Origin of the sequence: Curvibacter gracilis ATCC BAA-807 (assembly GCF_000518645.1) — a bacterium.
GTDB classification, from domain to species: Bacteria; Pseudomonadota; Gammaproteobacteria; order Burkholderiales; family Burkholderiaceae_C; genus Curvibacter; species Curvibacter gracilis.
Window position 1 is genome coordinate 112970 of sequence record NZ_JADZ01000017.1, and the last position, 48937, is coordinate 161906.

General features: G+C 64.7%; 55 protein-coding genes, 1 tRNA gene and 1 pseudogene (1 of these 57 only partly in view). 18 read left to right on the forward strand and 39 right to left on the reverse strand.

The features are described 5' to 3' along the window. The 3 genes in view from L880_RS0115360 to L880_RS0115370 are tightly spaced (at most 13 nt apart) and all read right to left on the reverse strand, a layout consistent with a single transcriptional unit that may run on beyond the window. Window positions 1-1200 carry the 5' portion of an efflux transporter outer membrane subunit gene (locus tag L880_RS0115360; protein WP_084461338.1) on the reverse strand. 261 nt of this gene lie to the left of the window's left edge, so the window shows 1200 of its 1461 coding nt (coding positions 1-1200); the start codon lies at window positions 1198-1200; its stop codon lies beyond the left edge, outside the window. After that, complete coding sequence (locus tag L880_RS0115365; RefSeq protein ID WP_043329591.1) at window positions 1193-4402, reverse strand: efflux RND transporter permease subunit; 3210 nt, start codon at window positions 4400-4402, stop codon at window positions 1193-1195. Before L880_RS0115365 ends, L880_RS0115360 begins: the two co-directional genes overlap by 8 nt. Before the next feature lie 13 nt (window positions 4403-4415). Next, window positions 4416-5648, reverse strand: a complete 1233-nt coding sequence (locus L880_RS0115370; RefSeq protein ID WP_027476443.1) for an efflux RND transporter periplasmic adaptor subunit — start codon at window positions 5646-5648, stop codon at window positions 4416-4418. A 184-nt stretch (window positions 5649-5832) separates the two neighbouring features. Between L880_RS0115370 and L880_RS0115375 the strand changes: the two genes are divergently transcribed. The 4 genes from L880_RS0115375 (at window position 5833) to L880_RS0115390 (ending at window position 11113) form a co-directional block, all read left to right on the forward strand. Next, window positions 5833-6549, forward strand: a complete 717-nt coding sequence (locus L880_RS0115375) for an MgtC/SapB family protein (protein ID WP_027476444.1) — start codon at window positions 5833-5835, stop codon at window positions 6547-6549. Window positions 6550-6705: 156 nt separating this feature from the next. After that, window positions 6706-7632, forward strand: coding sequence for a histone deacetylase family protein (locus tag L880_RS0115380; protein ID WP_027476445.1), 927 nt, complete (start codon window positions 6706-6708; stop codon window positions 7630-7632). A 5-nt stretch (window positions 7633-7637) separates the two neighbouring features. Continuing rightward, window positions 7638-10328, forward strand: coding sequence for a bifunctional acetate--CoA ligase family protein/GNAT family N-acetyltransferase (locus L880_RS0115385; protein ID WP_027476446.1), 2691 nt, complete (start codon window positions 7638-7640; stop codon window positions 10326-10328). 215 nt (window positions 10329-10543) lie between these two features. Further along, the gene (locus tag L880_RS0115390; protein WP_043329620.1) at window positions 10544-11113 is read left to right on the forward strand and encodes an HD domain-containing protein; all 570 of its coding nucleotides are present in this window, start codon (window positions 10544-10546) and stop codon (window positions 11111-11113) included. Window positions 11114-11284: 171 nt separating this feature from the next. Here L880_RS0115390 and L880_RS0115395 read toward each other — a convergent pair. From L880_RS0115395 to L880_RS0115520, 26 genes are all read right to left on the reverse strand, one after another. Beyond that, window positions 11285-11361, reverse strand: a tRNA-Met gene (locus tag L880_RS0115395). Window positions 11362-11379: 18 nt separating this feature from the next. After that, window positions 11380-11781, reverse strand: a complete 402-nt coding sequence (rplQ, locus tag L880_RS0115400) for a 50S ribosomal protein L17 (RefSeq protein WP_027476448.1) — start codon at window positions 11779-11781, stop codon at window positions 11380-11382. A 138-nt stretch (window positions 11782-11919) separates the two neighbouring features. Continuing rightward, window positions 11920-12909 (reverse strand): DNA-directed RNA polymerase subunit alpha, encoded by a 990-nt coding sequence (locus L880_RS0115405; RefSeq protein ID WP_019576341.1) that lies wholly within the window; start codon window positions 12907-12909, stop codon window positions 11920-11922. A gap of 105 nt (window positions 12910-13014) precedes the next feature. Then, entirely contained in the window at window positions 13015-13638 is a 624-nt protein-coding gene (rpsD, locus tag L880_RS0115410; RefSeq protein WP_019576342.1) for a 30S ribosomal protein S4, read from the reverse strand. Window positions 13639-13722: 84 nt separating this feature from the next. Continuing rightward, a complete protein-coding gene (gene rpsK, locus L880_RS0115415) occupies window positions 13723-14127 on the reverse strand; it encodes a 30S ribosomal protein S11 (protein ID WP_019576343.1) in 405 nt (134 codons plus the stop codon). A gap of 13 nt (window positions 14128-14140) precedes the next feature. Then, complete coding sequence (gene rpsM / locus L880_RS0115420) at window positions 14141-14506, reverse strand: 30S ribosomal protein S13 (RefSeq protein ID WP_019576344.1); 366 nt, start codon at window positions 14504-14506, stop codon at window positions 14141-14143. A gap of 23 nt (window positions 14507-14529) precedes the next feature. After that, window positions 14530-14643 (reverse strand): 50S ribosomal protein L36, encoded by a 114-nt coding sequence (rpmJ, locus tag L880_RS0115425; protein WP_019576345.1) that lies wholly within the window; start codon window positions 14641-14643, stop codon window positions 14530-14532. A gap of 33 nt (window positions 14644-14676) precedes the next feature. After that, the gene (gene infA / locus L880_RS0115430; protein WP_019576346.1) at window positions 14677-14895 is read right to left on the reverse strand and encodes a translation initiation factor IF-1; all 219 of its coding nucleotides are present in this window, start codon (window positions 14893-14895) and stop codon (window positions 14677-14679) included. 6 nt (window positions 14896-14901) lie between these two features. Continuing rightward, complete coding sequence (secY, locus tag L880_RS0115435; RefSeq protein WP_027476449.1) at window positions 14902-16221, reverse strand: preprotein translocase subunit SecY; 1320 nt, start codon at window positions 16219-16221, stop codon at window positions 14902-14904. Window positions 16222-16242: 21 nt separating this feature from the next. Beyond that, a complete protein-coding gene (gene rplO / locus L880_RS0115440; protein ID WP_019576348.1) occupies window positions 16243-16674 on the reverse strand; it encodes a 50S ribosomal protein L15 in 432 nt (143 codons plus the stop codon). A 10-nt stretch (window positions 16675-16684) separates the two neighbouring features. Continuing rightward, window positions 16685-16867, reverse strand: a complete 183-nt coding sequence (rpmD, locus tag L880_RS0115445) for a 50S ribosomal protein L30 (RefSeq protein WP_027476450.1) — start codon at window positions 16865-16867, stop codon at window positions 16685-16687. Between the two features lie 14 nt (window positions 16868-16881). Further along, window positions 16882-17400, reverse strand: a complete 519-nt coding sequence (gene rpsE, locus L880_RS0115450; protein WP_019576350.1) for a 30S ribosomal protein S5 — start codon at window positions 17398-17400, stop codon at window positions 16882-16884. 17 nt (window positions 17401-17417) lie between these two features. Beyond that, window positions 17418-17783: a 50S ribosomal protein L18 gene (gene rplR, locus L880_RS0115455; protein ID WP_019576351.1), complete on the reverse strand. Its 366-nt coding sequence runs from the start codon at window positions 17781-17783 to the stop codon at window positions 17418-17420. An 11-nt stretch (window positions 17784-17794) separates the two neighbouring features. Beyond that, a complete protein-coding gene (rplF, locus tag L880_RS0115460; protein ID WP_019576352.1) occupies window positions 17795-18328 on the reverse strand; it encodes a 50S ribosomal protein L6 in 534 nt (177 codons plus the stop codon). 25 nt (window positions 18329-18353) lie between these two features. Continuing rightward, entirely contained in the window at window positions 18354-18749 is a 396-nt protein-coding gene (gene rpsH / locus L880_RS0115465) for a 30S ribosomal protein S8 (RefSeq protein WP_019576353.1), read from the reverse strand. Window positions 18750-18769: 20 nt separating this feature from the next. Beyond that, window positions 18770-19075, reverse strand: a complete 306-nt coding sequence (gene rpsN / locus L880_RS0115470; protein ID WP_027476452.1) for a 30S ribosomal protein S14 — start codon at window positions 19073-19075, stop codon at window positions 18770-18772. An 8-nt stretch (window positions 19076-19083) separates the two neighbouring features. Further along, entirely contained in the window at window positions 19084-19623 is a 540-nt protein-coding gene (gene rplE, locus L880_RS0115475; RefSeq protein ID WP_027476453.1) for a 50S ribosomal protein L5, read from the reverse strand. A 2-nt stretch (window positions 19624-19625) separates the two neighbouring features. Then, complete coding sequence (rplX, locus tag L880_RS0115480) at window positions 19626-19946, reverse strand: 50S ribosomal protein L24 (RefSeq protein WP_019576356.1); 321 nt, start codon at window positions 19944-19946, stop codon at window positions 19626-19628. Between the two features lie 11 nt (window positions 19947-19957). Next, the gene (gene rplN / locus L880_RS0115485) at window positions 19958-20326 is read right to left on the reverse strand and encodes a 50S ribosomal protein L14 (protein ID WP_007861702.1); all 369 of its coding nucleotides are present in this window, start codon (window positions 20324-20326) and stop codon (window positions 19958-19960) included. 179 nt (window positions 20327-20505) lie between these two features. Next, window positions 20506-22098: a glycerol-3-phosphate dehydrogenase/oxidase gene (locus L880_RS0115490; protein WP_027476454.1), complete on the reverse strand. Its 1593-nt coding sequence runs from the start codon at window positions 22096-22098 to the stop codon at window positions 20506-20508. 131 nt (window positions 22099-22229) lie between these two features. After that, on the reverse strand, window positions 22230-23960 hold the full coding sequence (locus tag L880_RS0115495) for an ABC transporter substrate-binding protein (protein ID WP_027476455.1): 1731 nt from the start codon (window positions 23958-23960) through the stop codon (window positions 22230-22232). A gap of 98 nt (window positions 23961-24058) precedes the next feature. Beyond that, complete coding sequence (locus L880_RS0115500) at window positions 24059-24367, reverse strand: DUF2160 domain-containing protein (protein ID WP_027476456.1); 309 nt, start codon at window positions 24365-24367, stop codon at window positions 24059-24061. 10 nt (window positions 24368-24377) lie between these two features. Beyond that, a complete protein-coding gene (locus L880_RS0115505) occupies window positions 24378-25190 on the reverse strand; it encodes a carbohydrate ABC transporter permease (protein ID WP_027476457.1) in 813 nt (270 codons plus the stop codon). Continuing rightward, window positions 25183-26079, reverse strand: a complete 897-nt coding sequence (locus tag L880_RS0115510; RefSeq protein WP_027476458.1) for a carbohydrate ABC transporter permease — start codon at window positions 26077-26079, stop codon at window positions 25183-25185. The genes L880_RS0115505 and L880_RS0115510 overlap by 8 nt, the downstream gene beginning before the upstream one ends. After that, complete coding sequence (locus L880_RS0115515; RefSeq protein WP_027476459.1) at window positions 26076-27152, reverse strand: ABC transporter ATP-binding protein; 1077 nt, start codon at window positions 27150-27152, stop codon at window positions 26076-26078. The genes L880_RS0115510 and L880_RS0115515 overlap by 4 nt, the downstream gene beginning before the upstream one ends. Before the next feature lie 2 nt (window positions 27153-27154). Further along, the gene (locus tag L880_RS0115520; protein WP_027476460.1) at window positions 27155-28231 is read right to left on the reverse strand and encodes an ABC transporter ATP-binding protein; all 1077 of its coding nucleotides are present in this window, start codon (window positions 28229-28231) and stop codon (window positions 27155-27157) included. 149 nt (window positions 28232-28380) lie between these two features. On the opposite strand from L880_RS0115520, the pseudogene L880_RS0115525 reads away from it, so the two are divergent. From L880_RS0115525 to L880_RS35670, 5 genes and pseudogenes are all read left to right on the forward strand, one after another. Next, a pseudogene (locus L880_RS0115525) lies at window positions 28381-29187 on the forward strand (DeoR/GlpR family DNA-binding transcription regulator); the annotation flags it as partial. Window positions 29188-29222: 35 nt separating this feature from the next. Next, a complete protein-coding gene (gene glpK, locus L880_RS0115530) occupies window positions 29223-30716 on the forward strand; it encodes a glycerol kinase GlpK (protein ID WP_027476462.1) in 1494 nt (497 codons plus the stop codon). A 61-nt stretch (window positions 30717-30777) separates the two neighbouring features. Continuing rightward, the gene (locus L880_RS0115535) at window positions 30778-31974 is read left to right on the forward strand and encodes an esterase-like activity of phytase family protein (protein ID WP_027476463.1); all 1197 of its coding nucleotides are present in this window, start codon (window positions 30778-30780) and stop codon (window positions 31972-31974) included. Further along, window positions 31971-32786, forward strand: a complete 816-nt coding sequence (gene proC / locus L880_RS0115540; RefSeq protein ID WP_027476464.1) for a pyrroline-5-carboxylate reductase — start codon at window positions 31971-31973, stop codon at window positions 32784-32786. The genes L880_RS0115535 and proC overlap by 4 nt, the downstream gene beginning before the upstream one ends. Before the next feature lie 104 nt (window positions 32787-32890). Continuing rightward, on the forward strand, window positions 32891-33100 hold the full coding sequence (locus L880_RS35670; protein WP_157462903.1) for a hypothetical protein: 210 nt from the start codon (window positions 32891-32893) through the stop codon (window positions 33098-33100). 78 nt (window positions 33101-33178) lie between these two features. Here L880_RS35670 and ubiA read toward each other — a convergent pair whose 3' ends face one another. The 4 genes from ubiA to recG form a co-directional block, all read right to left on the reverse strand. Further along, on the reverse strand, window positions 33179-34072 hold the full coding sequence (gene ubiA, locus L880_RS0115550) for a 4-hydroxybenzoate octaprenyltransferase (protein WP_027476465.1): 894 nt from the start codon (window positions 34070-34072) through the stop codon (window positions 33179-33181). 92 nt (window positions 34073-34164) lie between these two features. Then, window positions 34165-34674, reverse strand: coding sequence for a Dps family protein (locus L880_RS0115555; protein WP_027476466.1), 510 nt, complete (start codon window positions 34672-34674; stop codon window positions 34165-34167). A gap of 145 nt (window positions 34675-34819) precedes the next feature. After that, window positions 34820-35776 carry a LysR substrate-binding domain-containing protein gene (locus tag L880_RS0115560; protein ID WP_027476467.1) on the reverse strand — a complete coding sequence of 319 codons (957 nt, stop codon included), beginning with the start codon at window positions 35774-35776 and terminating at the stop codon, window positions 34820-34822. Between the two features lie 45 nt (window positions 35777-35821). Further along, window positions 35822-37909 (reverse strand): ATP-dependent DNA helicase RecG, encoded by a 2088-nt coding sequence (gene recG / locus L880_RS0115565; protein WP_027476468.1) that lies wholly within the window; start codon window positions 37907-37909, stop codon window positions 35822-35824. Window positions 37910-38127: 218 nt separating this feature from the next. Between recG and L880_RS0115570 the strand changes: the two genes are divergently transcribed. The 3 genes from L880_RS0115570 to queA are packed head-to-tail and all read left to right on the forward strand — an operon-like array spanning window position 38128 to window position 39834. After that, window positions 38128-38334, forward strand: coding sequence for a type II toxin-antitoxin system VapB family antitoxin (locus L880_RS0115570; protein ID WP_027476469.1), 207 nt, complete (start codon window positions 38128-38130; stop codon window positions 38332-38334). Continuing rightward, window positions 38331-38711: a PIN domain-containing protein gene (locus L880_RS0115575; protein WP_027476470.1), complete on the forward strand. Its 381-nt coding sequence runs from the start codon at window positions 38331-38333 to the stop codon at window positions 38709-38711. Before L880_RS0115570 ends, L880_RS0115575 begins: the two co-directional genes overlap by 4 nt. Before the next feature lie 58 nt (window positions 38712-38769). After that, on the forward strand, window positions 38770-39834 hold the full coding sequence (gene queA / locus L880_RS0115580) for a tRNA preQ1(34) S-adenosylmethionine ribosyltransferase-isomerase QueA (protein ID WP_027476471.1): 1065 nt from the start codon (window positions 38770-38772) through the stop codon (window positions 39832-39834). Here queA and L880_RS0115585 read toward each other — a convergent pair whose 3' ends face one another. After that, entirely contained in the window at window positions 39835-40473 is a 639-nt protein-coding gene (locus L880_RS0115585; RefSeq protein WP_157462905.1) for a hypothetical protein, read from the reverse strand. Window positions 40474-40557: 84 nt separating this feature from the next. On the opposite strand from L880_RS0115585, the gene L880_RS0115590 reads away from it, so the two are divergent. The 6 genes from L880_RS0115590 to L880_RS0115615 all read left to right on the forward strand — a co-directional run bounded on the left by L880_RS0115590 (window position 40558) and on the right by L880_RS0115615 (window position 45151). Then, a complete protein-coding gene (locus L880_RS0115590) occupies window positions 40558-41130 on the forward strand; it encodes a DUF2975 domain-containing protein (RefSeq protein WP_027476473.1) in 573 nt (190 codons plus the stop codon). A 14-nt stretch (window positions 41131-41144) separates the two neighbouring features. After that, window positions 41145-41387, forward strand: a complete 243-nt coding sequence (locus tag L880_RS0115595) for a helix-turn-helix domain-containing protein (protein ID WP_027476474.1) — start codon at window positions 41145-41147, stop codon at window positions 41385-41387. 262 nt (window positions 41388-41649) lie between these two features. After that, entirely contained in the window at window positions 41650-42033 is a 384-nt protein-coding gene (locus L880_RS0115600; RefSeq protein WP_027476475.1) for a hypothetical protein, read from the forward strand. Window positions 42034-42084: 51 nt separating this feature from the next. After that, window positions 42085-43257, forward strand: coding sequence for a tRNA guanosine(34) transglycosylase Tgt (tgt, locus tag L880_RS0115605; protein WP_019576380.1), 1173 nt, complete (start codon window positions 42085-42087; stop codon window positions 43255-43257). Between the two features lie 102 nt (window positions 43258-43359). Next, the gene (locus tag L880_RS0115610) at window positions 43360-44166 is read left to right on the forward strand and encodes a mechanosensitive ion channel family protein (protein ID WP_027476476.1); all 807 of its coding nucleotides are present in this window, start codon (window positions 43360-43362) and stop codon (window positions 44164-44166) included. Window positions 44167-44335: 169 nt separating this feature from the next. Continuing rightward, complete coding sequence (locus L880_RS0115615) at window positions 44336-45151, forward strand: mechanosensitive ion channel family protein (RefSeq protein ID WP_027476477.1); 816 nt, start codon at window positions 44336-44338, stop codon at window positions 45149-45151. Window positions 45152-45189: 38 nt separating this feature from the next. Here the strand turns inward: L880_RS0115615 and L880_RS0115620 are convergent, their stop codons facing one another. From L880_RS0115620 to L880_RS0115640, 5 genes are all read right to left on the reverse strand, one after another. Then, on the reverse strand, window positions 45190-46242 hold the full coding sequence (locus tag L880_RS0115620; protein WP_027476478.1) for a zinc ribbon domain-containing protein: 1053 nt from the start codon (window positions 46240-46242) through the stop codon (window positions 45190-45192). Window positions 46243-46303: 61 nt separating this feature from the next. Then, window positions 46304-47086, reverse strand: a complete 783-nt coding sequence (locus L880_RS0115625) for a DUF2145 domain-containing protein (RefSeq protein WP_027476479.1) — start codon at window positions 47084-47086, stop codon at window positions 46304-46306. A 44-nt stretch (window positions 47087-47130) separates the two neighbouring features. After that, on the reverse strand, window positions 47131-47604 hold the full coding sequence (locus tag L880_RS0115630) for a hypothetical protein (RefSeq protein WP_051443341.1): 474 nt from the start codon (window positions 47602-47604) through the stop codon (window positions 47131-47133). A gap of 38 nt (window positions 47605-47642) precedes the next feature. Next, window positions 47643-48146 (reverse strand): YiaA/YiaB family inner membrane protein, encoded by a 504-nt coding sequence (locus L880_RS0115635; RefSeq protein WP_027476481.1) that lies wholly within the window; start codon window positions 48144-48146, stop codon window positions 47643-47645. 210 nt (window positions 48147-48356) lie between these two features. After that, window positions 48357-48937 (reverse strand): branched-chain amino acid ABC transporter substrate-binding protein (locus L880_RS0115640; protein WP_027474688.1); only part of this gene is annotated, 581 nt, incomplete at its 5' end.

The following is a 48937-nucleotide window of genomic DNA, read 5'->3' on the forward strand; positions in this document are numbered from 1 at the left end:
CAGGGTGTCGGCCACATTCTGGAATGCGGTCAGCACCACGCCCTGGTACTGCGCCTGGGCCGCTTCGGCCCCGGCCTCGGCCGCCCGCTTGCGGGCCGACAGGGTGCCCGCCGAGAACAGGGGAGCACTCACGCCGCCCAGCAAGCCCCAGGCCTTGTTGCCGGCCGACAGCAGGCCACCCAGGCCGCCGCCCGAATACGCCAGGTTCGCCGTCAGCGACAGCTGGGGCAGCATGTTGGCCGTGGCCACACCGATTTGCGCATAGGCCGCATGGTATTGGGCTGCCGCGGCCTGCACATCGGGGCGCCGGCTCACCAATTGCGAGGGCAAGGCCTGCGGCAGTGCGGCCGGCACGCGCACGGGCGCCTGCTGCACCGTGCCCAGATCGGCGGCCGGGAACTCGCCGCACAGCACGGCCAGCAGGTTGCGCGTCTGCTCCAGCTGCTTGCGCAGGGGCGGCAACTGGGCCGCGGTCTGGGCATAAGCCGATTCCTGCTGGGCCAGATCAAGGCCGCTGGCGTAGCCTTGCGCCTTCAGCCCACGGGTGTGCGCCAGTTGCTGCTGTGCCAGTTGCAAGGCTTCTTCAAGCACAGCGATCTGCTCGACCAGCATCTGCTCCTGAATCACGGCGGTCGCCACATTGCTGGCCAGGGTGACACGCAGGGCCTCCAGCTGCAGGCGCTGACTGTCAGCCCCCGCCTGCAGGGACTCGACCTGGCGTTGGTTGCCGCCAAACACGTCCGGAACAAAGCCCACGCTGAGCTGGGCCGTGTTGAGTGTGAACAGGCTGGCATTGGAGGCCAGGGGCGAGGCCAGCACCTGACCCGAGTTCTGCCGATTGGCGCTGTAGCCCGCCTGCACCTGCGGGAAGAACAGGCCACGCTGCGCCGTGACCAGCTCCTGCGCCTGGCGCAGATTGGCCAGGCCCGCATCGATGCCCGGGTTGTGCTCAAGCGCACGTTGCACCAGGCCGTCCAGCCGTGGCGAGCCGTAGGCAGTCCACCAATCGGGGCGGATGTCGGCCGTGCCGGCGGTGGCCACCGGTTCAGCCTGGCGGGTGAAGGCGCTCACCGCAGGCGCCTTGGGCGCGTGGTAGTCGGGGCCGACAGCGCAGGCCGAAAGCAGGCCGGCGCCCAGCAGGCAGCCCGCCAGGGTGCTGAGCGAGCCCCCCATGCGAATGCGAAACAGCGAATCAAGCATGGGCGTCCTCCTCGTGGGCCAGCGCATCGCCACCCAGGCCTTTGCGGCGTTTCTTGAGTTTCAGGTGGCGCAGCACGGTGAGGCGCATGGCGGGCACCACCAGCAGCAGGAACACCGGCCCCAGCAGCATGCCGCCCACCACCACGGTGGCCAGCGGTCGCTGCACCTGGCTTCCGATGCCATGGCTGAGCGCGGCCGGGAACAGGCCGATGCAGGCCGACAGCGCCGTCATCAGCAGCGGCCGCATGCGGTGGATGTAGGCCTCGTAGATGGCGTCTTCGGCGCTCTGCCCGGCCAGGCGCAGCTCCTTGAAGTAGCTCAGGATCAGGATGCCGTCCATGACAGACACGCCGAGCAGCGAGACAAAGCCGATCACGGCCGAGATGCTGATCACCTGATCCGACACATACAGGGCCAGGATGCCGCAGGCCACCGTGAAGGGCACGGCCGCCAGGGCCAGCAGGCTGTAGGCAAAGCTGCTGAACAGGGCGTACAGCAGCACCAGGATCAGGGCCATGGCCATCGGGATCAGAACGCCCATGCGGGCCTTGGCCTGTTGCAGCGATTCGAACTCGCCCGCGTACTGGATGCGGTAGCCCTCGGGCAGCTTGACCTCGGCGGCTACGCGCTGCTGCAGCTCGGACACGGTGCTGCCCAGGTCGCGGTCGCGCACGCTGAACTTGATCGGGATGTAGCGCTCGTTGCGCTCGTGGTAGATGTAGGTGGCCCCGGTGTCGAGCGTGATGTCGGCGATGTCGCGCAGGGGCACAAAGGCATTGCTCCCGCCCGTGGTGGTGTAGCCGATGCGCAGGTCTCGCACGCTTTGCAGGTCGCGCCGGTTGGCCGACAGGTAGCGCACGCTCAGGCCGTACTGGCGCTCGCCCTCCAGCACCGTGGTGGCCACGGTGCCGCCCATGGCCGCCTGGATGGCGGTGTTGACGTCGCCGGTGTTCAGCCCATAGCGGGCCGCCTTCTGCCGGTCGATCTGGATGTTGAGGTTGGGCTGGCCCAGGGTGTTGAAGATGCCGATGTCGGCCGTGCCCTGCACCTTGCTCATCACGGCGACCACATCGACGGCCAGCTTTTCGAGCGTGACCAGGTCGGGGCCCATGATCTTCACGGAGTTGGCGCCCTTGACGCCCGACAGGCCCTCCTGCACGTTGTCCTGGATGTACTGCGAGAAGTTGAAACCCACGCCCGGGAACTCGCGGGCGAACTTCTCCTGCAGCTCGGCCACCAGTTGCTCCTTGCTGACCCCGGCAGGCCACTCATCAAAGGGCTTGAGCGGGGCGAACAACTCGACGTTGTTGAAGCCTGAGGCATCCGAGCCGTCGTCAGGGCGACCGTGCTGCGAGACCACGGTGATCACCTCGGGGTAGCTCTTGATGATCTCGCGCATGCGGTTGGCCTTGGCGGTGCCGGCCTCCAGCGAGATGGTGGGCGGCATGGAAGCCCGTATCCACAGGTTGCCTTCTTCCAGCGCCGGCAGGAACTCACTGCCCAGGCGCGAGGCCAGCACCCCGACCGCGATCAGGAACACCAGACCGCCGATGCACACGGCCTTGGCATGCTGCAGCGACCAGCGCAGGGCCGGCTCGTAGGCCTTGCGCACGAACTCGACGATGCGGGTTTCGTGCTCCTGGATGCGGCGCGGCAACAGGTAGGCGGCCAGCACCGGGGTGACGGTGAAGGTGGCCAGCAGCGCGCCCGCCAGCGCGTAGCCGTAGGTGCGGGCCATGGGGCCGAAGATCTGCCCTTCCACCCCGGTCATGAGGAACAGCGGCGAGAAGGCGGCGATGGTGATGACGGTGGAGAACAGCACCGAGTTGTCGACCTGCAGCGAGCTCATGAAGATCATGCGCAGGCGCTGGGTCCAGCCCAGGGCCGGGTCGGTGACCATGCCGTGCGGGCCGCGGGTCATGGCGCGCAGCGCATTGACGCGTTCGCGCGGGCTCTTCTGGAAGTTGCGGAAGATGTTCTCGACCAGGATCACCGCCGAGTCGACGATGATGCCGAAATCGACCGCGCCCAGCGACAGCAGGTTGGCCGACTCACCCGTGAGCACCAGCATCATGATGCTGAAGAACAGCGCAAACGGGATGTTGACGCTCACGATCACCGCGCTGCGCAGGTCGCCCAGGAAGATCCACTGGATCACGAACACCAGCAGGCAGCCGAAGATCAGGTTGTGGATGACGGTGTGGGTGGTCACGTTGACCAGGGTGGAGCGGTCGTAGTAGGGCACGAGTTGAACGCCCTGCGGCAGGCTGCCATCGACGTTGAGCTTGTCCACCGCCTCCTTGACGCGGGCGATCACGTCTTTGGTCTGCTGCAGGCGGTTCATCACCACCACGCCGGTGACCACATCGTTCTCGGCATCACGCCCCGCCTCGCCCAGGCGCGGCACGCTGCCCACCGTGACCAAGGCCACGTCCTTGACCAGCACGGGCAGGCCGTTTTGCTGGGTGATGACGATGTTGCCGGCGTCGGCGGCGTCACGCACCAGGCCCAGGCCGCGCACGTTGACCGACTGCTCGCCCACGCTGAGGTTGCGCCCGCCCACATTGCTGTTGGCGTTGCCCACGGCGCTGAGCACCTGCTGCAGCGTCAGGCCGTAGCTTTCGAGCTTGGTGGGGTTGATCTCGACGTGGTATTCCTTGGTGGTGCCGCCCCAGGTGACCACCTGGGCCACGCCGGGCACGGTGAGCAGCCGGCGCTGGATGATCCAGTCCTGGATGCCGCGCAGGTCGGTGAGGCTGTAGGTGGACGGGCCCTTGACCTGGTAGCGCAGGATTTCACCCACCAGGCTGGAGGCCTGGATCTGCGGCTGCACGCCGCCGGGCAGGTTGACGTTCTGCTGCAGGTTGAGCGCGGTCTGGGTCAGGGCGGGCACGTACTCGACGCCGTACTTGAAGGTGACGCGCACGAAGGCCAGGCCATAGAAGGAGGTGGAGCGGATGTTGTCCACGCCCATGGTGGTGGCCAGGCCGATCTCCATGGGGCGGGTGTAGTAGCGCTCCATCTCTTCGGCCGACAGGCCCGGGGCCTGGGCGGTGATCTCGAGAATCACCGGGGCCGGGTTGGGGTAGGCCTCGACATTGAGTTTGATGAAGGCCAGCACGCCGGCGGCCATGAAGGCCAGCAGCCCGAGCAGCACCACCGGGCGGCGCGTCAGGACGAACGCCAATAAGGAACGGAACACGGCAGGGCCTCTTTCAGTTCGTGGTGATGAGGTAGAGGTTGCTCAGGAACAAGCCCTTGTCGCGCGCGATCCTTTCGCCTGGGTTCAGGCCTTGGGTGATCTGCACCAGGCCGTTTTGCACCAGGCCGGTCTGGACCACGCGGCGCTTGAAGCGCACGCCATCGGTGGTGACCCAGGCCGACATGCTGCCGTCGCCCTCGCGGGCCAGTGCGTTTTGCGGCACGGCAGGCGATTCCACCGGGGCCCCGACGCGGATCACGAAGTTGGCCAGCATCTGGGCCTTGAGCAGGTGCTGCGGATCGGCCACGTCGGCGCGCACGGTGAGGCGGTGGGTGGCCGGATCGGCCACATCGCCGATGTAGCTGACCTTGCCGCTGAAGCTCTTGTCAGGGTAGGCCGAGACGCGCACGGTGACGTTCTGCCCTTTCTGGTAGACCGACAGCTCGGACTCGGGCACGCTGGCCACCATCCAGAGTTGCTGCAGGTTGGCCACGGCCACCGGGGCGGTGTTGTTGCCGGGCTGCACCAACTGGCCCGGGGCGCCGGCGCGCGCGGTGACCCGGCCCGACAGCGGGCTGCGCACCGGCATCTCGGTGTCGACCTTGCGGGTGGACTCGATGGCCTCGATGTCCTGTGCGCTGAGGCCGAACAGTTCAAGGTTCTTGCGGGCGGCACGGTAGGCCGCATCGGCCGTCTGCTGGTCGGCCTGGTTCTGCTGCAATTCCTTTTGGGGGATGCTCTGGGCTTCAGCCAAGGCCTGGGCACGGCGCAGGGTTTCGTTGGCCACGCGCAGGTTGCCACTGGCCGAGATCAGGGCCGATGCGGCCTGGGCCAGGTCGGGGATCTGCACGGTGTAGAGCACCTGGCCCTTGCTCACGTCATCGCCCGCTTTCACGCCGATCTGCCCAATGCGGCCCTGGTAAGGCGAGAACACCTGCACCGCATTGTCCTGGTTGAGGTCGATGATGCCGATGGCTTCGCGCTGCTGCTCGAAGCGTTGGGTCTTCACCTCGCCCACCTGGAGTTCAGCCACTTGCTCGGGGGCCATTTGCAACTCATCCACACCGGTGCGGGTGGCCAGCACCGGGCCGCTCTCGCTCGCGGCCTTGGTGGGCGCCGGCGCCCTGAACAGGTAGACAGCCACGCCTGCGGCGGCCAACAGCAGCAGCCCCACGATCAGACCCATGACCGGGCTGATACGCCCTTCGTGCCGCACGGCGCGCCCACGCTTTTCTTGCTTTGCCATCACTGAACCTCTTCTCAACCCGCCAACGACCGAGGGTGGTCGCCGCATTGCGTGGTGGACTGTAAGAAGAGGCACCTGACCTGAGACTGACCTCCACCCTGCGCAGTACTACGTACAGATGCCACGCCGCAGACACGCCACCGGAGCAAAATGCCCCATCCCAAGAACAACCGGACACTCGCCGATGCAAGCCCTGCAGAACATCAACCTCGCTTCTCTCGCCGACTCGGTGCTGAGCCTGAGTGCCGCCTTCATCATGGGTGGACTGATCGGCCTGGAGCGGCAGTACCGCCAGCGCACGGCCGGCCTGCGCACCAATGTGCTGGTGGCGGTGGGGGCGGCAATCTTCGTCGACATGGCCAACCGCCTGGGGGGCAGCGATGGCGCCGTGCGGGTGGTGGCCTATGTGGTGTCGGGCATCGGCTTTCTGGGTGCCGGGGTGATCATGCGCGAGGAAGGCAGCGTGCGTGGGCTGAACACGGCCGCCACCTTGTGGGCCTCGGCCGCCGTGGGGGCCTGCGCCGGAGCCGATCTGGTGGTGGAGTCTTTTGTCGGCACGCTGTTCGTGCTGGCGGCCAACACCTTGCTGCGCCCGGTGGTGAACCGCATCAACCGCCAGCCCATGGGCACGGCCTCGGTGGAGGTGAGTTGCACGGTCTATGTGATTGCACCGCGCGAGCATCAAAAGCAGGCCATGTCGCAGCTGCACACGCTGCTGGAGCAACTGCACCACCCGGTGCGCGACCTGGCCGTGCACGCCTTTGGCGAACACGAGGTGGAGATCGAGGCCACCTTGTCGGCCACCTCGGTGGACGGCAGCGAGCTCGACGAGTTGGTGGCCCGCCTGAAAAACGAGAGCTACGTGCAGCAGGCCTTCTGGAGCCCCAGCACCACGGAGTGAGCCCCGTGCCGGACGGCGACCAGGGCCAGGGTCATCCCTGTGGCGGACGCCTGCGATGTCAGCAAGAGTTGCCTCAAGTCAAGTCTTTTTCGCCCGGCGGGGCCTAAAGTGGAGACAAAGAGAGGCCGGATGTGCCGGTCTCCGATGGAGACCGTTTTGCTGGCAGCGTACATCACCCACACCGACTGTTCCCGTCATGAGATGGGGCCGCACCACCCGGAATGCCCCGAGCGGCTGGCCGCCATCCATGACCACCTGCTCATCAAGGGCCTGCTGGACTACATGCTGCCCTATGACGCCCCCCTGGCCACCGAAGAGCAACTGGGGCGGGCGCACTCTTCGCTGTACGTGAGCGAGATCCTGGCAGCCTCGCCTGCCGAGGGCTACCACCCGGTGGACCCGGACACCAGCATGAACCCGCATACCGCCACCGCGGCCCTGCGTGCCGCCGGCGCGGCGGTGCAGGCCACGGACCTGGTGCTGGGCGGTGAGGTGAGCGCGGCCTTTTGCTGTGTGCGGCCGCCCGGGCACCACGCCGAATACCGAAGCGCCATGGGCTTTTGCTTTTTCAACAATGTGGCGGTGGGCCTGCGCCATGCGCTGGATGTGCACGGGCTGGAGCGCGTGGCCTTGATCGACTTCGATGTACACCACGGCAACGGCAGCGAAGACATCCTGCGCGATGACGAGCGCGTGCTGATGTGCTCGATCTATGAAAAAGGCCTGTACCCCTTTCCCGACGGCGACGACAAACGCCCCGGCATGGTGAACGTGGGCCTGCCCTCGCGCTCGGGCAGCGAGGCCTTCCGCGACGCCGTGACGCAGCGCTGGCTGCCGGCGCTGGAGGCCTTCAGGCCCCAACTGATTTACATCTCGGCCGGCTTTGACGGTCACCGCGACGACGACATGGGCAATCTGGCCCTGTTGGAATCCGACTATGAATGGGTGACCCAGCAATTGATGGCGGTGGCGCGGCGCCATTGTCAGGGCCGTGTCATCTCCTGCCTTGAAGGTGGCTATGTGCTCAGCCCCCTGGCACGCAGTGCCGGGGCCCACGTGAAGGTGCTGATCGGCGCCGATTGAAGACCATGGACAAACACTACCTCACCCCCCTGTTCTCTCCTGAATCCATCGTGGTCTTCGCCAACCCGGCGGAGACGGGCGAGGCCACGTCGGCGCTCAACCAGGCCTTGCTGGAAGCGCTGAAGGCCCAGCGCTTTTCGGGCACCCTGCAGTTTGTCGATATCCACACCACGGGCACCCTGGCCGATCTGGCCCAGACCGTGGCCGACCTGGCCATCATCGCCCTGCCGGCGCAGGACATGAATGCGGCCCTCGAATTGGCGGCGCGGCTGAGCTGCAAAGCCGCCTTGTTGATCTCGACCGGCATCAGCGCCGACAAGGCAGCCGAGTTGAAGAAGATTGCCCGCCGCGAAGGCATTCACCTGCTGGGGCCCAATTGCCTGGGCTTTCAACGCCCCTCGCTGCAGCTCAATGCCAGTGCCAGTGGCGGCCTGGCACGCGCCGGCTCGCTGGCGCTGATCTCGCAATCGGGCGCACTGACAGCCTCGATGCTGGACTGGGCCAGCAACAACGCCGTGGGCTTCTCGACCGTGGTGTCGCTGGGGCCCAATACCGTGCTCGACATGGCCGATGTGCTGGACTTTCTGGCCAACGATGCCAAGACGCACAGCATCATCGTCTACCTGGAGGGGATCTCGAACGCCCGCCGCTTCATGAGCGCGCTGCGCTCGGCCGCGAACGCCAAGCCGGTGGTGGTGCTGAAGGCAGGCCGCAAGCCCGCCGGCAATGAAGCCGCCCAGACCCACAGCGGTGCCATCGTGGGCAGCGACGACGTGTTCGACGCCGCCCTGCGTCGCGCCGGTGCGGTGCGGGTACGCTCGTTCGTGCAGTTGTTCTCGGCCGCCAAGTGCCTGGCCTCGCGCTACCGGCCGGTGGGCAAGCGCCTGGCGATCGTGACCAACGGCGGCGGGCCGGGCGTGCTGGCGGCCGACTGGGTCAATGAGATCCACCTGCAACTGGCCAAGCTCTCGCACGAGACCGTGCAGGCCCTGAAGCCCCAACTGCCGGCCCTGGCCTCGCTGACCGATCTGATCGACCTGTCTGAAGAAGCGGGCCCCGCGCACTACGCAGCGGCCATCGAGGCGGCGCACAAGGACCGCGAGGTGGATGGCGTGCTGGTGATCTGCTCGCCCAAGGTGGGCATGGACACCAGCGCCATCGCCCAGGCCGTGGCGGCGCTCAAGCCCAAGGTGGGCAAGCCGATGCTGGCCTGCTGGATGGGGGATCGCTCGGTGGTGCCGGCGCGCGCCATCCTGAACGAGGCATCGATCCCGAGCTTTCGCACCCCCGAGGCGGCCGTGGGCGCGTTCGGCAACCTGGCGGCGTTCTACCAGAACCAGCAGTTGCTGCAGCAGACGCCGCCCCCCCTGTCCACCCTCGCCAAGCCCGACATCGAGGGCGCGCGCCTGGTCATCGAAAGCGTGCTGGCCGAGCGCCGCAAGGTGCTGACCGAGATGGAGTCGAAGACGCTGCTGTCGGCCTTCCACATCCCGGTGACCGAAACCTTGCTGGCCCGCAGCGCCACCGAGGCCATGATGATCGCCACCCAACTGGGTTTTCCGGTGGCTTTGAAGATCGACTCGCCCGACATCAGCCACAAATCCGATGTGCAAGGCGTGGTGCTCAACATCATGAGCGGCTCGGCCGCCCGCGACGCCTACAGCGACATGATCGAGCGCGTGACCCGCCTGCTGCCCCAGGCCCGCATCAACGGCGTGACGGTGCAACGGATGGCGCGCAACCGGCGCGGCCGGGAGATCTGCGTGGGCCTGGTGACGGATGCCCCTTTCGGCCCCGTGATCACCTTTGGCGCCGGCGGCACGATGATCGAGCTGATCGACGACCGGGCCATGGAGCTGCCCCCACTGAACCTGTTCCTGGCACGGCGCATGATCGACCGCTCCCGGGTGGCCGAAACCCTGGGGGAATGGCGTGGCGCCACGGCGGCAGACCGCGACGCACTCGAGCAGGTGCTGTTGCGCGTGTCCGAAATGGTGTGTGAGCTGCCTCAGCTGCGAGAGATGGACATCAACCCCATCATCGTGGACGAGAGCGGCGCCGTGGCGGTGGATGCCCGCATCGTGATCGACAGCGCCCCGCAGGCTGCCAGCGGGCGACTGAGCAACTACCACCACCTGTCCATCCTGCCCTACCCGGCGCGCTACGAGCAGGTGCTGCCTTTGCGCGGTGGCGGGGAGTACACGGTCCGGCCGATTCACCCCGACGACGCCCAGATGCTGCAGGACTTGATGCACCACCTGTCGCAGGAGAGTCGCTATTTCCGCTTTGTATCGTCGATGGCGGAGTTGCCGCCGCAGATGCTGGCCCGCTTCACCCTGATCGACTACGACCGGGAAATGGCGCTGGTGGCGGTGGTGAAGGAGCGCACGGCCAATGCCGAAGGCGAGATCAGCGAGACGGAGCGCATCGTGGGCGTGTCGCGCTACATCACCAACCCGGACCAGACCAGCTGTGAGTTCTCGCTGGTGGTGGCCGATGACTTCAACGGCAAGGGACTGGGGTCGCGGCTGATGGAATGCATCATGGATGTGGCCCGCGAAAAAGGGCTCAGCGAGATCGACGGGCTGGTTCTGGCCAACAATCAGCCCATGCTCAAGCTGATGCGAGGCCTGGGCTTCAGCGTCAAGGCGTTTGCGGAAGACCCGGAGTTCAAATTGGTGACGCACCCACTCTGAGCACCGCTGGCTTCGTCGTGAAATGAAGCGGGCAATGTTGGCTGCACCGAATGAAGCCGCTGCAGATGTGGCGTCATCGGGGTTTCACGCAAGGACTCTAGCCTGGAGGCTTTGCCCGTTTTTGCATGTCCCCCGATCCATCCGGTGATGAGCTGGAAGCGGAAGACGGGCACCCTGCGAAGACCTGATGAACCCTCGCGTGATTGGAGCCCAAAGTGTCCCTGAGCCTGCCCGATATCTCTGCCCTGTTGCTGCGCAGGGGCAACGCCCAATATGGCGATGAGGCGGTGTCGCAACTGCAGCACGCCCTGCAATCCGCCACCTTGGCGGAGCAAGCCGAGGAAAGCCCGGAGACCATCGTGGCAGCGCTGCTGCACGACCTCGGGCATTTGATCGTGGCCGAGCGCGATGGAGTCGATGAGCCCGACAACCGCCGCGATGAACTGCATCAGTTCGTGGTTCTGCCGTTTCTGCGGGGCACCTTCCCGGAGGCGGTGCTGGCGCCGATTCGACTGCATGTGGACGCCAAGCGCTTTCTGTGCGCCACGGAAGCCGGCTATGAAGCCGGTTTGTCACCCGCATCCAAGGCCAGCCTGGCGCTGCAAGGCGGTGCTTTCAGCGCCGAAGAGGCCGCACGGTTCATCACCCAAGCGCATGCTGCCGAAGCGGTGCGCCTTCGCCGCTATGACGACCAGGCCAAAGTGCCAGGCTGGCAGGGCCCCGATCTGACGCATTTCGAACCCTACATGGCACGGGTCACGACGACCGCCATGGCATCGCAATAAGCCCATCCCCGCTCGCAGGCGGTTCAACACATCCCAGCACCACTGGCAAAGAAGATCCCAGGAGCTCTATCACCAGAGATCGGGGTACGCCATCTCACCATGGAACGCCAGAAAACAAAAAAGCCCACCAAAGTGGGCTTTTGCAAACAACTCGGAGGAGCTGCTTTGGATTGGTTGCGCGAGAAGGATTTGAACCTCCGACCTTTGGGTTATGAGCCCAACGAGCTACCAGACTGCTCCATCGCGCGGCAAGATGGAATTATAACTTATTCTGCAGCTGCTTGAGCGGCTTCGGCAGAATTATTTGCTTCAGCACGTTCAACCAACTCCACCAGGGCCATCGGAGCGTTGTCGCCCACGCGGTAGCCCATCTTCAGGATTCGGGTGTAACCACCAGGACGAGCGCTGTTGCGCTTGCCCAGGTCGTTGAACAGCTTGGTGACGCTGTCGCGGTCGCGCAGACGGTCAAACGCCAGACGACGGTTGGCCACAGTGTCAACCTTGGCCAGGGTGATCATGGGCTCGATCACGCGGCGCAGTTCCTTGGCCTTGGGAACGGTGGTCTTGATGACTTCATGCTCGATGAGCGAGTTCATCATGTTCTGCAGCATCGCCAGGCGGTGCGAGCTGGTGCGATTCAGTTTACGAAGGCCGTGTCCGTGACGCATAGTGCTTTCCTTTCTTTATTGATGACAACCAGCCGGATCAGGTACTGGTTGATGCACTTCTCTGATTTCTAAGATTTCTCATCCATCCCATGACGGATGAGGCAGGCTCGCAGAAAAAGCGAAGCCTGCGATTATAACTTAACGCTTGTCGAGACCAGCAGGCGGCCAGCTTTCCAGCTTCATGCCCAGGGTCAGGCCACGAGAGGCCAGAACTTCCTTGATCTCGTTGAGCGACTTGCGACCCAGGTTCGGGGTCTTGAGCAGCTCGTTTTCGGTACGCTGAATCAGGTCGCCGATGTAGTAGATGTTCTCTGCCTTCAGGCAGTTGGCCGAACGCACGGTCAGTTCCAGCTCGTCCACAGGACGCAGCAGGATCGGATCGAACGAAGCGCCACCGCGCGGAGCCGGCTGATCGAACGCAGCCAGTTCGCCGCCTTCGAGCTGAGCAAACACGGCCAGTTGTTCCACCAGGATCTTGGCCGAGGCGCGCACTGCGTCTTCAGCCGTGATGGCGCCGTTGGTTTCGATTTCGACCACCAGCTTGTCCAGATCGGTACGTTGTTCCACACGGGCGCTTTCGACGGTGTAGCTCACGCGGCGGACCGGCGAGAACGATGCGTCGAGAACGATGCGGCCAATCGACTTGCTGGGCTCATCGGCAAAGCGGCGAATGTTGCCAGGCACATAGCCACGGCCCTTTTCGACCTTGATCTGCATGTCGAGCTTGCCACCGGCCGACAACGTGGCGATCACGTGTTCGGGGTTGATGATCTCGACGTCATGCGGGGTCTGGATGTCACCAGCAGTGACAACACCTTCGCCATCCTTGCGCAGGCTCAGGGTAACTTCGTCGCGGTTGTGCAGCTTGAACACCACGCCCTTCAGGTTCAGAAGGATGTTGACCACATCTTCTTGAACGCCGTCGATGGAGGAGTACTCGTGCAGAACACCTGCAATCGTGACTTCAGTCGCTGCGTACCCCACCATGGAGGACAGAAGCACTCGCCGGATTGCGTTGCCCAGCGTATGGCCATAGCCACGCTCGAACGGTTCCAGGGCGACCTTGGCGCGGTTGTTGCCAAGCTGTTCCACGGTGATTGCTTTGGGTTTCAGCAAGTTGGTTTGCATTCAGACTTCCTCTCAATACCCCCGGCTCGTTACACCGGTAAGGCTGGTGAAGCACCTATACCGCGGTGCCCCGCGGTATAGGAACGATTTCAATTGAACGGACGATTAACGCGAATACAGTTCAACGATCAGCGATTCGTTGATGTCTGCACCGAATTCATCACGATCCGGGGACTTCTTGAAGGTACCTTCCGCCTTGTCCGCATTGACTTCAACCCAAGCCGGAATGCCGACTTGTTGAGCCAGTTGCAAAGCTTCGACCACACGGCCTTGCTTCTTGGACTTTTCGCGCACGGCCACCACGTCACCGGCCTTGACCAGGTACGACGGGATGTTGACCGATTGACCATTCACGGTGATGGCCTTGTGCGAAACCAGCTGACGAGCTTCAGCGCGGGTCGAACCGAAACCCATGCGGTACACCACGTTGTCCAGACGGGACTCGAGGATGAACAGCAGGTTGGCGCCGGTGTTGCCACGGCGACGATCGGCTTCTTCGAAGTAACGGCGGAATTGCTTTTCCAGCACGCCGTACATGCGCTTGACCTTCTGCTTTTCACGCAGTTGCAGACCGAAGTCAGAAGTACGGGCACCCGAGGTGCGGCCGTGCTGACCAGGCTTGGAGTCGAACTTGGCCTTGTCCGCGATCGAGCGACGAGCGCTCTTCAGGAACAGGTCGGTGCCTTCACGGCGGGAGAGTTTGGCCTTGGGGCCGAGGTAACGTGCCACTTGAGCTTCCTTTTATGTCATCTTCCACACGATTGAACGTGCGGGAGCCATCGGCGCGATGCCGATGGCGGTGGGCTTAAAAAATCAGATACGACGACGCTTTTGCGGGCGGCAGCCGTTGTGCGGCACCGGCGTCACATCAGAGATGGACGTGATGCGGATGCCCAGGGCACCCAGTGCACGAACGGAAGACTCGCGACCTGGGCCGGGGCCCTTGATCTCAACGTCGAGGTTCTTGATACCTTGCTCAATGGCAGCACGACCAGCCACTTCCGACGCGACCTGGGCCGCAAAGGGCGTGGACTTGCGGGAGCCCTTGAAGCCTTGACCACCCGACGAAGCCCAGGACAAAGCATTGCCTTGGCGGTCGGTGATGGTGATGATCGTGTTGTTGAACGAGGCGTGAACGTGGGCAATACCGTCAGAAACGTTCTTGCGGACCTTCTTGCGCACACGTTGTGCTGCGTTGTTGGCGGGTGCTTTTGCCATATTGATCTCTCAATTATTTCTTCAGAGCGGCGGCTGCCTTGCGCGGACCCTTGCGAGTACGAGCGTTGGTGCGGGTACGCTGACCACGCATCGGCAGGCCACGACGGTGACGGAAGCCACGGTAGCAACCAATGTCCATCAAGCGCTTGATGTTCATGGTGGTTTCGCGACGCAGATCACCTTCAATGGTGAACTGCTCGATTTGTTCGCGAATCTTTTCCAGATCGCCGTCCGTCAGATCCTTGATCTTCTTGGTGTAAGCGATACCAGTTGCTTCGCAAATCTTGCGAGCGCGGGTGCGACCAATGCCAAAAATGGCGGTCAGACCGATTTCCGCATGCTTGTGCGGCGGAATGTTAATCCCAGCAATACGTGCCATGTGCGTCCTCTATAACTTGTAAATCAGCCTTGGCGCTGCTTGTGACGTGCATCCGTGCAGATCACGCGCACCACACCCTTGCGGCGGATGATTTTGCAGTTGCGGCAAATTTTCTTGACCGAAGCCGAAACTCTCATTTCATTCTCCTAAAACTCTTCAAACCGCAACCATCACTTGGCGCGGAAAACAATACGTGCCCGAGACAGATCGTAGGGCGTCAATTCAACAGTGACTTTGTCACCGGGAAGAATGCGGATGTAGTGCATCCGCATCTTGCCGGAAATATGCCCCAGTACGATATGGCCGTTGTCCAGCTTCACGCGGAATGTCGCGTTCGGTAGGTTTTCAACCACTTCACCCTGCATTTGGATGACATCGTCCTTAGCCATGTCAAATCAACCACCTATGGATGTCTTGAAGTTGGCTTTCTTGAGCAGTGACTCATACTGCTGCGACATCATGTAGTTCTGGACCTGGGCCATGAAGTCCATGGTTACCACCACGATGATCAGCAGCGAGGTGCCACCGAAGTAGAACGGAACGTTGTACTTCAGGATCAGGAACTCCGGCAGCAAGCACACGAATGTGATGTAAGCCGCGCCAGCCAGTGTCAGACGCACGAGAATCTTGTCGATATAACGTGCAGTCTGCTCACCAGGACGGATTCCCGGAACGAAAGCCCCACTCTTCTTCAAGTTATCTGCTGTCTCACGGCTGTTGAAAACCAGCGCCGTATAGAAGAAGCAGAAAAATACGATCGCGGCGGCATAGAACATCACATAGATGGGCTGACCAGGGGTCAACGCTCCAGCGATATCCTTCAACCAACGCATCGAATCACCAGTGCTGAACCAGCCCACCACCGTTGCCGGCAGCAGAATGATCGACGAAGCAAAGATCGGCGGCACCACACCGGCCATGTTCAGCTTCAAGGGCAGATGAGAGGATTGACCCCCATAAACCTTGTTACCGACCTGACGCCGCGCATAGTTGACCAGGATCTTCCGCTGACCACGTTCGACGAAAACGACGAAATAGGTCACCAGGATCACCACAGCCACGATGAACAGCGCAACCACGATGCTCATCGCACCGGTGCTGACCAGTTCCAGCAAGCCACCGATAGATTTCGGAAGACCCGCTGCGATCCCAGCAAAAATCAGGATCGAAATGCCATTGCCCAAACCGCGCTCAGTGATCTGCTCACCCAACCACATCAGAAACATGGTGCCGGCAGTCAGGCTCACCATCGCGGTCAGGCGGAAGCCAAAACCGGGGGAGATAACCAGACCTGCAGTGCCTTCCAATGCCACAGCAATGCCGAGCGACTGGAAAAGCGCCAGCCCCAAAGTCCCATAACGGGTGTATTGGGTGATCTTGCGACGCCCCGCCTCACCTTCCTTCTTGAGCTGCTCCATGGCAGGAAGGACGTAAGACAGAAGTTGCATGATGATCGACGCCGAGATGTACGGCATGATGCCCAGTGCGAACACCGTGAACCTCGACAGTGCTCCACCGGAGAACATGTTGAAAAGGTTCAGAATCCCACCCTGCTGGCCCTGAAAGAGCTGCTGGAGTTGTGCCGGGTCAATGCCAGGCACAGGGATATGGGCACCAATGCGATACACCACGAGCGCGAGCAACAGAAACACCAGGCGTCGACGCAAGTCGCCGAACTTCCCGGTCTTTGCCATTTGTGCTGCGCTAGTTGCCACGATGGACGTCTTTCAGACCGCTCAGGCGAAGCTGCCGCCGGCAGCTTCGATCACAGCCTTGGCACCAGCGGTGGCGCCAATGCCGTTGAGCTTCACAGCCTTGGTGAGTTCACCGGTCTTGATGACCTTGACCACCTTGGCCAATTCGCCAATCAGGCCAGCGACCTTCAGAGCAGCCACGTCAACTTCGGCTTGGCCCAATGCTTCCAGATCAGACAGAGTGATCTCGGCATTGAACTTCAGCAGATGCGACTTGAAACCGCGCTTCGGCAGGCGACGTTGCAGAGGCATTTGACCGCCTTCGAAACCCACCTTGTGATAGCCGCCAGAACGCGACTTTTGACCTTTGTGACCACGGCCAGCGGTCTTGCCCAGACCGGAGCCAATGCCACGGCCAACGCGACGCTTGGCGTGCTTGGCGCCAGCAGCGGGCTTGATGCTATTGAGTTCCATGTTCTTTCTCTCAGAGCACTTTGACCAGATAGCTGATCTTGTTGATCATGCCGCGCACTTCGGGGCTGTCCTTGAGCTCGCTGACACTGTTCAGCTTGCGCAGGCCCAGACCACGAACGGTCGCGCGGTGCGATTCCTTGGTGCCGATCGGGCTGCGAACCAGCTGGATCTTCACGGTATTTTGGGTCGTCATGAAATGACTCCTTCTTAGGCGAAGATCTCTTCGACAGACTTGCCGCGCTTGGCAGCAATGTCCGACGGAGTGGTCGAGTTCTTCAGCGCGTCAAACGTGGCGCGAACCATGTTGTAAGGGTTCGACGAACCATGGCTCTTGGCCACGATATCGGTGATACCCATCACTTCGAACACAGCGCGCATCGGGCCGCCAGCAATGATGCCGGTACCCTTGGGAGCCGGTGCCATCATCACAACAGCCGCGCCGTGGTGGCCGGTCACGTTGTGGTGGATGGTGCCGTTCTTCAGGGAAACCTTGGTCATGTTGCGACGGGCTTCTTCCATCGCCTTTTGCACGGCAGCAGGCACTTCCTTGGACTTGCCCTTGCCCATGCCAACGCGACCATCGCCATCGCCGACCACGGTCAAGGCAGCGAAACCGAGAATACGGCCGCCCTTGACCACCTTGGTCACGCGATTCACGGCGATCATCTTCTCGCGCATGCCGTCGTCGCGACCTTCGTCTTGAACTTTGGGTTGAAACTTAGCCATTTTTTATTCCCGTTCGCTTAGAACTGCAGGCCTGCTTCACGGGCAGCGTCGGCCAGAGCCTTGACGCGACCGTGGTAAGCGAAACCAGCGCGATCGAATGCAACCTTCTCCACGCCAGCAGCCTTTGCCTTTTCAGCAATGCGCTTGCCGATGAGGGCTGCAGCGGCGGCGTTGCCGCCCTTGCCGGAAGCACCCAGCGAGCTGCGCACTTCGGCTTCGGCAGTCGAAGCGCTGGCCAGCACCTTGGTGCCGCAGCCAGAGATCACTTGAGCATAGATGTGCAGGTTGGTGCGGTTCACGCTCAAACGCGCAACGCCTTGATTGGCAATGCGGATGCGAGTTTGACGTGCACGACGCAGACGCTGCTCTTTTTTGGTCAACATGCTGCAGCTCCTTACTTCTTCTTGGTCTCTTTGATCGTGATCTTTTCGTCCGCATAACGGATGCCCTTGCCCTTGTAAGGCTCGGGGGGACGAACAGCACGGATCTCAGCAGCGATCTGACCCACGCGCTGACGGTCAGCGCCCTTGATCAGAATTTCAGTCGCGGTCGGAGTGGCCACGGTGATGCCTTGCGGCATCTCGATGTTGACGGGGTGCGAGTAGCCCACCGCCAGGTTCAGCTTGGTGCCTTGAGCAGCGGCCTTGTAGCCCACGCCGATCAGAGTCAGCTTCTTCTCAAAACCCTTGCTGACACCCACCACCATGTTGTTGACCAACTGGCGCAGCGTGCCGGACATGGCATTGGCTTCGCGAGAGTCATTCACGGGGGCAAACGTCAGCTTGCCTTCTTCATTAGAGATCTTGACCAGGGCGTTTTGCGCCAGCGACAGGGAACCGCCGGTACCCTTCACGCTGATCTGGTCTTCCTTGATCGACACATCCACACCTTGGGGGATGGCGACCGGTGCTTTGCCTACGCGGGACATTTCAGTTTCTCCTCAATGTCACGGTTTAAGCCACATAGCACAGCACTTCGCCACCGACACCGGTAGCACGTGCTTTGCGATCAGTCATCACGCCCTTGGGAGTGGTGACGATGGCCACGCCGAGGCCATTCATGACTTGGGGGATGGCGTCACGGCCCTTGTAGACACGCAGGCCAGGGCGGCTGACGCGCTCGATGCGCTCAATCACCGGACGACCAGCGTAGTACTTCAGGGAAATTTCAAGTTCGGACTTGCCTTCGTTGGTCTTCACTTGGAAGCCGTCGATATAGCCTTCATCCTTCAGCACTTGGGCGATGGCAACCTTCACTTTGGACGAAGGAACCAACACGGTAGCCTTGGCCACCATTTGTGCGTTGCGGATGCGGGTCAGCAAGTCAGCGATGGGATCACTCATGCTCATGTTTAATCTCTCCTGCCTGCTTACCAGCTGGCCTTGGTGATACCGGGGATATCACCTGCAAAAGCCAGTTCGCGAATCTTTGCACGGCCCAGACCGAATTGACGGAAGGTGCCACGCGGACGGCCCGTGATTTCGCAACGGTTGCGTTGACGGGTGGGGTTGGCGTTGCGCGGGAGCTTTTGCAGACCCAGACGGGCAGCAGCACGCTCTTCGTCGCTACGCTTGGCATCGTTGGCAACAGCCTTCAGTTCAGCGTATTTCTTCGCGAACTTGGCTGCCAGTTTTTCACGCTTGAGCTCGCGCTCGATCAAAGCTACTTTAGCCACACGACACCTCAGTTCTTGAACGGGAAACGGAAGCCGGCGAGCAGTGCCTTGCACTCTTCGTCCGTCTTGGCCGTCGTGGTGATGCTGATATTGAGACCGCGCAGGGCGTCAACCTTGTCGTACTCAATTTCCGGGAAGATGATCTGTTCTTTGACGCCGATGTTGTAGTTACCACGGCCATCAAAAGCGCGACCCGAAATACCACGGAAGTCACGGACGCGGGGCAGAGCCACGGTCACGAAACGGTCCAGGAATTCGTACATGTGCACGCCACGCAGGGTCACCATGCAACCGATGGCCTGGCCTTCGCGGATCTTGAAACCAGCGATAGCCTTCTTGGCCTTGGTCACCACAGGCTTCTGGCCAGCGATCTTGGTCAGGTCAGCCACGGCGTTGTCCATGACCTTCTTGTCCGACACAGCTTCGCTCACGCCCATGTTCAGGGTGATCTTGGTCAGACGCGGCACTTGCATCGGAGAGGTGTAGCCAAACTTGGCCATCAACTCCGGAGCCACTTTTTCACGGTAGTGTTGTTGCAGTCGTGCCATGGTCATGCCACCTTGATTTCTTCGCCGCTGGACTTGAAAACGCGAACGCGCTTGCCGTCAGCCAGGAGCTTGATGCCGACGCGGTCAGCCTTGCCGGTGGCAGCATTGAAAATGGCCACGTTGGACTGGTGGATGGGCATGGATTTCTCCACGATGCCACCGGTCGTACCCTTCAGGGGGTTCGGCTTGGTGTGCTTCTTCACCAGGTTGATGCCTTCCACGATCAGGTGGGAGTCATCCTTGCGCAGCACCACTTGGCCGCGCTTACCCTTGTCGCGCCCTGCGAGCACGATCACTTCATCGCCTTTGCGGATCTTGTTCATGATTCGCGTCCTCAGAGAACTTCAGGAGCCAGGGACACGATCTTCATGAACTTTTCGGTACGCAGTTCACGCGTCACGGGTCCAAAGATGCGGGTGCCGATCGGCTCCAGCTTGGCGTTCAGCAGCACTGCTGCATTGCCATCAAACTTAACGAGCGAGCCATCGCCACGGCGGATGCCCTTGGCGGTGCGAACCACCACTGCGCTGTAAACCTCGCCTTTTTTGACGCGGCCACGCGGAGCGGCTTCCTTGATGCTCACCTTGATGATGTCGCCGACACTGGCGTAGCGACGCTTGGAACCGCCGAGCACCTTGATGCACAGGACGGACTTGGCGCCAGTGTTGTCGGCAACCTCTAACCGAGATTCTGTCTGGATCATTTCAATATTCCCAACTTGTACCAGGGCTCTTGACCATCAAAAGCACCAGTCAGTCTTGGGCCCGTCGTCCGCGCCGCAAACCATTTTGATGCGCTTCCGTTGGGCAAGAAACTTCACTTTTTACAGCGAAGCCTGTGAGTATTGCAAACTATCCAGAAGATGTCAATTGTTTTTGACGGTCAGACAGGCAGGGTGCCGTAGCGTTCAGCCAACGCCAGGAAGGGCGCCGTGGCTTGCGGCATGCCCAACTCCTGCTCCAGGATGCGAGCCACCGCTGGGGCCGCAGCTGCGGCGGCCCGGGCGTCGAGGAACAGCAGGCGATTGCGCCGCGCCAACACATCCTCGATGCTGCGCGCATATTCATAGCGTGCCGCAAACCGAACCATGGCTTCAGTCAGGTTCGGCGCCACGAGGACATCCGCCCCCGGCAGGCTCGCCAGCAGGGCGGCCTCATCGCCGTACAGGTGTGCCCCTGGCGCGTCGCTCAAACGCACGGTGGCCGAGCCAGGCGCCGGCGCACCGATCAAGCGGTGGTGATCCGTGCTGGAGGCCGCCAGCGTGGGCAGCAAGCCAGCCTGCTGGATTTTACCCAGCACATCCACCGCCATCGCTCGGTACGTGGTCCATTTGCCGCCCGTGACGGTGACCAGGCCACTCTTGCTCACGGCCACGGTATGTTCACGGCTGATACCCTTGGTGTTGCCGTCGTCTTCCACCGGCTTGACCAGCGGGCGCAGGCCCACCCAGACGCTGCGCACATCTTCGCGGCGTGGCGCGCGCTGGAGGTAGCGCGCCGATTCGTCCAGGATGAAAGCCACCTCGTCGGCAAACGGCTCCGGCTCGCGCGCCAGATCCTCACGGGGGGTGTCGGTGGTCCCCAGGATCACCTTGCCGAGCCAGGGCACGGCAAACAAGACACGCCCATCGGCCGTCTTGGGCACCAGCAAGGCGTGGTCGCCCTGCAGGAAATCACGATCCACGACCAAGTGAACGCCTTGGCTGGGCGCCACCATGGGCTTGGTGGCACGACCGCTGGCCTGACCATCAAGCTCGCGCAGGGCGTCCACCCAGACCCCGGCAGCATTCACCACGCAGCGGGCGCGGAGCTCGAATGAGCGGCCGCTTTCCTGGTCTTCGCAGCGCAGGCCAGCCAGTCGGCCCGCCTCGTGCACCAGGCCGGTGGCCTTGCAGTAGTTGACCAGCAAGGCGCCCTGCGCGGCCGCCGTGCGCGCCAGCACCAGGGCCAGGCGCGCGTCATCAAATTGGCCATCCCAGTATTTGACCCCTCCCCAGAGGTGCTCCTGGATGATGGTGGGCAGGCACTCACGGGTGCGGGCCTTGCCCAGGAATTCGGTGGCGCCCAGGCCGGCCTTGCCAGCCAGCGCGTCGTACATCATGAGGCCGATGCCATAAAAGGGCGACTCCCACCAGCGGTAGGACGGCATCACAAAGGGCAAGGGCTGCGCCAGATGCGGCGCGTTGTGCAGCAAGGTGGTGCGCTCATGCAACGCCTCACGCACCAGCGACACATTGCCCTGAGCCAGGTAGCGAACACCACCGTGCACCAGCTTGGTCGCCCGCGACGATGTGCCTTGGGCAAAGTCGTGCGACTCGACCAGCACCACGCTCAAGCCCCTCAGCGCGGCATCGAGCGCCACGCCCAAGCCCGTCGCCCCGCCGCCGATGACGGCCAGGTCGTAGGTGCGTGGCTCGGCCAAGCGCTCGATCAGCCGGGCTCGGTCAGTCGTCTGGGGCAGTGCAGTTTCGCTCATGATCTTGGGGCGGGCCGGTGCACCCTGTGCCACCGACACCGCCATTGCTTCAGGGCCTCCCGGGTGCCCTGTTGGATATCAAACCGGCAGAGCTCAAAGCACACCGCCGGAACCTGTTCGCTGCGCGGGTCTCAGCGAACCTTGCCGTCCTTCCAGGCCTGCAGCAGCTTGTCGTAGTTGATGGTTTCGCCCTTGGGCTTTTCGTTGGCCAGCTTGGCCCACGGTGCACCCTTGTCGCTCAGCCACTTGGACGGATCGCTCTTCGGGTTCAGCTTGGGCGCGCAATGGCTCATGCCGGCACGCTCCAGACGCCCCATCACCTGATCCATTTCGTCAGCCAGCGTGTCCATGGCGCCTTGCGGGGTCTTTTCACCCGTCACGGCCTGGGCCACGTTCTTCCACCACAGCTGAGCCAGCTTCGGGTAGTCGGGCACGTTGGTGCCGGTGGGGGTCCAGGCCACGCGGGCGGGGCTGCGGTAGAACTCGATCAGGCCGCCGTACTTGGCAGCGTTCTTGGTGAAATACTCATGACGGATGTCGCTGTCGCGGATGAAGGTCAGCCCCACCACCGACTTCTTGGCCGACACGGTCTTCGAGGTCACGAACTGGGCGTACAACCAGGCAGCGGCCGTCTTGTTGGCGTCATGGCCCTTGAAGAAGGTCCATGAGCCCACGTCCTGGTAGCCGTTCTGCATGCCCTGCTTCCAGTACGGGCCGTTCGGGCCAGGGGCCATGCGCCACTTCGGCGTGCCGTCGGCATTCACCACCGGCAGGCCGGCCTTGGTCATGTCGGCGGTGAAGGCGGTGTACCAGAAGATCTGTTGAGCGATCTGGCCCTGGGCCGGCACCGGGCCGGCTTCACCGAAGGTCATGCCCATGGCTTCCTTGGGCGCGTACTTCTTCATCCAGTCGACGTACTTGGTCAGTGCGTAAACGGCAGCGGGCGAGTTGGTGGCCCCGCCGCGGGAGACCGAGGCGCCCACCGGCGTGCACTTGTCATCCGCCACGCGAATGCCCCACTCGTCCACCGGCATGCCGTTCGGGATGCCCTTGTCGGCGGTACCGGCCATGGACAGCCAGGCATCGGTGAAGCGCCAGCCCAGCGAGGGGTCCTTCTTGCCGTAGTCCATGTGGCCATAGATCGGCTTGCCGTCGATGTTCTTCACGTCGTTGGTGAAGAACTCGGCGATGTCTTCGTAGGCGCTCCAGTTCAGCGGCACGCCCAGGTCATAGCCATACTTGGCCTTGAACTTGTCCTGCAGGTCCTTGCGGGCGAACAGGTCGGCACGGAACCAGTACAGGTTGGCAAACTGCTGGTCGGGCAGTTGGTACAGCTTGCCGTCCGGTGCGGTGGTGAAGCTGGTGCCGATGAAATCCTTCAGATCCAGGTCGGGGTTGGTGTATTCCTTGCCGTCGCCCGACATGTAGTCGGTCAGCGACATGATCTTGCCGTAGCGGTAGTGGGTGCCGATCAGGTCCGAATCGCTGATCCAGCCGTCATAGATCGACTTGCCCGATTGCATCGAGGTCTGCAGCTTCTCGACCACGTCACCTTCCTGGATCAGGTCGTGCTTGACCTTGATGCCGGTGATCTCTTCAAAGGCCTTGGCCAGGGTCTTGGATTCGTACTCGTGGGTGGTGATGGTCTCGGACACCACCGAGATCTCCTTGACGCCCTTGGCCTGCAGCTTTTTGGCCGCATCCATGAACCACTTCATTTCGGCCAGTTGCTTGTCCTTGGACAGCGACGACGGCTGGAACTCGGTGTCGACCCATTTCTTGGCTTCGGCTTCACCAGCCTGGGCATATTGGCCAGCCACCAACGCGGCAGCGATGGCCAGCGCTGTGTAACGCAGTTTCATGAGATGTCTCCTCAAGTACAAATCCCCGGCTTTTTGAAAAGGTGTCCGGCCCCGGGGAAAGGTCGAGCCGAATGCCTGTGATGAATCATGTTGACAACTCAGCCCTTGCGCATGACCAGGGCCAGCACGGCCATGGACAGCACGAAGCTGATCCACACCGAAGGCTCAGCCTCCAGGTGCAGCCAGCCCTGCAGCTTTTCACTCAGGCCGACAAAGGCCAGGTTCACATAGGCGGCCGACAGCAGCCCGATGAACAGACGATCCCCCCGCGTGGTACGCAGCGGCAAAAAGCCCTTGCGCTCCACCGTGGGCGAACGGATTTCCCACACCGTCATGCCGATCAGCATGAGCACGATGCAACTGAAGAACACGGCGACCGGCAAGGTCCAGGCCATCCACTCAAACATGCCAATCTCCTCAGACTCGACCCATCGCGAAACCCTTCGCGATGTAGTGACGAACAAACCAGATCACGATGGCACCCGGCACGATGGTCAGCACACCGGCTGCCGCCAGGGTGGCCCAGTCCATGCCTGAAGCAGACACCGTGCGCGTCATGGTGGCCACGATGGGCTTGGCGTTCACGCTGGTCAGCGTGCGCGCCAGCAGCAGCTCCACCCAGCTGAACATGAAGCAGAAGAAGGCCGCCACCCCCACCCCGGCCTTGATCAGCGGAAGGAAGATGGTCAGGAAGAAGCGTGGAAAGCCATAGCCGTCGATGTAGGCGGTCTCGTCGATCTCGCGCGGGATGCCGCCCATGAAGCCCTCCAGAATCCACACCGCCAGCGGCACGTTGAACAGCAGGTGGGCCAAGGCCACGGCGATGTGCGTGTCCATCAGGCCCACGGTGGTGTAGAGCTGGAAGAAGGGCAGCAGGAACACCGCGGGCGGGGTCATGCGGTTGGTCAGCAACCAGAAGAACACATGCTTGTCACCCAGAAAGCGGTAGCGCGAGAACGCATACGCCGCCGGCAGGGCCACCGCCACCGAGATCACGGTGTTGATGGCCACATAGATCATCGAGTTGATGTAGCCCGAGTACCAGGACGGATCGGTGAAGATCAGCCCATAGTTGGCCCAGGTGAAATGCGCCGGGAAGAACGAGAAGCTCGACAGGATCTCCTCGTTCGTCTTGAAGCTCATGTTGATCATCCAGTAGATGGGCAACAGGGCGAACACGATGTACGCCAGCAGGAACAGCGAGCGCTTGTGAAAGCGGTTCTCATGCATGACCGGTCTCCTCCGGGTTCTGCGTGCCCACGCTTTGCATCCAGTTGTAGAGGATGAAGCAGAGCAACAAGATGATCAGGAAATAAATCAGCGAGAAAGCCGCCGCCGGGCCCAGGTCGAACTGGCCTACCGCCTTCTGCGTCAGGTACTGGCTCAGGAAGGTCGTCGCATTGCCCGGGCCGCCCCCGGTCAGCACAAAGGGCTCGGTGTAGATCATGAAACTGTCCATGAAGCGCAGCAGCACCGCGATCATCAGCACGCCTCGCATCTTCGGCAGCTGGATGTAGCGGAACACCGCCAGCTTGCTGGCCCCATCGATGCGGGCCGCCTGGTAGTAGGCATCCGGGATGCTGCGCAGACCGGCATAGCCCAGCAAGGCCACCAGCGGCGTCCAGTGCCACACATCCATCACCAGCACCGTGATCCAGGCATGCGTCGCATTGCCGGTGTAGCTGTACTCGATGCCCATCTGCTGCAGCGTGTGGCCCAGCAGGCCGATGTCGTCACGGCAGTAGATCTGCCAGATGGTGCCCACCACGTTCCAGGGGATCAGCAGCGACAGGGCCACCACCACCAGCACGGCCGATGATTTCCAGCCCTGGGCCGGCATCGACAGCGCCAGCAGCACGCCCAGAGGCACCTCCACCAGCAGCACCGACAGCGAGAACAGCAGTTGCCGCAGCAGGGCCCCGTGCAGCTCTTCGTCGCGCATCACGGCGGCAAACCATTCGGTGCCCACGAAAACGCGGCGCTCGGGCGAGATGATGTCCTGCACCGAGTAATTCACCACCGTCATCAGCGGCACGATGGCCGAAAACGCCACGCACAAGATGACGGGCAGGATCAGGAACCAGGCCTTCTGGTTCACGGGTTTGTTCACGGCACTCATGACACCAGTTCCTCATTCACGTAAAAGCAGGTGTGCTGCCCCAGCAGTTGCAGCCAGACCTCGTCGCCCGGCGCCAGCTTCAGCCACTCCACCCCCAGGCGGGCCTTGAGCACCGTGCCCTGCACCTCGGCGCTCAGCATCAGGTGGGTGCCCACGTCCTGCACCTGGCGCACCCGTGCCGGCACTGCGCCCGGCGCGCCGGGGCTGGCCAGGTCCAGGTATTCCGGGCGGATGCCCAGCTTCAGCGCGCCATCCGGCAAGGCCTTGCCCACCGGCAGCGGCAGGTGCCGGCCCGCCAGCTCCAACTTGTCGCCAGCCACCTCGGCGGCCAGGAAGTTCATGCCGGGCGAACCGATGAAATGCCCCACAAACGTGTGCTGAGGGCGCTCGAACAAGGCATCTGCCGGGCCCACCTGCACGGCGCGGCCACGGGTCATCACCACCACCTGGTCGGCAAAAGTCAGGGCCTCGACCTGGTCGTGCGTCACGTAGATCAGGGTCAGCTTGAGTTCGTGGTGGATCTGCTTGAGCTTGCGGCGCAGCTGCCATTTCAGGTGCGGATCGATCACCGTCAGCGGCTCATCGAACAGCACGGCCGACACGTCGGGCCGCACCAGGCCGCGGCCGAGCGAGATCTTCTGTTTGGCATCCGCCGCCAGACCCGCAGCGCGCTGGTTGAGCTGGCCGCTCATGTCCAGCATCTCGGCAATCTCACCCACGCGCTTCTTGATCTGTGCCTCGGGCACCTTGCGGTTGCGCAGCGGGAAGGCCAGGTTCTCGGCCACCGTCATGGTGTCGTAGATCACCGGAAACTGAAACACCTGCGCAATATTGCGTTGCTGCGGGCTCAGGCGGGTCACGTCCTGGCCGTCGAACAGCACCTTGCCGTGCGAGGGCTGCAGCAACCCCGACATGATGTTGAGCATGGTGGTCTTGCCACAGCCCGAGGGCCCCAGCAGCGCGTAGGCGCCGCCATCGTCAAAAGTCATCTTGAGAGGCAGCAGCGCGTAATCGCTGTCCTGCTGCGGATTGGCGCGGTAGGCGTGCGCCAGATCGAGTTCGATGCGGGCCATGCTCAGTGTCCTCCTGCGCGTTCTGGGGCCAGGGCCAGCTGGCCGCTGCCGTCAAAGACATAGGCCTGTGCGGGGCTCACGTACAAGGTGATCGGCGCCCCCAGCTCGAAGTAATGCACCCCGGTCAGCTGCGCCACCAGTTCACCCACCAGCGTGTGCACGTGCACATAGGTGTCTGAACCCGAAATTTCGGCCAGCTCCACCGTGCCCGGCAGGCTCACATCCCCCGGGCGGCCGTGCACGCGCAGCGCACTGGCGCGCAAGCCCACCGTCATCTGGGCGGCACCGGCCGATGCCGGCAGGGCCAGGGTCAACTCCGGGCCGCCACGCAGGCGCACGCCGCCCTCGCAGGCGTCGGCCTGCAGCAGGTTCATCGGCGGGTCGCTGAAGGCCCGCGCCACCCGCAGCGAACGCGGGCGGTGGAACACCTCGGCCGTGGGGCCGTACTGCAGCAATTCACCTTCGTCCAGCACGGCGGTGTAGCCCCCCAGCAGCAGGGCCTCGCCAGGCTCGGTGGTGGCATACACCACGGTCGAGTCGCCACTGGCAAACAGCGAGGTCAGCTCTTCGCGCAGCTCCTCGCGCAACTTGTAGTCCAGGTTCACCAGGGGTTCGTCCAGCAGCATCAGCGGGGCCTGCTTGGCCAGGGCGCGGGCCAGGGCCACGCGCTGCTGCTGCCCGCCCGACAACTCGGCCGGCAGGCGCTCCAGGAACATCTCGATGTGCAGCTTGGCCGCCAGCTCGCGCACACGCTGGTCGACATCCGGCGCCTTGCGCAGCAACAGGGGCGACGCGATGTTGCGCGCCACTGTCATCGACGGGTAGTTGATGAACTGCTGGTACACCATGGACACGTCGCGTTCGCGCACCGGCATGCCGGTCACGTCCTTGCCATCCACCAGCACCCGGCCCTGGCTCGGTGTGTCCAGGCCCGCCATGATGCGCATCAGGCTGGTCTTGCCGGCCTGGGTCGCCCCCAGCAGCACCGTCACGGCGCCGCTTCGCAAGGCCAGATTCATGGGGTGGAGCCAAGTCTCCGCCCCCACTTTCTTGCCAATGCCTTCCAATTCAAGCTGCATCACGCAACCTTTCCACTTGTTTGTCTCGGGTCCCGCTACCAGTTGTTGCGCGCTGGCAGGGGCTTCGAATGTTCGCAACTTTTCGATTATTGTTCCTTTTTTTTCGTTTTTGATTCTGGTTTTCCCCTAACGCGTTCCTTTTTTTTCCCTTTAAAGTCGCTGCCTCGAACCCTGGCAGACTGCGCACCGTGAACTTCAACCCCAGACAACTCAAACTCATTGAAGTCGTCCGCGAACGCGGCTCGGCCACGGTGGAAGAACTGGCCGAGCAGTTGTCGGTCACCTTGCAGACCGTGCGGCGCGACGTGCAGAAAGTGGCCGAGAGCGGCGCCCTGCGGCGCTTCCATGGCGGCGTGCGCGTGCCCAGCTCCACCACCGAGAACATCGCCCACCCGCAACGCCAGGGCCTGCATGCCGAGGGCAAGGCCCGCATCGCTCGTGCCGTGGCCCAGCAGGTGCCCGATGACTGCTCGTTGATCCTCAACATCGGCACCACCACCGAGGCCATTGCCGAAGCCCTGCTGCAGCACCAGGGACTGCGCGTGATCACCAACAACCTCAATGTGGCCACCATCCTGTGCCGCAACCCCAGCTTCGAGGTGATCGTGGCCGGGGGTGTGGTGCGCCCGCGCGACCGCGGCATCGTGGGCGAGGCAGCAGTCGACTTCATCCGCCAATTCAAGGTCGATCTGGCCATCATCGGCATCTCCGGCATCGAGTCCGACGGATCATTGCGTGACTACGATTACAGGGAGGTGAAAGTCGCCCAGACCATCATCGAACACGCTCGCGAAGTCTGGCTGGCGGCCGACGCCAGCAAGTTCAACCGCCCCGCCATGGTCGAGGCCGCCACCCTGTCGCAGATCGACCGCCTGTTCACCGACGCCCCGCCCCCGGCGCCCTTCCCCCAGTTGCTGGAAGACGCCGGCGTGCGCCTGGACGTCTGCCTGCCCTGAATGCCCTGCCCGACCGGATCTCCAGGACCCCTGACATGACCTACCTCTTGGCCCTCGACCAGGGCACCTCCAGCTCACGCAGCATTGTTTTTGACGCCCAGGGCCGCGTGGTGGCCCAGGCCCAGCAGGAGCTGCCCCAGATCTACCCGCAGCCCGGCTGGGTGGAACACAACCCGATGTTGATCTGGCAGACCCAGCTCGACACCGCCCGAGCCGTGCTGCAGAAGGCCGGTCTGCAGGCCGGCGACATCCACGCCCTGGGCATCACCAACCAGCGCGAGACCACCGTGGTCTGGAACCGCAAGACCGGCCAGCCCATCCACAACGCCATCGTCTGGCAGGACCGGCGCGCCGAGCCGGCCTGCGCCCTGCTGCGCGAGCAAGGCCATGCGGAGCTGATCCAGCAACGCGCCGGCCTGCTGGTGGACGCCTATTTTTCGGGCACCAAGCTGCAGTGGATCCTGAACCACGTGCCCGGCGCCCGGGCCCAGGCCGAGGCCGGTGAGCTGGCCTTCGGCACCGTGGACAGCTGGCTGATGTGGCAGCTCACCGGCGGCGCGGTGCACGCCACCGATGTCAGCAATGCCTCACGCACCATGCTGTTCAACATCCGCAGCAACCAGTGGGACGACGATCTGCTGGCCCTGCTCGGCATCCCGCGCCAGATGCTGCCCGAAGTGCGCCACTCCAGTGCCGACTTCGGTCAGGTGCGCCCCGAACTGCTGGGCCAGGCCATCCGCATCAGCGGCGTGGCCGGCGACCAGCAAAGCGCCCTGTTCGGTCAGGCCTGCTTCAGCGCCGGCATGGCCAAGAACACCTATGGCACGGGCTGCTTCATGCTCATGCACACGGGCGAGCGTTTCCAGACCTCGCAAAACGGCCTGCTGACCACCAGTGCGGCCCAGGCCAGCCCGAGGGCCGAGTTCGCCATCGAAGGCAGCGTGTTCGTGGGCGGCGCCGTGGTGCAGTGGCTGCGCGACGGGCTCAACGCCATCCAGTCCAGCAGCGAGGTGCAGCAACTGGCCCAGAGCGTGCCCGATGCCGGCGGCGTGATGATGGTGCCGGCCTTCACCGGCCTGGGCGCCCCTTACTGGAACCCCGAGGCCCGCGGCACCATCACCGGCATCACCCGCGGCACCACCCTGGCCCACATTGCCCGGGCGGCCCTGGAGAGCATCGCCTTCCAGAGCACCGCCCTGCTCGAAGCCATGAGCCTGGATGCCGTGGCCGCCGGCGGCAGCCCCGTCACCGAGCTGCGCGTGGACGGCGGCGCCTGCGTCAACGACCTGCTGATGCAGATGCAGGCCGATCTGCTGGGCATCCCCGTGGTGCGGCCCGCCGTGATCGAAACCACCGCCCTGGGTGCGGCCTACCTGGCCGGCCTGGGCTCGGGCCTGTACGCCGGGCTGGACGAGCTCAGCCAGCAGTGGCGTGCCGAGCGCACTTTTGTGCCCCAACTGGCGCGCGACCAGGCCCGCGAACGCATCGCCCATTGGGAGCGTGCAGTGCGCCAGGCTACTGCCACCTGAAAAACGCTACAGCCCCACTTCCGAGGGCCGTGCGTTTGAAAAAACGCCTAGACTTCGGCCCGTGAAATTTCCAAGCAACACCCTCCTTCCAGGCGCGCGGGTTCTGTCGCGCCGCCAGTGGCTGAAGTGGGGGGCCGCGCCCCTGCTGGCCAGCGCCCTGCCCGGCTGCACCCCGCTGGGCCTGCGCCCCGGCAACGCGGGCCTGCGCCCCCGGTTGCGCCTGCTGGGCGAAGAGCGCCTGCCCTACCACCCCAAGTACCAAGACACCACGGTGGGCGGCCTGTCCGGCCTCGACCACGACCCGGTCAGCGGCCGCTGGTTTGCCCTGAGCGACGACCGCTCCGACCGCAACCCGGCGCGTTTCTACACCCTGGCCATGAAGGTGTCTGAAGCCGGCATCACCGGCCTGTCCGTGCAGAACGTGACCCTGCTGCGCGACGCCCAGGGCCGGCCCTACCCCAACCGCAAACAGGCGGACGCCAGCCGGCCCGACATCCCCGATCCCGAGTCGATCCGCTTCCGGCCCGAGACCGGCACCCTGCTCTGGACCAGCGAGGGCGATGTGAACCGTGGCCTGCCCCCCGCACTGCGTGAAATGTCGCTGGACGGGCGCCTGCTGCGCGAGTTCACCCTGCCCGACGTTCTGAAGCTGGGGGCTGACGACGCCCACGGCCCACACAACAACCTCACGTTTGAAGGCCTGGCCCTGAGCCCCAGCGGTCGCCACGCCTGGGTCTCGATGGAGGCGCCACTGGCCCAGGACGGCCCGCTGCCCACCGCCGGCCAGCGCGGCGGACCCTGCCGCCTGACGCGCTTTGACCTGAGCACCGGCCAGGCCGACCGACAGATCGCCTACCAGCCCGACGCCGTGCCCCGCAGCCCCTTGCCCCCGGGCGCGCCGGCCGACAACGGCATCAGCGAGATCCTGATGGCCGACGAGCACCACCTGCTGCTGCTTGAGCGGGCCTACATGACCGGCGTGGGGGTGTCGCTGGCGCTCTACCGCATCGACACCCGCCAGGCCCCCGACACCCTGCACCAGCCCACCCTGGCCGCGGGTACCCCGGTGGCGCCCAAGACCTTGGTGGCCGACTTTGCCAGTCTGGGGATCAGCCGCCTGGACAACAGCGAATGCCTGTGCTGGGGGCCCACCCTGAGCAACGGGCGGCGCAGCCTGGTGGTGCTGAGCGACGACAATTTCAGCCCGATCCAGATCACTCAATTTCTAGCCTTCGAATACCAGGACGAATCCCAATGACCTCCCAAATCGCATTCATCGGTGGCGGCAACATGGCCAGCGCCATCATCGGCGGCCTGCTCAAACAGGGGCGCCAGCCCTCCGACATCCTGGTGGTCGAGCCCTTTGCCGAAGCGCGCGAGCGCCTGGCCCGTGATCTCGGCATCCAGGCCTTGGAGGCGGCCGATGCCCGCCTGGCCAGCGCCGCCCTGGTGGTCTGGGCCGTCAAGCCGCAGACCTTCCGCGAGGCCGCCACGGCGGTGCAGGCCCACACCCTGCAGGCCCTGCACCTGAGCGTGGCCGCCGGCATCCGCAGTGACAGCATTGCCCAATGGACCGGCACCGAGCGCGTGGTGCGTTGCATGCCCAACACGCCCGCCTTGGTGGGCAAGGGCATGACCGGGTTGTTCGCCCGCGCCGCCGTCACCGCAGCCGACCGCAGCCTGGTCGAGCAGGTGATCCAGACCACCGGCGACTCGCTGTGGGTGAGCGAAGAAAGCCACCTCGACGCCGTCACCGCCCTCTCGGGCTCGGGGCCGGCCTATGTGTTCTATTTCATCGAGGCCATGGCCGCCGCCGGTGCCCAGATGGGGCTGACCGAGGCCCAGGCCCTGAAGCTGTCGATCGGCACCTTCGTGGGCGCGGCCGAGCTGGCCCGGGCCTCCACCGAGCCGCCCGAGGTGCTGCGCCAGCGTGTCACCTCCAAGGGCGGCACCACCTATGCCGCCTTGTGCTCCCTGGAAGAAAGCCAGGTCAAGGCCCATTTCATGCAAGCCATGGAAAAGGCCCGCGCCCGCGCCCAGGAGCTGGGTGACGAATTCGGCGCCGCCTGAAACCGGGCAGCAGGCCAACTTCAGCGAAAATACGCCCGTCAAGGCGCCAGCAGCCATCCGGCACGGTGCCGTGGCGGCCAAACCTCAACCAACCAAGACACAACATGAAAAAACTGCTTACTGCGATTCTCTCGGCCGCCCTGGTGGTCATGCCCCTGGCCCTGACCAGCACCGAAGCCGCCGCCAAGACGCCGCACAGCGTCAAGGCCTCGGGCAAACACGCCAAGAAGGCCGGCAAACACGGCAAAAAGGCCAAGGGCAAACATGCCAAGCACGGCAAGAGCGCACACAAGGCCAAGGCCCACACGTTCTGAGCACCGCCCACGCGCGCCTCAGTGATCAGGCCCGCCGCGTGCGGGCCTTTTCATTCAGGCCCGAATTCTGGCCCGACCTCAGGCCAGCCAGCTGGCCAGCAGCAAGCTGGCGAACAAGGTGGCACCCAGCCAGTGGTTGGCTCGGAAGGCCTTGAAGCAGCCGTCCCGGCTGCGGTTGCGGATCAGGCCCACATGCCAGCCGACCTGGGCCAGGGCCAGCAGCAGCCCCCCACCCAGGAAGACGGCCGGCACGCGCTCCCGCAGCACCAACCCCCAGATCAGCAGGCTCAGCCCATAAAAGGCGGTGACGGCGGCCACATCCCAGCGGCCCAGGGTGATGGCCGAGGTCTTCATGCCGATCTTCAGGTCATCGTCGCGGTCCACCATGGCGTATTCGGTGTCATAGGCCAACACCCACAGCAGATTGCTCAGCACCAGCCAGCCCACCAGCGGCGACAGGGGTACGCCCTGCGCCGTGAAGGCCATCGGAATGCCAAAGCTGAAGGCCACGCCCAGCACGGCCTGCGGCATGGATACCAGGCGCTTGGCAAACGGGTAGAACAGGGTCACCGCCAAGGCGCCAAAGGACCACAGAATGGTCGGCCCGTTGGTGGTCAGCACCAGGCCAAAGGCCAGCAAGGCCAGCACGCCCCCGACCGCCAGGGCCTCGCGCACCGAGACGGCGCCTGAGGTGACCGGCCGGTTGGCCGTGCGCTTCACATGGCGGTCAAAGCCGCGGTCGGCCACATCGTTCACGCAGCAACCGGCACTGCGCATCAGGATGGTGCCCAGCGTGAACACCAGCAGCAGATGCCAGCCCGGGAAGCCGCCCTTGGCCACCCACAGTGCACTCAGCGTGGGCCACAACAGCAGCAGCCAGCCGGCAGGCCGGTCCCAGCGGATCAGGCTGAGGTAAAGCGCCAGACGGCTCGGAGACGGTGTGGCAGAGGAAGGGCTGGAGGAGGCGGTCATCGCAGGCGGGCTCGGTCAAAGAAGGGCGGTAGCAATTTTCGCAGCAAGCCGCCCCGGCCCGAAGGCACCCGGGACCGTTCAGAACCGCGAAATCACTCTTCGAGCAGCGAACGCAGCATCCAGGCGGTCTGCTCATGCACCGTCAGGCGCTGGGTCAGCAGGTCGGCCGTGGGTTCGTCACTGGCCTTGTCGGCCAGCGGGAACAACTCGCGCGCCGTGCGTGCCACCGCCTCGTGGCCGGTGACCAGGATGCGCACCATCTCCAGCGCCTTGGGCGGGGTGCCGGGGGCGTCGGGCACGGTGGCCAGCTTGCCGAAGTCGGCGTACGAGCCCGGCGCCACATGGCCCAGCGAGCGGATGCGCTCGGCAATCGGGTCGACCGCGTTCCACAGTTCGGTGTACTGCACCATGAACATGGTGTGCAGGGTGTTGAACATCGGCCCGGTCACGTTCCAGTGGAAGTTGTGCGTGGTCAGGTACAGGGTGTAGGTGTCGGCCAGCAGGCGCGACAGGCCCTTGGCGATGGCTGCACGGTCCTTGTCACTGATACCGATGTTGATCGCGGGCGCCGTCTTGGAGGTGCTGCGGGGGGCTTTGGCCATGGGGTCACTCCTTCAGTGTTGAAAAACAAACCATCCACAAGGACTTGAGTCGCCACGATCACGGGCAGACCGCAAGCCATTTGTAATCAGAAGATTCAATGTAACGCCGCCAAACGGTCTTTCACGTAGGACGAACGCCCGAGCATCAAGACAGACGTTTGACACCGGGCAACTCGCAGGCATAGATCGAGTTGCGCAGGGAGGCAATCGCCTCGTAACGGGTGAAGCTGCGGCGCCAGGCCAGCACCACGCGGCGGTAAGGCACATCCCCCTCGAAGGGCAGGTACACCACATGGGCCTCGTCGTCGCTCTTGCGGCGGCGCGTGCGCGGGGCCAGGGCATCCTTGGGCACGCTCAGGCGGGGCACCAGGGTCACGCCCATGCCGGCGGCCACCATGTGCTTGATGGTCTCCAACGACGAGCCCTCGAAGCTTTTGCGGATGCCCTCGGCATTGCTCGAAAAACGGGCGAACTCCGGGCACACCTCCAGCACGTGGTCGCGAAAGCAATGGCCGTTGCCCAGCAGCAGCATGGTCTCGCTCTTCATCTCTTCGGCCGTGATGCTCTTGCGCGCGGCCAGTGGGTGGGTGCTGGGCACGGCGGCCATGAAGGGCTCGTCGTACAGCGGCGCCAGCGCCAGCCCGGTGTCGGGGAAGGGTTCGGCCATGATGGCGCAGTCGATCTCGCCGGTGCGCAGCATCTCCAGCAGCTTGACGGTGAAGTTCTCCTGCAGCATCAGCGGCATCTGCGGCGTGCGCGAGATGGCCTGGCGCACCAGATCGGGCAGCAGGTAAGGGCCGATGGTGTAGATCACCCCCAGCTTCAAGGCGCCGGCCAACGGGTCTTTGCCGCGCTTGGCAATCTCCTTGATGGCGGCGGCCTGCTCCAGCACGCTTTGCGCCTGGCGCACGATCTCCTCGCCCAGCGGGGTGACGCTGACCTCGTTGGCGCTGCGCTCGAACAGCTTCACCTCCAGCTCGTCTTCGAGCTTGCGGATCGCCACCGACAAGGTCGGCTGCGAGACAAAGCAGGCCTCGGCGGCTTTGCCAAAGTGCTTTTCGCGCGCCACGGCCACGATGTATTTGAGTTCGGTCAGGGTCATGAAGGTCTTCGCTGCATGCCGGGCTCGAAGGGGCCCGGCCGGTCCTCAGGCTTTGAGGAATTCCGATTTTCCTCCCAACCAGCGGTTCACGTGCGTCTGGGCCTTTTCGGGGTAGCGGTCCAGCATCTGGGGCGCGGCCTCGCGGGCCCAATCCAGCAGCACGGTGTCGGTGGCCAGATCGGCAAAACGCAGCAGCGGCGCGCCCGACTGGCGCGCGCCCAGGAACTCGCCGGGCCCGCGGATCTCCAGATCCCGCCGGGCGATCTCGAAGCCGTCGGCGGTCTCGGCCATGGCGCGCAGGCGCTCACGGGCCGTCTCGCCCAGACGCCCACTCTCGTTGGTGGCGTACAGCAGCACGCAGGCCGAGGCCGCCGCGCCCCGCCCCACCCGGCCGCGCAACTGGTGCAGCTGGCTCAGGCCGAAGCGCTCGGCGTGCTCGATCACCATCAACGAGGCATTGGGCACATCCACCCCCACCTCGATCACCGTGGTGCTGACCAGCACGCCCATCTGGCCGCTGGTGAAGAGCTCCATCACCGCCTTTTTCTCGGCCGTGGGCATGCGCGAATGCAGCAGCCCCACCATCACGCCGGGCAGGGCGTCACTGAGGTCGGCGTGGGTGGCCGTGGCGTTGCTGAGGTCCAGCGCCTCGCTCTCTTCGATCAACGGGCAGACCCAATAGACCTGACGCCCTTGAGCGATTTGGTCGGCAATGCGCGCCACCACCTCGTCGCGCCGGCTGTCGGACACCAGCTTGGTCACGATGGGCGTGCGGCCGGGCGGCAGCTCGTCGATGGTGGACACATCCAGATCGGCGTAATAGCTCATGGCCAGGGTGCGCGGGATGGGCGTGGCGCTCATCATCAGCAGGTGCGGCTCACGTCCACTGCCGTCATCGAGCTTGCTGCGCAAGGCCAGGCGCTGGGCCACGCCGAAGCGGTGCTGCTCATCGATCAGGGCCAGGGCCAGGTTCTTGAACTTGACCTGGTCCTGGATCACCGCATGCGTGCCCACCACCAGCGCCGCCTCGCCGCTCTCCACCAGGGCCAGGGCAGCGCCCCGCTCCTTTTTCTTCTGGGCACCGGCCAGCCAGGCCACTTTTTTGCCCAAGGGCTCCAGCAAGGGCTCCAGCCAGCCGACCAGCTTGCCGAAGTGCTGTTCAGCCAGGATTTCGGTCGGGGCCATCAGGGCGCACTGCCAGCCCGCATCGATGCAGATCGCCGCCGCCAGCGCCGCCACCACGGTCTTGCCCGAGCCCACATCGCCCTGCAGCAGCCTGTGCATGGGCACGCCGCGCGCCAGATCGTGCGCAATCTCCTCGCACACCCGGCGCTGCGCCGCCGTCAGCGCAAAAGGCAACACCGCCAGCAACTGCTCGTGCAGCGACAGCACGCCGCGCTGGTGCCGCGGCTGCAGGGCCGGGGCGCGCAGGCGCGCACGCTCGCGCTTGGATTCGAGCTGCGACAGCTGCTGTGCCAGCAGCTCTTCGGCCTTGAGGCGTTGCCAGGCCGGGTGGCTGTGGTCCTCCAGCGCCGCCAGCGACACATCGGGCGTGGGGTGGTGCAAAAAGGACAGGGCCGAACGCAGATCGGACAGGCGCAGAAAATCAATGCCCTGCAAGACCTCGGGCGGGATGGTCTCGCTGAGGTCGGCGCGCATCAGGCCCGACTGCACGGCCCGGCGCAGGTAGGGCTGCGGCAACTGGGCCACGGTGGGGTAGATCGGCGTCAGCGCCGTGGGCAGCTCGCCGCCGGCCAGGCGGAAGGCCGGGTGCAGCATCTGCCGCCCCCAGAACCCACCCTTGATCTCACCCCGCACCCGCAGCAGCGCGCCCACCGCCAGCGTCTTCTGGTGCGAGGGGTAGAAGCTGAAAAAGCGCAGCTCGCAGCTGCCGCTCTCGTCCTCCACCGTCACCACCAGCTGGCGGCGCGGACGCAGGGTGATCTCGCTCTTCACCACCGTGGCCTCGATCTGCACGGTGTCGCCATCGCGGGCGTTGCGCAGCAAGGTGATGCGGGTCTCGTCCTCGTAGCGCAGCGGCAGGTGCAGGGCCAGGTCGATGTCACGGCGCAGCCCCATCTTGAGCATGGCTTTTTGCGGCGGCGAGAGTTCGCGCCCGGCAAGAGCAGCCATGTCTGGCTTGGCAGACTTGGGCGGAGAGGGCGGTGTGGCGGGGGGCTTGGGGGCCATGACTGTATTTTTACCCAGTCTTTCAAAGGCCAGGCGCTGCGCACTTCAAAAATGCTGGCCTTTGCACTGCGCCGAGACGGTGAATGCCCCCTCAATACCCTCAACAAGCCCTCGTGATGCTTAATATGATGCAATTCAGCATCCAAATTGGTGAGACCCTCATGCGAACCACGGTGACCATCGACGATGCCCTGTACGAACAAGCGCTTGAAATGGCCGATCCCGGCATGGACAAATCGGATTTGTTCCGTGAGGCGATCAAGGCCTTTGTGCGGCTGCAGGCCGGCAAGCGCCTGGCCGCCCTGGGAGGCAGCCAACCCGAGGCAGCAGACATCCCCAGGCAGCGCGAAGCCCCTGGCACGCCATGACGGTGCTGGTCGACACCTCGGTGTGGGTGGCCCACTTCCGACAGCGCAATGAGACGCTGGTGCAGCTGCTTCTGACGGATCAGGCGCTGACCCACCCGCTGGTGCTCGGTGAACTGGCCTGCGGCACGCCGCCCGAACCCCGCGGTCGCACCCTGGGCGACATCGGCCTGCTGCGCGCGGCCCAGCAAGCCAGCCTGCAAGAGGTGATGGCCTTCATTGAACGGGAACATTTGCATGGCTTGGGCTGCGGCATCGTCGACCTGCTGCTGTTGACCTCCACCCTGCTGACTCCGGGCGCCACGCTCTGGACCCTGGACCAGCGCCTGGACAGGCTGTGTCGGCGTTTTCAGGTGAGCCACGCGGCCAAACTGCATTAAGCTGCGCGCCTGATCTTTCACAACCCCTTGGCACGGGCCTGTCAGGCCCTCAAGCACCATGACGCTTCACCCCGCTTCCCGTCCGTTCACCCTGGCCGATTTCGACTTCGAACTGCCGCCTGAACTGATCGCCCAACACCCCGCTGCCGAGCGCAGCGCCTCGCGCCTGCTCGACGGCACCGGCCCGGCCCCCATCGACCGCATCTTCAAAGAGCTGCCCGGCCTGCTGCGCGCCGGCGACCTGCTGGTGTTCAACGACACCCAGGTGATCAAGGCGCGCCTGTTCGGCGAGAAGTCCACCGGCGGCAAGGTCGAACTGCTGGTCGAGCGCGTGCTGCAGGACCACGAGGTGGTGGCCCACATGAAGGTGAGCAAGAAGCCGCCGGTGGGCAGCACGCTGGAGATGGTGGGCGGCTTCAGCGCCACCCTGCTGGGCCGCTGGCCTGACGAGGACGGCGCGCTGTTCCGCTTCCGCTTCAGCGGCGAACCCCATGCCCTGATGGCCGCCCACGGCCACGTGCCCCTGCCCCCCTACATCGAACACGGCGACTCGGCCGAGGACGAGAAGCGCTACCAGACCGTGTTCGCCCGCCACCCCGGGGCCGTCGCCGCACCCACGGCCGCCCTGCACTTTGACGAGCCCCTGCTGGCCGAACTGGCCGCGCGCGGCATCGAGCGCGCCAGCGTCACCCTGCACGTGGGGGCCGGCACCTTCCAGCCCGTCAAGACCGAGAACCTGGCCGAGCACAAGATGCACCGCGAGTGGTACCAGGTGCCGCTGGACACCCTGGCCGCCCTGGAGCGCTGCCGCCAGCGCGGCGGCCGCGTGGTGGCTGTGGGCACCACCACCGTGCGCACCCTGGAATCGTGGGCCCAGTCGGGCCAGACCTCGGGCGACACGCAGATCTTCATCACGCCCGGCTTCAGCTTCAAGGTGGTCGACGTGCTGATCACCAACTTCCACCTGCCCAAGAGCACGCTGATGATGCTGGTCAGCGCCCTGGCCGGCTACGAGCCCATCATGGCCCTGTACCGCCACGCCATCGCCCAGCAGTACCGCTTCTTCAGCTATGGGGATGCGATGCTGCTGGAGCGCCGACCCAGTGGCTCACCAGCGACCTGATCAAGAGGCACAGGCCGGGAAGCGCCGGGCCTGCTCCTCCTTGGGCAGCAGGGTGGCCAGATCCGCATCGCGCAGCACGGCGATGTAGTCGCCCTGGGCGTTGAAGCGCAGCAGGGTGCTCACCCGCAGGCTGCGCGAGGCCCCGGGGGGCTGACAGCCCTCAAAAGCCAGACCCAGGCCGAGCCGGCGCTTGCCCTCACTGCCTTTCCAGCCCAGGGCCCGGCTGCGCAAGGCCTGCAGGCGCGCCAGGCTGGCCGGTGCGATGCGCCAGACATGCAACTGCAGCCCCGGGCCGGCCTCCCCCGCCAGAGGGCTGAGTTCGGCCGCCCCCCTCATTTCTTCGAGCGGCAGTTTTTCCTCCAGCGTTTCCCAGGTCGTCTGCCCGTTCACGGGGGGCAGCTCACGCGCCACCGTCACATCCAGGGTCATGGAGGACGGGTTCAGGCGCAGCGAGGCGGGGGCCACCAGGGCCGCACGCAAAGCGCCCGGGTCCAGGTCTTCCAGCTGCAGCGCCCGCAGCTTCCACAACGAAGCCAGGGGCACGCTGCCGCAGCCGGCAAGCGCCCCGACCAGCAAGGCAGCCAGGCAGGCCCGCCCAAGACGCAGAGGAAGACCCACAACAAGACGGACAAGAGACATCAGGACACCTTTCTTTGTTTGACTAATTTTCTGCAATTCAACAAAATATTATTGTTTTACAGAAATTAAATCCTGTCTACCGCCATGACAAACGATCTTCAATCCCCGGCCTTCCAACGCCTTTCGCGGCTGCTCAACGGCCTGACCTGGGCCTGCGGCCTGCTGGGAGTCGGCTTTTCAGTGGCTCGCTGGGTCGGCCTGGGCCAAGGCGGCGAAAGCGCCTGGCACAGCCTTTTGCTGCCCCTGCAAGCCCAGTTGGCGGGCTTGAAGCCGCCCCCCAGCTTGAGTTGGCCCTGGCAGCTGGCCGGGCTGGGCCTGGAGTGCCTGCCACTGGCCGCCCTGGCACTCAGCCTGTTGAGCCTGCGCAGCATCTGCGCCGCCTTCATCGCCGGCGAGGTGTTCTCGGGTCAGGCGGTGCGCGGCTTCAAGCGGCTGGGCCAGGGCCTGATGGCCATGGCCTTGCTCAGCGTGCTGTACGGCGCGGGGGTGACGGCCTTGCTGTCCTGGCTGGCCTCGGGGCAGCACGGCGGCATCGTGGCGGTCTCGCTGGGCTCGTTCGAGATCAGCCTGCTGATCCTGGGGCTGTTGATGCGACTGCTGTCCCAGGTGATGGCCGAAGGCCAGCGCCTGAAGGCAGAAACCGAAGCCTTTGTCTGAGCCCAGGACAGCCCATGCCCATCCTGGTCAAACTGGACGAAATGCTGGTGCGCCGCAAGGTGAAGTCGCGCGACCTGGCCGCCCACATCGGCATCACCGAAGCCAACCTGTCGCTGCTCAAGAGCGGCAAGGTCAAAGGCGTGCGCTTCGACACCCTGGCCGCCATCTGCGAGTACCTGGCCTGCCAGCCGGGTGATCTGCTGGCCTGGTCGCCGGGCACAGAGGAGCGCACCGAGCCGGATGCTGCGAGCGACTGAGCGCGGGCCGTCCCGGCAGACAGCCTGGGCCGTCGGCCTGGCCATCTTGCTGCATGGGATGCTGCTCATGGCATGGCGGGCCCCTTCTGGCCCCGCCCCCTCGCCACCGCGCGCTGAACAGCTGGTATTGCAGGCGCAATGGCTGACCGAAGCGCCCAAGGCGTCACCCCCCACTTCCGTGAACAAACCAAGCCAGGCAGCCAACCGAGCAACGGGTGGACAGCGGGCACCTGCACCGATCACGCCTGCACCACCGACCGCCATGGAGGCCAGAACGCTTTCAACGCCTGACACGGCGGCTGCCAGCAGCGCCCCACCCCGGCCTGGGCCCGACAGGGCTGGCCACACCTCGGCCCCCCAGACCCTGCTGCTGAGCCCCGAAGCCCTGGCCAGCAGCCTGCAGCGCGAGCGCCGCTGGCAACAGCAGCACGGGGATGGGCGCCGCTTCCAGGATCGCTTGGAGGCACCTGGCCCCGGCGACTCGCCAGGGACTGCAAGCCTTCAGGAGGGTGCGCCCGGCCCGGGCGGCCGGCTGGAGCGCGTGCAGGGCGCGCTGGGCACCTACTGCGTGCGGCTGCCGCCCCCCGATCGCCCCCTGCCCGACGGCCCGGCCCCCCGCCTGGCCCTGCCCGGCAATTGCCCCTGACGCGTGGCGCTGCGCCCCCTCTGGCGCCCCGCCCCTCCTACAATCCCCGCCATGCTGAATTTCGACCTCCTCGCCACCGACCCCGACAGCCACGCGCGCCGGGGCACGCTCACGCTGAACCACGGTGTGGTGCAAACGCCCATCTTCATGCCTGTGGGCACCTATGGCACGGTCAAGGGCGTGATGCCGCGCAGCCTCGAAGACATGGGCGCGCAAATCATCCTGGGCAACACCTTCCACCTGTGGATGCGACCGGGCCTGGACGTGATGCAGAGCTTTGGCGGACTGCACCAGTTCGAGAAGTGGAACAAGCCCATCCTCACCGACTCGGGCGGTTTCCAGGTCTGGAGCCTGGGGGCCATGCGCAAGATCAGCGAGGAAGGCGTGAAGTTCGCCAGTCCCGTGAACGGCGACAAGCTGTTCCTCACGCCTGAGATCAGCATGCAGATCCAGACCGTGCTGAACTCCGACATCGTGATGCAGTTCGACGAATGCACGCCTTACGAGACCAAGGGCCATCTGACCACCGAGCGTGAGGCGCGCAGTTCGATGGAGCTGTCGCTGCGCTGGGCCCAGCGCTGCAAGACCGAGTTCGCGCGGCTGGAAAACCCCAACGCCCTGTTCGGCATCGTGCAGGGCGGCATGTTCGAGAACCTGCGCGAAGAGTCGCTGGCGGCCCTGGTCGAGATGGACTTTCCGGGCTATGCGGTGGGCGGCGTCAGCGTGGGCGAGCCCAAAGATGAGATGCTGCGCATCATGGCCCACACCCCGCACCGCCTGCCGGCCCACAAGCCACGCTACCTGATGGGCGTGGGCACGCCGGAAGACCTGGTCGAGGGCGTGGCCCAGGGCGTGGACATGTTCGACTGCGTGATGCCGACCCGCAATGCACGCAACGGCACCATCTTCACCCGTTACGGCGACCTGAAGCTGCGCAACGCCCGCCACAAGAGCGACCCGCAGCCGCTGGACGCCACCTGCACCTGCTACGCCTGCGCCGGCACCTCGGGCGTGTCGTGGGCCGATGGCGGGCGCGACGGCTTCAGCCGCGCCTACCTGCACCACCTGGACCGCTGCGGCGAGATGCTGGGCCCGATGCTGACCACGGTGCACAACCTGCACTACTACCTGAACCTGATGCGCGAGGTGCGCGAATCCCTGGACCAGGGCCAGTTCACGGCCTTCCGCGCCCGCTTCAAGACCGAGCGCGCCCGGGGCGTCTGAGTGGCGCAGGGGTAAGCAATTGCTTACCCCTCTTGCACCTGGCTAAGCCCGCCCTCCGCAGGCTCTCTATGCTGCCCAGCCCGCAGCAGCAAGGAGAGCCCCGTGAACCCCGAAGTCGTCTGGCAGTTTCTGACCACCCAGGGCCTGGAACTGGCCCTGAAGGTGCTGGGCGCACTGGCAACCTGGGTGGCCGGGCGTTGGCTGATCGGCCAGCTCACCCGCCTGATCCACCTGACCCTGCTGCGCGGCCACATGGAGCCCACCCTGGCGCAGTACCTGACCTCGATCAGCAAAGGCCTGCTGCACGCGCTGCTGGTGGTGCTGATTCTCGACATCTTCGGCATCAGCACCACTTCGCTGGCCGCCTTGCTGGCCGGCGCGGGGCTGGCCCTCGGGGCCGCCTGGGGCGGTCTGCTGAGCCACTTTGCCGCCGGCCTGTTCCTGCAGGTGCTGCGGCCCTACCGGGTGGGCGACCACGTCAACCTCGCCGGCATCACAGGCCGGGTGCGCGAACTGGGTTTGTTCAACACCCAGCTGATCAGCAGCGACCAGGTGCTGACCCTGGTGGGCAACAACAAGGTGTTTTCCGAGGTGATCCGCAACTACAGTGCGCTGCCGGCACGCCGGGTGGATTGCCAGCTCAAGCTGGCCCACGGGGTCGATGCGGATGAGGCGATCGCCCGCATCCGGGCCGCGCTCGCCACCGTGCCCCATGTGTGCAGCACACCGCCACCCGAGATCGGCATTGCCGAATTCAGCCCCGAAGGGCCGGTGCTGAACGTGCGCCCCTTCACCCACACCGACCACTACTGGCAGGTGTATTACGACACCCACCGTGTGGTGTTGGGTGTCCTGGTCGACGCGGCCTATCCGGTGCCGGAAACGCCCATCCGCCTGCGCGAAGGGTGATGCGGGCAGCCCCCCGGCCCAGCCGATGCCGGACCTGCGGCTTCGTCGCTCAAGTGCCCTCAACCCCTGGGCATCTGCCAACTTTTGACGTTTTCGAGAACTTTCACGAAGTTCAGACCGCCCCCGGAAACGCTACAAAAAGTAAGCTGCGCGCAGGAGGTTTACACACATGAACACTGAAGCCATCTGGCATTTCTTGAGTACGCAAGGGGCTGATTTCGGCCTCAAAGTCCTGGGGGCCCTCGCGGCCTGGATCATCGGTCGCTGGCTGATCGGCCTGGTGGTGCGCTTGCTGGGCACCGTGCTGGCGCGCGGCAGCAAGGTCGACGCCACGCTGGCAGAGTACCTCAAATCCATCCTCACGGTGCTGTTGAACATCGTGCTGGTGATGGCCATCCTGGACATCTTCGGCGTGAGCACCACCTCGTTTGCCGCCCTGCTGGCCGGTGCGGGCCTGGCCATCGGCACCGCCTGGGGCGGCTTGCTGACGCACTTTGCGGCCGGCGTCTTTCTGCAGGTGCTGCGGCCCTACAAGGTGGGCGACTTCGTCAGCGCCGGCGGCGTGACCGGCACGGTGCGCGAACTGGGCCTGTTCGGCACCACCATCGTCACCCCCGACAACGTGGTCACCATCGTGGGCAACAACAAGGTGTTCTCGGACACCATCCAGAACTTCAGCACCCTGCCGGTGCGGCGGGTGGACTGCGTGGCCAAGGTGGCCAACGGGGTCGATGTGCAGGACGCCATCAACCGCCTGAAGGCCGCCGTGAGCAGCATCCCCAACGTGGCGACCACCCCGGCACCCGATGTGGAGATCCTGCAGTTCACCCCTGAAGGCCCCTTGCTCTGTGTGCGCCCCTACACCCACACCGACCACTATTGGCAGGTGTATTTCGACACCCACAAGGCCGTGGTCGCCACCTTTGGTGCAGCCGGCTACCCGGTGCCCGAGACCCCGGTGGCGCACCGCAACCTGCCGGCCTGAGCGGCACCAACGCATCAACTTCAGCCCCCGCCCCAGCCTCAGGCCGGGGCCTGCGGTGGCCGGGCTGGCGCGCCGCAGCTGATGCAATAGCGCACCCAGGCGTTCTTGCGGGTGTGGCACTGGCCGCAATGGTCGTGCAGGCCGATCCCGCAGTGGGGGCAGAAGTCCAGGCCTGGCTGCTTCAGGTCGACCGGTCGCTCGCAGCCCGGGCACACGTTCTTGGCCAGGCGCCCCAGGGCCTGGTCGTAGTCCAGGGTGTCGCGCCGGCGCTGGTCAGGTTCTGCCTCGGCCGCCTGCTGGGCCGCCAGGTAACGGTTCAGGGCCAGGATGGCGTAACGCCCCACCAGCACCGTCACCACAATGCCCACGCCATAGCGCACATAGCCGCCATAACTGGGCAGGTAAGGCACCAGTTCCACGAAGAAGGCCACCAGCGCGAAGCCGATGAAGCCCCACACAAATGGCCAGGCGCTGCTCTTGCGCTGCTTCACAAACAGCCAGCCCGCCACCACCAGCAAGGGCAGGGTCAAGGCCAGGCGGTACAGGAACACGCGCAGCTCCTGCTGTCGGCTGGCGGCCTGCCAGCCGGACTGCGCGTTCTGCTCAAGCTCGTTGAGCTGCTGCTGGGCCTGGTTTTCATGCTGGCGGGCGTCGAGTTCGGCCTGCTGCTGCGCCTCCACCGCCGCCAGGGCCTCGCGCTCGCGCTGCTTGAGCCCGTCGAGCTCCTGGGTGCGCTGCACCAGGGGCGGGTCTTGCTCAGGACGGGCCGTGGCGTGGCGCGTGGACAACCAGTTGTTGAAGGTTTCGCGCGCAGCCTGGTTGTCGGCCTGGGCCCGGGCGTGGGCCAGGCGTGCCTGCTCCAGGGTCTGGGCGGCATCTTCACGCGCCTGACGGGCCTGCCTGAGTTGGTCCCGCGCCCGGGTGGTGGCCGCGCGGTCCATGAAATCAGCCACTTGCACCCGCTGCTCGACCTTGGGCAGGTCGTCGACGATGGCACTGCCCAGGCCGGTCAGGAAGCCACCGAAAACCAGGGCCACCCCCCACAGGCCACGGCGAAACCATTTTTCGGAGAGACGAAGCGATTGAGACATGATGGAACTCCCTTCTGACAGCGGTGCATTTTGAGGTCGGCAGCCGGCTCCAGGCCAGCGTTCACGGCAGGGTTTCCCGCTGCGGAGCGCCGGCCAGGCCGGCACGCGGCAGCCAGGCCAGCACCGAGTCCACCGTGACGGTGGCGATGCGGTCGCTGAAGCGCTGCTCGGCGGGGTGGTCATCAAAGGCCACCTGGGCCCGCGAGACCCGGGCCCCCAGCCGGGTCAGCGGCCCCAGATGCAAGACCGTGGGCTGGTAGCCCTGCAAGCGCAGCCAGGCCTGGGCCTGGGCACGGTCATGCACCTGGGGCGCCAGGGCCGCGGCCAGCAGCTCGATCGCCCACTGGTTGCTCTGCTGGTAACGCTGCCCCCAGGCGTAGCTGACCAGGTTGTAGGCCGGCTCGTGCAGCCAGGCCGTGCGCTGCGCGTTCTGCAGCCAGGGCAGCAAGGCGGCCTGCGCCTGCGGCGTGGGCACGGCCCACACCGCCTCGTAGCGCCACAGACCATCCAGAAAGAATTCGCCCAAGCCCTGGCGCATGACCACGGAACGGCCCGTGCCGCAGGTGTTGAGTTTGTGCAGCACCCGCCACGGGCCTTCGGCACTTTTGTACGCCCAGCCCAGGTGCGAATAGCGCAGGCCGTAGGCGCTGAGGTCCTGCCCGGCCCGACCCAGGACCACCACCTGGGCGCCACTGGCATCGAGGGCCTGGGCCACGCGGGCGGCCAGTGCCATGCCCTGGGTGACCGAGGCCACGGTGGGCCCGCGGTCCTGGCAGTCATGCCCGGCCCACGCCGGCAGGGTGCCCAGCCCGCAAGCCAGGCTGGCCGCAGCGAGGCACCGCATCCATGTCCGGTTCAGGAGCCAATTCAGAAGCATGATCAGCCCCCTCACAGCACACGCTCGTCATGCAGCAAGGCCCGGCCCAGCGCATTGGGCACAAAGGCCAGCAGTTCACCCGCCACCGACAGCAGCACACCGGTGCCGATCACACTGCACACCACCCCGGTGCCCACGCTGTAAGCCACGCGAGCCCCCGCCTGGCCTGCCAACTGCAGGCTGACCTGGGCGCCGTCCGAGGCCCGCTCCAGCACGATCAGCGTGCCACGCGCTGTCGACTGGACGGCCTGGACAGTCAGCACCGCGCCTCCGACCGACAAGGCCACAGGCAGTGTCGCGGCCGCGCCGGCCGCCACCGAGGCGCCGCCGGCCACGGCGACCACGGAGGCCAGCGGCATCAGCGACATGGCCGCCGAGACCTCGCTCTGGGCGCGGGCCGTGCCGGTGCCCAGCGCCAGCAGGGCGCACAGGGCCAGGGTGGCCCGGGCATGTTGAATCAAAGGTACGAGGGGCATGAAACTCATGGTGTCTCCAGGAAAGAACATCGGGATTCGTTCGGGGCTCATTGCGAATCAGAGGTCTGGCCTTGCTGCAGGTCGCGGCGCAGTTGGGCGCGGGCTTCGGCACGGGCCTGGGCCAAGGCGGCTTCGTGGGCATCGCGCAGCGTCTTGGCCAGCGTGAAGGCCGAGCTCACCAGGTAGAGCCAGCTCACGCCCAGGTAGGCCTTGTAGGTTTCGCTGATGTTCATGCGCAGCAGGCCCCAGCCGGTCAGGCCCATGGCCACGGCAAAGCCGCCCCAGACCACCAGGCGCCACAGGGGCGACTCTGCGGCCGTGCTCTGCTGGTCGCGCACCGACTTGGACAGCACGAACACCGCCGTCAGGCAGAACACATAGCCCATCACCATGAAGGCGCGGTCCAGGTCCTGCCCCGGCAACCAGGCCAGGCCGGTGCCGCACAGCGACACGGCCAGGGCAAATGAAACCCAGACTTGCAACTGCCAGCCGCGGGAGTCACGCCCGACGGCGGCAGGGTGGCTGGAAACTGGGGCTTGGCGTGAAAACATGAGAACTCCGGGGTGGTGTTGAAGATGGGCGAATGATCCCCTCACACCGCTCCGCAGGCATCGATTTTCATGACCGGTCAGCTTTTGAAGAACAACAGGTATCGATATTCGATACCTGACACCCGATGAAGGGAAAACACCCGGACAAGAAAAAAGCCACCCGAAGGTGGCTTTTTGAGTGGGGCGAAAGCCGCTGAAGATCGTGGACGATCAGTTCAGAGCGGTCTTCTTGCCATCCTTGTAGGTGTACAGGGTGATGGCCGGGTTCTTCAGTTCGCCGTTGGGCTCGAACGCGATCTTGGCGGTCACGCCCTGGAAGTTGGTTTCGATCAGCTTCGGGGTGTAGACCTTCGGGTCCACCGAGTTGGCACGCTTCATCGCGTCAACCAGCACGAAGGTCGCGTCGTAGGTGTACGGGCTGTACACCTGGAACTGGTTGGGGTACTTCGCGTCGTAGCGCTTCTTCCAGGCTTCGCCGCCAGGCATCTTCGACAGCGAGGCACCGCCTTCGGCGCACACCACGTTTTCCAGCGTCTTGGCACCGGCGGCCAGCTTGGCCAGCTCGGACGTGCAGATGCCGTCACCACCGAAGTACTTCACGTTGCCCAGACCCAGTTGCTCCATCTGGCGCAGCATCGGGCCGCCTTGCGGGTCCATGCCACCGAAGAAGATGCCGTCCGGGTTCTTGGCCTTGATCGAGGTCAGGATGGCCATGAAGTCGGTGGCCTTGTCGGTGGTGAACTGCTCGTCCACCACGGTGATGCCCTTGCTGGCAGCGATCTTCTTGAACA

Excerpts from the sequence above, each read along its gene's own strand:
- L880_RS0115370 (WP_027476443.1), bottom strand. The coding sequence starts at position 5,648 with ATGGCAAAGCAAGAAAAGCGTGGGCGCGCCGTGCGGCACGAAGGGCGT.
- L880_RS0115375 (WP_027476444.1), top strand. The coding sequence starts at position 5,833 with ATGCAAGCCCTGCAGAACATCAACCTCGCTTCTCTCGCCGACTCGGTG.
- L880_RS0115385 (WP_027476446.1), top strand. The coding sequence starts at position 7,638 with ATGGACAAACACTACCTCACCCCCCTGTTCTCTCCTGAATCCATCGTG.
- rplQ (WP_027476448.1), bottom strand. The coding sequence starts at position 11,781 with ATGCGTCACGGACACGGCCTTCGTAAACTGAATCGCACCAGCTCGCAC.
- L880_RS0115405 (WP_019576341.1), bottom strand. The coding sequence starts at position 12,909 with ATGCAAACCAACTTGCTGAAACCCAAAGCAATCACCGTGGAACAGCTT.
- rpsK (WP_019576343.1), bottom strand. The coding sequence starts at position 14,127 with ATGGCAAAAGCACCCGCCAACAACGCAGCACAACGTGTGCGCAAGAAG.
- rpsM (WP_019576344.1), bottom strand. The coding sequence starts at position 14,506 with ATGGCACGTATTGCTGGGATTAACATTCCGCCGCACAAGCATGCGGAA.
- rpmJ (WP_019576345.1), bottom strand. The coding sequence starts at position 14,643 with ATGAGAGTTTCGGCTTCGGTCAAGAAAATTTGCCGCAACTGCAAAATC.
- infA (WP_019576346.1), bottom strand. The coding sequence starts at position 14,895 with ATGGCTAAGGACGATGTCATCCAAATGCAGGGTGAAGTGGTTGAAAAC.
- rplO (WP_019576348.1), bottom strand. The coding sequence starts at position 16,674 with ATGGAACTCAATAGCATCAAGCCCGCTGCTGGCGCCAAGCACGCCAAG.
- rpmD (WP_027476450.1), bottom strand. The coding sequence starts at position 16,867 with ATGACGACCCAAAATACCGTGAAGATCCAGCTGGTTCGCAGCCCGATC.
- rpsE (WP_019576350.1), bottom strand. The coding sequence starts at position 17,400 with ATGGCTAAGTTTCAACCCAAAGTTCAAGACGAAGGTCGCGACGACGGC.
- rplR (WP_019576351.1), bottom strand. The coding sequence starts at position 17,783 with ATGTTGACCAAAAAAGAGCAGCGTCTGCGTCGTGCACGTCAAACTCGC.
- rplF (WP_019576352.1), bottom strand. The coding sequence starts at position 18,328 with ATGTCCCGCGTAGGCAAAGCACCGGTCGCCATCCCCCAAGGTGTGGAT.
- rpsH (WP_019576353.1), bottom strand. The coding sequence starts at position 18,749 with ATGAGCATGAGTGATCCCATCGCTGACTTGCTGACCCGCATCCGCAAC.
- rplE (WP_027476453.1), bottom strand. The coding sequence starts at position 19,623 with ATGGCACGACTGCAACAACACTACCGTGAAAAAGTGGCTCCGGAGTTG.
- rplX (WP_019576356.1), bottom strand. The coding sequence starts at position 19,946 with ATGAACAAGATCCGCAAAGGCGATGAAGTGATCGTGCTCGCAGGGCGC.
- rplN (WP_007861702.1), bottom strand. The coding sequence starts at position 20,326 with ATGATCCAGACAGAATCTCGGTTAGAGGTTGCCGACAACACTGGCGCC.
- L880_RS0115490 (WP_027476454.1), bottom strand. The coding sequence starts at position 22,098 with ATGAGCGAAACTGCACTGCCCCAGACGACTGACCGAGCCCGGCTGATC.
- L880_RS0115495 (WP_027476455.1), bottom strand. The coding sequence starts at position 23,960 with ATGAAACTGCGTTACACAGCGCTGGCCATCGCTGCCGCGTTGGTGGCT.
- L880_RS0115500 (WP_027476456.1), bottom strand. The coding sequence starts at position 24,367 with ATGTTTGAGTGGATGGCCTGGACCTTGCCGGTCGCCGTGTTCTTCAGT.
- L880_RS0115505 (WP_027476457.1), bottom strand. The coding sequence starts at position 25,190 with ATGCATGAGAACCGCTTTCACAAGCGCTCGCTGTTCCTGCTGGCGTAC.
- L880_RS0115510 (WP_027476458.1), bottom strand. The coding sequence starts at position 26,079 with ATGAGTGCCGTGAACAAACCCGTGAACCAGAAGGCCTGGTTCCTGATC.
- L880_RS0115515 (WP_027476459.1), bottom strand. The coding sequence starts at position 27,152 with ATGGCCCGCATCGAACTCGATCTGGCGCACGCCTACCGCGCCAATCCG.
- L880_RS0115520 (WP_027476460.1), bottom strand. The coding sequence starts at position 28,231 with ATGCAGCTTGAATTGGAAGGCATTGGCAAGAAAGTGGGGGCGGAGACT.
- glpK (WP_027476462.1), top strand. The coding sequence starts at position 29,223 with ATGACCTACCTCTTGGCCCTCGACCAGGGCACCTCCAGCTCACGCAGC.
- proC (WP_027476464.1), top strand. The coding sequence starts at position 31,971 with ATGACCTCCCAAATCGCATTCATCGGTGGCGGCAACATGGCCAGCGCC.
- L880_RS35670 (WP_157462903.1), top strand. The coding sequence starts at position 32,891 with ATGAAAAAACTGCTTACTGCGATTCTCTCGGCCGCCCTGGTGGTCATG.
- ubiA (WP_027476465.1), bottom strand. The coding sequence starts at position 34,072 with ATGACCGCCTCCTCCAGCCCTTCCTCTGCCACACCGTCTCCGAGCCGT.
- L880_RS0115555 (WP_027476466.1), bottom strand. The coding sequence starts at position 34,674 with ATGGCCAAAGCCCCCCGCAGCACCTCCAAGACGGCGCCCGCGATCAAC.
- L880_RS0115560 (WP_027476467.1), bottom strand. The coding sequence starts at position 35,776 with ATGACCCTGACCGAACTCAAATACATCGTGGCCGTGGCGCGCGAAAAG.
- recG (WP_027476468.1), bottom strand. The coding sequence starts at position 37,909 with ATGGCTGCTCTTGCCGGGCGCGAACTCTCGCCGCCGCAAAAAGCCATG.
- L880_RS0115570 (WP_027476469.1), top strand. The coding sequence starts at position 38,128 with ATGCGAACCACGGTGACCATCGACGATGCCCTGTACGAACAAGCGCTT.
- L880_RS0115575 (WP_027476470.1), top strand. The coding sequence starts at position 38,331 with ATGACGGTGCTGGTCGACACCTCGGTGTGGGTGGCCCACTTCCGACAG.
- queA (WP_027476471.1), top strand. The coding sequence starts at position 38,770 with ATGACGCTTCACCCCGCTTCCCGTCCGTTCACCCTGGCCGATTTCGAC.
- L880_RS0115585 (WP_157462905.1), bottom strand. The coding sequence starts at position 40,473 with ATGTCTCTTGTCCGTCTTGTTGTGGGTCTTCCTCTGCGTCTTGGGCGG.
- L880_RS0115590 (WP_027476473.1), top strand. The coding sequence starts at position 40,558 with ATGACAAACGATCTTCAATCCCCGGCCTTCCAACGCCTTTCGCGGCTG.
- L880_RS0115595 (WP_027476474.1), top strand. The coding sequence starts at position 41,145 with ATGCCCATCCTGGTCAAACTGGACGAAATGCTGGTGCGCCGCAAGGTG.
- L880_RS0115600 (WP_027476475.1), top strand. The coding sequence starts at position 41,650 with ATGGAGGCCAGAACGCTTTCAACGCCTGACACGGCGGCTGCCAGCAGC.
- tgt (WP_019576380.1), top strand. The coding sequence starts at position 42,085 with ATGCTGAATTTCGACCTCCTCGCCACCGACCCCGACAGCCACGCGCGC.
- L880_RS0115615 (WP_027476477.1), top strand. The coding sequence starts at position 44,336 with ATGAACACTGAAGCCATCTGGCATTTCTTGAGTACGCAAGGGGCTGAT.
- L880_RS0115620 (WP_027476478.1), bottom strand. The coding sequence starts at position 46,242 with ATGTCTCAATCGCTTCGTCTCTCCGAAAAATGGTTTCGCCGTGGCCTG.
- L880_RS0115625 (WP_027476479.1), bottom strand. The coding sequence starts at position 47,086 with ATGCGGTGCCTCGCTGCGGCCAGCCTGGCTTGCGGGCTGGGCACCCTG.
- L880_RS0115630 (WP_051443341.1), bottom strand. The coding sequence starts at position 47,604 with ATGAGTTTCATGCCCCTCGTACCTTTGATTCAACATGCCCGGGCCACC.
- L880_RS0115635 (WP_027476481.1), bottom strand. The coding sequence starts at position 48,146 with ATGTTTTCACGCCAAGCCCCAGTTTCCAGCCACCCTGCCGCCGTCGGG.